Genomic DNA, 54,465 nt, shown 5'->3' with positions numbered 1-54,465 from the left:
CGCGCCCGTTGAGGCGTCGCCGCAGCCGTTCACGGCCCCTTCGCATTCCCGTGCACGACCGTCGATTTCGGCGTGCCCGAAAACAATTCCGTACCTGGAGTTCCGCGATGTCCGCAGCACCCTTGAAATTCGCCTATTGGGTCCCCAACGTCAGTGGTGGACTCGTCACCAGCACGATCGAACAACGCACCGACTGGGGGTACGAATACAACCGCGAACTCGCCGTTCTGGCCGAGAACAACGGCTTCGAATACGCGCTCAGCCAGGTCCGCTACATGGCCAGCTACGGCGCCGAGTTCCAGCACGAGTCGACCGGCTTCAGCCTCGCCCTGCTGCTCGCCACCGAGCGCCTCAAGGTCATCGCCGCCGTCCACCCGGGTCTGTGGCACCCCGGTGTCCTCGCCAAGTTCGGTGCGACCGCCGACCATCTGTCGAACGGCCGCTTCGCCGTGAACGTCGTGTCCGGCTGGTTCAAGGGCGAGTTCACGGCGCTGGGAGAGCCCTGGCTGGAGCACGACGAACGCTACCGTCGCGCCGAGGAGTTCATCCGCGCCCTGCGCCAGACCTGGACCGAGGACCACACCGAACTCGCGGGCGACTTCTACCGGCTTCGGGACTTCTCCCTCAAGCCGAAGCCGCTCAACACCCCCGAGCGGCCGCACCCGGAGATCTTCCAGGGCGGCAACTCCACGGCCGCCCGTGCCATGGCCGGGCGGGTCTCCGACTGGTACTTCTCCAACGGCAAGGACTTCGAGGGGGTGACCGAGCAGATCAACGACGTCCGCAGGTCCGCCGCCGACATCGGCCGTACGCCACCGAAGTTCGGCCTCAACGGCTTCCTCATCGCCCGTGACACCGAGGCCGAGGCCCGCGACACCCTGCGCGAGATCGTCGCGAAGGCCGACACCGAGGCGGTCGAGGGCTTCGGGGCCGCCGTGAAGCAGGCCGGGAGCTCCACCGCCGACGGCAAGGGCATGTGGCAGGACTCCAGCTTCGAGGACCTCGTCCAGTACAACGACGGCTTCCGCACCGGGCTGATCGGCACGCCCGAGCAGATCGCGGAACGCATCGTCGCCTACAAACAGCTCGGCGTCGACCTGCTCCTGCTGGGCTTCCTGCACTACCACGAGGAGGTCGAGTACTTCGGCAAACGTGTGCTCCCCCTCGTACGCGAGCTGGAGGCCCAACTCCCGGACGCGCAGCCCCAGTCCGCGTCCGCCCTCGTCTGAACACACCCCCCCCACGGAAGAGAGACACCCCATGAGCACCGTCACGCCCGCCGACTGGCACACCCGGCCCGCACCCACCACCGCCGACGAGTGGATCGCCCGCGCCGCCGAGGTCTCCGCCGTCCTCGCCACCGACGCCGCCGCCCGCGACCGGGCCGGCGCCACACCCCACGCCGAGGTGCGGCTCCTCAAGGACTCGGGTCTGGTCACCCTGCTCGGCCCCGTCGAGCACGGCGGCGCCGGTCAGGACTGGACCACCGCCTACCGTGTCGTCCGCGAGGTGGCCAAGGCCGACGGCTCCGTCGGTCAGCTCCTCGGCTACCACTACCTGTGGAACTGGGCGGCCCGGCTGGTCGGTACCCGCGAGCAGTGGGAGCACGTCGAGGCCGAGGCCGCCCGCAACCAGTGGTTCTTCGGCGGCGCCGTGAACCCGCGCGACCAGGACGTGGTCGTCACCGAGGACGGCGACGACCTGGTCTTCACCGGCCGCAAGTCCTTCTCCACCGGCAGCAAGGTCTCCGACGTCACCGTGCTCGAAGGTGTCTTCGAGGGCACGGACAAGCACGTCTTCGCGATCGTCCCGTCCGACAGCGCCGGTCTGATCTTCCACGACGACTGGGACAACATCGGCCAGCGGCTCACCGAGAGCGGTGGTGTCACCCTCGACGACGTCCGCACGCCCTGGTCCTCGGCGGCCGGATACGTCGACAAGGAGTTCCGGCCCCGCGTCTACAACACGCTCAACGTTCCCACCATCCAGCTCGTGTTCGTCAGCTTCTACCTGGGTGTGGCGGCCGGAGCCCTGGAGACCGCCGCCACCTACACGCGCACCAAGTCCCGCTCCTGGCTGCACGGCGGGTACGAGCGCGCCGTCGACGAGCCGTACGTCATCGACATCTACGGCGACCTCACCGCCAAGCTCTGGGCGGCCGAGGCCCTCGCCGACGCGGTCGCCGCCGAAGGGCAGCGGCTGCACGACGATCCGGACGCGGTCACCGCCGAGATCCGCGGCGCCTTCGAGGTCCGTGTCGCAGCGGCCAAGGCCCGCGCCACCGAGGTCGCCCTGGAGGTCGGCAACCGGATCTTCGAGGTCACCGGGGCGCGCGCCACCGCGACCGCCGAGGGCCTGGACCGCTTCTGGCGCAATGTGCGCACCCACACGCTGCACGACCCCGTCGCCTACAAGCGGCGCGAGGTGGGCCGCTGGGTCCTTGAGGGCGAACTGCCCGAACCCACCTGGTACTCCTGACCGTTCCCACCTCCGGGCGCCCGTCCCGCACGGGCGCCCGGCCTCCCAGAAAGAGGCAGCCCCATGGCCACCGTCCTTTCCCTCTCCGGCAGCCCCTCCGCGACGTCCCGCACCGGCCGCCTCCTGCGCCATCTCGACCAGCGGCTGATCGCCCAGGGGCACGAGGTCGTCCCGCTCGACGTCCGCGCCCTCCCGGCCGAGGCGCTGCTGGGCGCGGACCCGCGCCACCCCGCGATCGTCGAGGCCGCCGAGCTGTTCGCCCGCGCCGACGGCCTCGTCGTAGGAACTCCCGTCTACAAGGCCTCGTACTCCGGTGTCCTCAAGGCGCTCCTCGACCTGCTCCCGCAGTACGCGCTCGCCGACAAGACGGTGCTGCCGCTCGCCACCGGCGGCTCCGTCGCGCACGTCCTCGCCATCGACTATGCGCTGCGCCCGGTCCTGACCTCGATGGGCGCCGCCCACGTCGTGCAGGGCTGGTTCATCCTCGACAAGGACATCTCGGTGCGCGACGACGGCACGCTCGCGCTCGCACCGGCCGTCGCCGAGGCCCTGGAGCCGATCGTCGACCAGTTCTCGGCCGCGCTCGGCGGCCGACGCGTCCTGGCCGCGGCGGGCTGACCCGCATGACTGCCCACGTCATCGCCGACGACGCCGAAGCCCTCGCCGTCGCCACGGCCCTCGCCGACGAGTTCCGTGCAGGGGCGGCCGCACGGGACGCCCAACGCAGGCTGCCACGGGCCGAGTTGGACCGGCTCTCGGACTCCGGCCTGCTCGCCGTGACCGTCCCGGCGGAACACGGCGGCGCCGATGTCGGCTCCCTGACGCTCGCGGAGATCTTCCGGCTGCTCGCCTCGGCCGACAGCAGCCTCGCGCAGATCCCGCAGAGCCACTTCGTGTACGCCAACGTCATCCGCCGGCAGGGCACCGAAGAACAGCAGAAGTTCTTCTTCGCCGAACTGCTGGCCGGTCGCCGGTTCGGCAATGCCCAGTCCGAGGCGGGCACCCGTCACGTCCAGGACATCCGCACCCGCCTGACTCCCCGGCCCGACGGCTCCTACCTGCTCACCGGGGTCAAGCACTACTCCACCGGCGCACTCTTCGCCGACTGGATCCCCGTCCTCGCCCTGGCCGAGGACGACCGCCCGCATGTCGCGTACGTTCCCAGGGACGCCGATGGCCTCACGGTGATCGACGACTGGGACGGCATGGGCCAGCGGACGACGGCGAGCGGCACGGTGCGCCTGGACGGCGTCACGGTACCTGCGGACCGGGTACTGCCCCACCACCTCACCTTCCTGGGGCCGCAACTGCACGGCGCGGTAGCACAGTTGCTCCACTCCGCGATCGACGTGGGGATCGCCGCCGGTGCGCTGGCGGAAGCCGCGGAGTTCGTCCGCACGAAGAGCCGCCCCTGGTTCGAGAGCGGGCTCGACACCGCCGCCGAGGACCCGCTGCTGATCCAGCGGTTCGGCGAACTCGCCCTCCAGGAACGGGCATCGAGGGCCCTCTTGCGTGAAGCGGCCCGCGCGATCGACGCGGCCCGCGCCGACCTCACCGACGAGTCGGCCGCAGAGGCGTCCATCGCGGTGGCCGCGGCCAAGGTGCGGGCGGCCGAGGCCGCGGTGTCCATCGCCGACGCCCTCTTCGAGGTGTCGGGCACCCGCTCGGCCCTCAACTCCTCGAACCTGCACCGCCACTGGCGAGACGCCCGCACCCACACCCTCCACGACCCGCCCCGCTGGAAGACCCAGCACATCGGCCGCTACGTCCTCAACGGCACCTTGCCACCGCGCCACGGCTTGCTCTGACGGCACACCGTGGACGAGGGGTCGGGAAGGCCCGTGCGAGATCGCTCGAACGGGTGGGTTCCGGGCGATGGTTGAGCCATGCCCGAACTGTCCGACGAGCAGCACTCCCGCAAGGACGCCGTCCTCACCGCAGGTTGTCTCCTGCTTCTCGTGCTTGTGGCGGACGTGGCGGCCGATGTGCCGGATCCGGTGATCTGCGACGTTCCGCGGCTGGTGAGCTGTGGTGCGGTCTTGCACGCTGGAGGCGGGGGTTCACCCATGATGCGGAGAGGGGACGCTTGTGAGGATCGGATCCGTGAAGCGGCATGAACGTGTTGCCGTCATTGGCGCGGGCATTCCCGGAGCCAACGTCGCGGGGATGGCGGCCTACCGCGAGCTGGCCCGGACCGTCGGGCCGTCCTCGTGGTGGTACCGCATCCGGCGCGGAACACCGGTCCGGCACCGGCGTCTGCGACCTCGACACCGCTGCCGACGGGAGCATCCGTAGTGTTGCTCTGTCCGACGGGAGCCGTCTTGACGTCGACATCGTCGTGAACGCGGCAGGCCCCAGCGCCTCCCACGTCGTCGGGCTCGTCGCACGGCACCTGCCGATGCGCCGGGAACCCGGCGTCGTCACCCGGGTCGACCGTGCTCAGGTCCCGGTTCACCGCGCCATGCTCGCACCTCACATCGAGATCCGTCCTGACGGGGACGCTTCGGTGGTCCTCCACCAGACCAGGGTGGCCAACCGGCCCATCCCCGCCGACGGATTCCCCTCGGTGGGAGCGGTGCCGTCTGTTCCGGGCTACTACGAGGCCGTTTCGCACAGCGGCATCACGCTCGGACCATGTGCCGTGGTCGGTTCGGCGGCGCGGTAGCAGGGCCCAGTCACGCGTCGTGCGGGCCGGGTCGGAGGGCCTCCGCGTCGAGGGCGCTGATCGCCGCCCGCACCCGCAGGGCGTCCGATCCCGTCGTGACGTCGAGGCCCGCGATGTCGGCCGCGCGGCGCAGGCGGTAGTCGACGGTGTTGGGGTGCACGCGCAGGGTCTGTGCGGTGCGCCTGCGGTCGAGTCCGCAGCGCAGGTAGGCGCGCACGGTGTCCAGGAGTTCGGGGCGGGACGTCAACGGACGCACGAGGCGCGCCAGTTCGTCTCGGGCCGGTCCGGGGCGCGTCAGCTGGTACTCGAGCAGTACGTCGTGGAGTCGGTACAGTCCCGGCGGCCGGTCGGATGCCGTCGCCACCAGGCGCACCTCTCGGGCCAGTGTCACGGCGGCGGGGATGTCCTGCGGGGTGGCGGCCGTCGCGCCCGCGATGATGTCGGCTCCGGCGACCCGTTGCATGTGTGCGACGGCGGTGGTGACCCGCGACCAGTCCTTGGCGGTGACCAGGTCCGGGTCCGTGCGGCACGGGATCAGCGCCAGCCCGCCGTCGCCGGACAGCGCGGACAGGACCGTGCCGTCGACGTGCCGGTCGAGTTCGACCCGTAGTCTGCGCAGCTTGCGTTTGGTCGCGATGGCCGGGCTGACCCCGTCGAGCGCCTCGTCGGGGTGCGCGCCGACCGCGAGGTCGAGGACCAGGTAGCAGGGAGGTGTCTCAAGACCCCAGCGGGCCGCCGTGGCCGACGCGTCCGCGCCCTCGACGAGCGCGGTCAGCACGGCATGCCGCGCGGACTGTTCCTCGCCCAGCACCGCCTGCCGTTCGGCGAAGAAGCCGGCGACGACGGTGACCGTCATCCGTTCCAGGAACTGCAGCACCAGCACGGTCGCGGCCTGTACGTGCTCCAGGTCGTCCGCCGTGGCGTGCACGAGCATCTGCTGGAGGCACTCCTGGGCGCCGACGTGGTAGGCCCGCACCACCGCCTCGACGGGCACGCCCTCCTCCGCACGTTTGGCGGCCGACTGACGCAGCGCCAGAAGCTGGGCCTCATCGGGCGCCCGGCCCGTGCGCAGCATGTCGGCGAAGGAGCGGACGCCCTGTTCGACGACGCGCTGGATCTCGCCGCGGAGTTGTTCGCCGGGCATCGTGTCGTACACCGGCACCTGGTCGACGAGGCGGTCCAGGACCCGGCCGGCCAGTACGGGCAGGGCGTCGCTGAGGCGCTGGTGGAGGACGACACCGTCGAAGGCCAGCGGCTGCGGGGCGCCGCTCCCGTCCTCGTGCTTCATCGCTGTCCGTCGCCTCCGCCTCGAGATCGTCTGCGCGTAGCGGTAGCCAAGCTCGTCGGGTGGTGACGGGGCGTCAAGAGCGCGGCCGCGTGGTGTGAGCGAGGTCTCCGAGCGTCCGTCTTTTGTGACGGGTCACAAAAGACACGGTTCAGGTCTGTACGACAGCCGGGGTCCCTGAGGCGGCCGATGCCTCAGGCTGCGTCTGGGAGCGCCGCACCGGTCCACCCCGGACCGCGCTCGCCGGTCTGTCCGCCGCCCAGCCCTCCGGGAGACACATATGTCCGCGACCGAGCCGTCCACGCGCACCGTCCGCACGGGTCTGACCGTCGCGGCGGCCTGCGCCGCCACCGCACTCGCCCTCTCGACAGCGGCCCCGGCACAGGCCGCCGACGAGACGCCCAAGCTCCGCGAGGGAGGTGTGCCGGAGGCGCTGTGGAACTACGTGAACTCGCCGGGGGCCGTGCCCGGCGCCAACGACTGGTCCTGCAAGCCGAGTGCCGAGCACCCCGAACCGGTGGTCATGCTGCCGGGCACCTTCTTCAACCTGGGCGCGAACTTCGTGAAGGCGGCGCCGCGGCTGAAGAACGCGGGCTACTGCGTCTACGCCCTGAACTACGGGCAGACCTCGGTCTCGCTGGGCCGCGTTGGCGGCCTCGGCCCCAACCGTGAGTCGGCGGCGCAGCTCGACACGTTCGTGGACAAGGTCCGCGCCTCCACCGGCTCGGAGAAGGTGAACATCATCGGCCACTCGCTCGGCGGCAGCGTCCCCATGTGGTGGATGAAGAAGATGGGTGGCGCGCGGAAGGTCGACAAGTACGTCGGCTGGGCGCCGAGTTCGCACGGCACGGACCTCAACGGGATCGTCGGCCTCGCCAACCAGCTGAACCTGATGGGGTTCGTGACACACCTGTCGAAGGTGGCACAGTTCCCCGGCGTCATCGAGCAGACGAACACCTCGGACTACACCCGCGAGATGTGGTCCGACGGTGACACCGTCCCCGCCGGCCCGCGCTACACGGTCGTGATGACGAAGTACGACACCGTCGTCACGCCGTACGCCACGCAGGCACTCAAGGGCGAGGACGTCGACAACGTGCTGCTGCAGGACGTCTGCCCGACCGACCGCGCGGGACACATGGGCCTCTTCAACGACGATCCGACGCTCCAGATCACCATGAACGCGCTGGCCGACGGCCCGTCGGACTTCAAGCCCGTGTGCCGCGGCTTCGGCCTCCAGCTCCTGTGAACCCGCCGGCCGCGGAACTACTTGCGCAGCCGTCGGCGTTCGAGGACGTACGCCAACCCGTTGAAGGCCAGGGTGGCACCGGCGACGACGGCCTGGGGCGCCCCCTTCTTGGGCGGATCCATGAAGGCGGTGCCCGGGTACGCGATGGCCGACATCTGGGTGACCCAGTACAGGGACGCGGCTCCGGCGGCCAGGTTCAGCCGCTCCCGCGAGGCGTCGTGACCGCGTCCCCACAGGGCCCAGAGGCCCACCGCTCCGAGCCCGGCGCCGAGGCTCATGGTCTGCGCATTGTGGAACTTCGCGTGCGGAGGCCAGTTCGGGTTGTAGATGTGGGTGTCGTTCCAGTCCGCGATGTACGCGCCGCACATGGTGCTCAGCGACGACAACGTCAGCAGTGCCCTTCCGGGGGTGACGGCAGCCATGCGTCTCCTCGATCCTGCCGGGGCCGCGAGCGACCCATCTATGGGACAATTTGTTTCATAGTAGGGGTACGTCCGCATGCCAGAATGGCGGGGTGCAAGGAGACGAACGGGCCGCCGGCCGGGGCGCGGAAGCCCCTCGCATCGACCCGCGCATCACCCGAAGCAAGGAAACGGCGCTGACGGCGGTCCGGGCACTGCTCCTCGAAGGCGGCGTGACCGCCGTCTCGCATGCGGCGGTCGCCGCCCACAGCGGCGTGGGCCGGAGCACCCTCTACCGGCACTGGCCCGACGTCACGGACATGCTCCGCGACGCGCTCGTCGGCCAGATCACCGCCGCTCACCACGAGCCGACTGGAAGCCTGCGGAAGGATCTCGTGGCGGAGCTGGAAGTCGTCCGCCGCCAGCTCCACGACCCGACGGCCGAGCGGCTGATGCGGACCCTCATCGAGCGCGCCGACACCAGTCCGGCCTTCCGCCAACTGAAGCGGGACCTCTTCCGTGCGGGAAGCGCGACCACGGCACGCATCGTCCGCGACGCGGTGGAGCGCGGCGAACTGCCCGCCGGTACGAACGTCGCCCTGGCGGTGGATCAGCTGCTGGGCCCGCTGTTCTTCCGCCGCCTCATCGCCGGCGCGGCGTTCGACCGGTCCTACGTCACGCTGGTCGTCGACGGGTACCTGGCCCGACCGGCGCCGGATGTTTCCCCTTGATCGACGTCCGCACAGAACCATCTCGCACCGCATCGGTGCCGTGATCCGGCCCCTTCGGGGTACTCGCGCGCTCACCAGGGCCGCCACAGCATCCGCCCTGGCAGAGGAAGCAAGTACAGGGAGCTGATCGTCATGTCGTCCGGTGCGCAACCGCACCACGGCCCGGGCCGGCAGGCGCCGGCGGCCGAGCCGGTGGGAGAACTCGTACAGCGCGCCTCGCAGCAGCTGACCGAGCTGGTGCGAGGCGAACTCCGCCTGGCACAGGCGGAGATGAAACAGAAGGGCAGGCGCTACGGGAAGGGCGGTGGGCTCTTCGGCGGCGCGGGCCTCGTCGGCGTCCTGATGCTGCAGGCGCTCGTCGCCACCGCGATCGCGGCGCTGTCGGTCGTACTGGCCGTCTGGGCCGCGGGGCTGATCGTCACGGCGGTGCTGGGTGTGATCGCCGCGGTGCTGGCCCTGGGCGGAAAGAAGCAGGTCGACCAGGCCGCCCCGCCCACGCCCGCGCAGACGGTCGAGAGCGTGAAGGCCGACGTCGCCGAACTCAAGGAGAGTGCGCACCGATGACCCATTCACCGCACGACGAGCCGATGCCCGAGAACCCCGAGAAGCTGCGCGAGCAGGTCGAACAGACCCGGGAAGAGCTCGGCCGGACCGTGGAGGAACTCGCGGCCAGGGCCGACGTCAAGGCCCGCGCCCGGGAGAAGACCGCCGAGGTCAAGGGCCAGGTCGCGGCCAAGGCCGGTGAACTGAAGGAACAGGCCGGCCTCAAGGCGGATCAGTTGAAGGGGAAGGCGGCCGAGGCCACTGCCTTGGCGAAGGACAAGGTGCCGGTCCCCGTCGCGGACAAGGGCGCCCGGGCCGCCGAACAGACGCGCGCCGCGGCGGCTCACGCCGGCCGGATGTGGGACGACAAGGCACCCGAGCCGGTGCGGACCAGGACGTACCAGGCTGCCGAGGCGGCTCGGGCCAACCGTCTGCTGCTGGCGGCCGCAGGTACGGCCGTCGCCATCTGGCTGGTGGGCCGCCGCCGGAAGGGATGAGCCATGAACGGGACGAAGATCGCCTACAAGCCGGTGGGTCTCGCCCTGGGCGTCGCCGGCGGCATGGTCGCCGGCAGCCTGTTCAAACAGGCGTGGAAGCTGCTCGGGCGGGACGACGACGCGCCCGATGCCGGTGACGAGGACCGCGGCTGGAGGGAGGTCCTGCTCGCCGCGGCGCTGCAAGGCGCGATTTTCGCAGGCGTCAAGGCCGCGGTGGACCGGGCGGGTGCAACCGCCACTCGCCGGCTGACCGGCACCTGGCCGGGCTGAGCAGCGTCAAGGAGATATCGCGTTCGACGGCCGGGGAAGTCCGGCGGTGCGGTGAACGGGGGCCGACACGATGCACTCGTCCCCCTCACCCAATCACCATCATGTTCGCTTCCGCACCGGGTAATCGCGGCTTTGGTCATCGTGAAACCGATCGAAGAACGGAACGAACGCGCTGATGGAGCACATGTCCCCGCCCGCTGGACTCGCCGCGGAACTGCAGTCCGCCGCCGACTTGTCGGGGTGGATAGGCGATCACACTGAAACACTCATCGGGGTGCCGCTGCGCATCGCGCTCATCGTGGTCGCTCTGCTGCTGGTGCGCATCGCGGCGAGGAAGGCCATCACCAGGGTGGTGCAGCACATCCTCGAACCGGCCGGCGACGAAGGCGGGCCGGAGCGGACGCCCTCCCGGTTGTCGGGGCGCGGCCCCACCCTGTTGCAGCGCGACCGGTCCCACGCGAGGCAGCGCCGTGAGCAGCGTGCGCGCACGATCGGCTCCGTGCTGAGCAGCGCCGTGACGATCCTGTTGTTCATGCTCGGCGTGGCCATGGTCCTCGACCAGGTGGGTATCGCTCTCGGCCCGCTGCTGGCCAGCGCGGGAGTGGTCGGCCTGGCCATCGGCTTCGGCGCGCAGAGCCTGGTCGCCGACTACCTTTCCGGCCTGCTCATCATGCTGGAGGACCAGTACGGCGTCGGCGACTCCGTGGACCTCGGCGAGGCCATCGGCACGGTGGAGCACGTCGGACTGCGCCTCACCCACGTGCGTGACCTCAACGGCGGCCTGTGGCACATCCGCAACGGGGAGATCCTGCGCGTCCGCAACGACAGCCAGGAATGGGCGCGCGCCGTCCTCGACATCTCCGTGGCCCCGGACGCGGATCTGGACGCCGTCAACGACGTGCTGGAGCAGTGCGGTCAGGCCCTGCGCGAGGACCCGGCCTTCAAGGACATCCTGCTGGAGGACCCTGCCGTCTGGGGTGTCCAGTCGCTGGACGCCGCCACGGGCGCCACGGTGCGCCTCGCGGTCAAGACCGTGCCGCTCCAGCAATGGGCCGTCACGCGCGAGCTGCGCCGCCGGACCAAGGACGCGCTGGAGCAGGCCGGCATCGACATCCACGTACCGCGGCAGACCATCTGGATGCGCGGCGAGGAGAAGACCGACAAGCCGGAGGCCGTGGCACCCACGCGCTGACGCAACTGTGGCCCTCCACGGCACTGTCGTGGAGGGCCACGGAAGCGGCCGGGCCGGGCGCTCGCCTCTTGCTCTGCCGCTACTGTGCCGCCCGGACGTCGATGAGGACCTTCCCCACCGCCCCGCCCTCGACGGCCTCGTGCGCCTCGGCCGTCCGCTCCAGCGAAAAGCGGGCGAACGGCAGACCGGCCGCTTCACCGGCCCGCAGCGCACCGGCGGCCACGGCCTCCGAGACGGCGGCCACGCCCTTGCGCATCGACTCGGCCGGGACGGTGTACAGGGACAGGCCGTGCCAGTCCAGGTTCCGGCCGAAGGTCGCGCGCAGCGGCAGCCGCAGTTCGTCGCCGCCGTTGTTGGCGTAGAAGGCGATCGTGGCGTTGTTCTTGGTGACCGCCAGGTCCAGCTCGGCGTTGACCGCCGGGGCGACCTCGGCGACCAGGTCCACGCCGTCGGGTGCCAGGTCGAGGATGACCTTGGCGGCGTCCTGCGTGCGGTAGTTGACGATGTGGTGGGCGCCGGCGGCCTTCGCCAGTTCGGCCTTCTCCGGAGAGCTGATGGTGGTGATCACCGTCGCCCCGGCCCAACGGGCCAGCTGGATCGCCGCGTTGCCGACCGCGCCCGCTCCCCCGGCGACGAGCACGGTCCGCCCGGCGAGCGCGCCCGGCGCCAACCGGTCCGGTCCGTCGGCGGCGAGGGTGAGGGCACGGTGGGCGGTGAGCGCCGGGACGCCGAGCGCCGCGCCCAGGTCGTAGTCGGCGTCGTCCGGGAGCGGGACGGCGCGCTCGGCGGGGATGGTCAGGTACTGCTGCGCCGTGCCGCCGTCCGGGCGCCCGGCCGCGGACAGGTACAGCCACACCCGCTCGCCGACCCGCGCGGGGTCGACTCCCGCACCGACCGCGTCGATCCGGCCCGCACCGTCCTGGTTGGGCACCTGACTCTCGCCGTCCCCGAGACTCCCCGAGACCCCGGCGCGGACCTTCCAGTCGGTGGGGTTGACCCCGGAGACGTGGACTTCGACGCGGACCTCGCCGGGGCCGGGGTCGGGGACGGGGCGCTCCTCGATCCGCAGGACCTCGGAGTCGCCGTTGCTGCTGTACACGATGGCCTTCATGTTCTGGGCAATCACCGGTGGACGCGTCGTATTCCCCGCGCGCCCCACCCGCCTCGTCGAAGACGCCCGCGTCCGCCCACTGAGACGGAACTTGACCGGCGGACTCCGATGCGGGAGATTTCCCTACTAATCCAGTAGGAATGCTAGGCAAGGCGGAAGGAGGGCCCGTGCAACCGCTCGATCCGCCGTGGCCCGCACCGGCCGTCCGCCCCGCCGCGGAGCACCCGCGCTCAGCGGCCCCCTCCGTCCGCAGCACCCGGCGGTCCGGGAGCATTGAATCCGGCGTCGGCTCGCTGCTCGTCGCCCGTCGACACATCGACCTCTGCCGGTACGCCAGTTCCTGCTGTCCGCGCTGACGCTGCCCCGTGCGCGCCGCGCCACGGTTTCGGCGCGCCCGAACGGCCCGCCTTCCGCACGCTCCGTTCTCGGCCCCGCACCCCGCTCCACGCTCGATTCCCTGCTCTGCCCCCATGCTCTGTGAGGTCCTCGCCCCGCCATGTCCACACTCACCTTCCACTGGTTCCTGCCCACCACCGGCGACAGCCGCCATGTCGTCGGCGGCGGTCACGGCTCGACGCCCGGCACCGCCGGCGGCGACCGTCCGGCGTCCGTGGAGTACCTGGGCCAGATCACCCGGACCGCCGAACAGCTCGGATTCGAGGGGGCGTTGACGCCCACCGGCGCCTGGTGCGAGGACGCGTGGCTGACCACGGCGATGCTGACGCAGGTCACCGAGCGGCTGAAGTTCCTCGTCGCCTTCCGGCCCGGCCAGATCTCCCCCACGCTCTCCGCCCAGATGGCCGCCACGTACCAACGGCAGTCCCACGGACGTCTGTTGCTGAACGTGGTGACCGGTGGCGAGGGCGCCGAGCAGCGCGCCTACGGGGACTTCCTCGACAAGGACCAGCGGTACGCGCGGACGGGCGAGTTCCTCGACATCGTGCGCCGCCTGTGGGACGGGCAGACGGTCGACCACCACGGCGAGCACCTCCGCGTGGAGGGCGCCCGCCTGAACCGGCTGCCCGACCCGGTGCCCAGCGTCTACTTCGGCGGCTCCTCCCCCGCGGCCCTGGACGTCGCCGCCCGGCACACGGACACGTACCTGACCTGGGGCGAGCCGCCGCAGGCCGTCGCCGAGAAGATCGCCGAAGTGCGCAGGCGCGCCGAACTCCTGGGCCGCACCGTACGGTTCGGCATCCGGCTGCACGTCATCGCCCGCGACACCGCCGCGCAGGCATGGGCGGAGGCCGAGCGGCTGCTGCAGGGCATGGACCCGGAGCGCATCGCCGCCGTCCAGCGCGGCCTCGCGACCTCCGAGTCCGAGGGCCAGAAGCGGATGCGTGCGCTGCACGGCAGCGGCACCAGCTCCGATCTGGAGATCTACCCGAACCTGTGGGCCGGCGTCGGCCTGGTGCGCGGCGGCGCAGGCACCGCCCTGGTCGGCAGCCACACGGAGGTCGCCGACCGCATCGAGGAGTACCACCGGCTGGGCATCGACGAGTTCGTGCTCTCGGGTGTGCCGCACCTGGAGGAGGCGTACTGGTTCGGCGAGGGCGTCCTGCCGCTGCTGGAGCGCCGCGGCCTGTGGCACCACCCGGCCGCACCGGCCCCCGTCGAGTCCGGCACCGTCGCGTTCGCGGGCGTGTGAGCACAGACATGAACACGGACACTCAACGGACACCCGCCCAAGACAGGGACACAGCCCCGGGCACCGACACAGACACAGACACCGGCGCAACGAGCGGACGCAAGCTACGGACCGTCGTCCTCTCCAGCCTGCTGGGCACCACCGTCGAGTGGTACGACTTCTTCCTCTACAGCACGGCGGCGAGCCTCGTCTTCGGGAAGCTGTTCTTCCCGGAGACGAACGGCACCGTGGGCACCATGCTCGCTTTCGCCACGTTCGCGGTGGGCTTCGTCGCCCGCCCTCTCGGCGGCCTGCTCTTCGGGCACATCGGCGACCGCGTGGGCCGCAAGCGCACCCTCGCGTTCACCATGGGCCTGATGGGCGTCTCGACCGCGCTGATCGGTCTCCTGCCCACCTACGAACAGGTGGGCGCGCTCGCCCCCGTACTGCTGCTGGTCCTGCGGGTCGCGCAGGGCGTGGCGCTCGGCGGCGAGTGGGCCGGAGCCGTCCTGCTGGCCGTGGAGCACGGGCCGGAGGGCCGCAAGGGCCGGTTCGGCAGCTACCCGCAGATCGGCCTGGCGCTCGGACTCGCCCTCGGCACGGGCGTGTTCGCGCTCCTGAGCAACGTACTGAGCGACGAGGCGTTCCTCGGTTACGGGTGGCGGGTCGCGTTCCTGGCCAGCCTCGTCCTGGTGGCGGTCGGGCTGACCGTACGGCTGAAGATCGACGAGACACCCGCCTTCCGGGCCGTGCTCGGCGCGACGACGGGGCCCCGGTCCGTACCGCTGGTGGAGGTGGTGCGCGAGCGCCTGACGCGCCGCCATCTGCTCCTCGGCATGGTGGCGCGCTGGGGTGAGGGCGTGGCCTTCAACACCTGGGGCGTCTTCGCGCTGACGTATGCCACCGGGACGCTGCATCTGCCGCGCACCTCGGTGCTGTTGACGGTGACCGGTGCGTCGCTGGTGATGGCGGTGCTCGTCCCGGTGTCGGGGCGGCTCGTGGACCGGTTCGGCGCGCGGCGCACCTATCTGACGGGCATGGCCGCGTTCGGGGTGTCGGTCTTCCCCGCGTTCCTGCTGTTCCAGACGGGCGGCGTACTGGGCTTCGCCGTGGCGCTCGTGCTCGCCCTGGGCATCGTGCACGCCTGCTTCTACGGGGCGCAGGGCACGCTGTTCGCCGCACTGTTCCCGGTGCACGTGCGCTACACGGGGATGTCGGCCGTCTACCAGGTGTCCGGCATCTTCGCGTCCGGCATCACGCCGCTGCTGGTCACCGCGTTCCTCGCGGTCGGCTCCGGCACCCCGTGGCTGGCGTGCGGCTACCTGGTCCTGTCCGCGGTGGGCAGCGTCTGGGCGACGTCCCGCCTCCGCGAGAAGGACCTGTTCGTACAAACCTGCCGGGCCACCGACGGCGGACCGAGGGCGCGAACCGAAGAGCCCGTCCCCGCCTGAACATGACGCCGGGAACGTGTCAGTGCCGCATGGCACTCTTCCGGCATGACGACAACGACGGAACTCACCCTCTTCGCCGACTACTTCCAGATCCACGTGACCGATGCCGATGCGGACGGCGATCTCAGCGACGCATGGACGGACCAGGCCGTTGCCGATGGCCTCGCGGTCGAGCGGGACGCGCTGGGCATCGGCACGGCGGTCAATGTCGACGTGTCCGTCACTGTGATCGTCCTGCCCCGGGAACCGAGCGACGACAGCGCGGAGTTCGATCACGTCGTCGAGGCCGGCCTTGATGTGCCGTCGGGCCGCCTGATGGTCCTGGGCTGCACGGACTACGCCCCCGATGCGGCCACGTTCGAGGTCGCTCCGGGTTGGAACCGCGTCCGCGTGTCCCGGTCCAACGTGGCCCGGGCCGCTCAGGCCGACATCCACTCCGCCGAGAGCCCGGAAACCACGGAGAAGATCCGTATCCAGGTGTGGGCGGCCCCGGAATCTCCGGCGAGCGTCACCAAGCGATGGTCCTAGTGTCCCAGTGCTTCCTTGACCTCAAGTTCGCTTGAGGAACGAGGATCGAAGCATGACTTCGCAGACGGATCATTTCGACATCAGCATGCTCGTCAGCCGCTTCTTCCGTGCCCTGGACGAGCGGGAGTTCAGGGACGACTGGGCTCGGGACTACTGCACCGACGATGTGCGGGCCGTGACACCTCTCGGAACGGCCGAGGGCATCGGGGCCATGGCGGGTGCCGAGGAGAGCGTCGAGAGGTACGCCCGCACGCACCATGTCTCGTCCGATGTGGTCGTGGACGTCGACTCTTCTTCCGGCAGGGCGACAGCGTCGTGGAATGCCTTGATGACACACATCCACCATGACGCGACTTTGCGGCAACTCGGCAAGAACGCCTCGCCGCTCTTCACCGTGGGCGGGCGCTACGAGGCCGAGTTGCGGCGCACACCTGCGGGATGGCGCATCAGTCACATGACCGTCCGAGCGGTGTGGACCACGGGGCACCCGCCTGTTCTCCCCCGGGCGAACCAGCCGACAGGTAGCGTGGCGAAGGATTGAGAGATCATCCGCAGCCTTGAAGGTCGATTCCATGGATGAGCGAAAGCATCAGGTCGAGGCAGTCCTGTTCGACACCTTCGGCACGGTCGTCGACTGGCGGTCCGGAGTCGCGACTGCCGTCGACGACTTCGCCGGGCGCCACGGATTGACGCTCGACGGGACCGCGTTCGCCATGCGCTGGCGGGAGCTGTACCAGCCGGCGATGGAGCAGATCCGCACCGGGGAACGGGAGTTCGCGCCGCTCGACGTTCTGCACGCGGAGAACCTGCGCGCCGTGCTGGGAGAGCATGGCATCGACCCGGCAGCGTTCGACGAGGCCGAGCTGAGGTGGCTCAACGAGGCATGGCACCGGCTGCCTCCCTGGCCCGATTCCGTACCCGGACTGCGGAACCTCGCCCACAGCGTGACGATCGGAGCGCTGTCGAACGGCAATCTCGCCCTCCTGGCCCGCATGGCCAAGCACGCCGGTCTCCCGTGGGACGTCATCGTCGCCTCCGACATCACCCGCGCGTACAAGCCACAGCGCCAGGCCTACGAGCGGGCCGCCGCCTTCCTGGGGCTGCGCCCGGAACAGGTGATGCTCGCCGCCGCACACAACGAGGACCTGCGCGCCGCCAGGGAGGCGGGCCTTCGCACCGCCTTCATCGCGCGACCCACCGAGTACGGACCGGCGCAGACAAAGGACTTGGCGCCGGAGGGGGACTGGGACTTCGCCGCGGCAGATCTCATCGAGTTGGCCCGGCTCGTGGGCGGCGGCACCTGGCGTGCGGACAGACACCTCGATCCGCCCGGCACGAGGAACTCCTGACGGAGACGTGGGACGTGGGACGTCGAGCAGTCCTTCGCCCCGTCGCACCGGTTCGAGCGCCTGGCCGTGCACAACGAGCGGCCAGGCCCGGCCAGGAACCTTCAGCAGGGTCCTGCTGCGCGCTCTTTCAAGTCGATCGCGGGGAGTCGGCGGCGTCGGGCCGACCGGCCGGTCTCCTGCCCGGGGCGGAGGGCACGGACGGCGGGGACGGCGTGGCAGCGGACAGTACGCCGAGCACGTGAGGCAGGTCTTCGCTGCCCGCGCCGATCAGTACGCGCGCGCCGGGCACCGGTCCGCCCTGCGCCTCGCACTCGGCGACGAGCCAGAATTGTGCCCTCTCCTTCCCGTCCGTGCGCACGTAGCGGCCGAACCGCAGCCGCAGCGGGTCGTCCCGGTGCGGTGGCCGCACCCGGACCAGGCGCAGAGCCCCGGGGAAGAGCCGCATCCCGAAGCTGCCGGTATCCATGGCCGGTCCGGTGACGGCGGCGAGCCCCTGCGGGCCGGTCCGCAGCCACCCCATCGACAGCAGCTGCCACGGGCCCGGCCCCCACACGGTGCCCGGGAAGCGGTGCTCGGCCACCGGCGTGACGGGCTCCATCCGCACCAGTGCCGGCAGCCTGCGCCGCGTCAACCGGTACGCCCAGCCGGCCATGCCCACCGCGCTCACCGCACCCACGACACCCGCGGCCCACGCCATCGTCCAGGGCGATTTTCCCGCGAACACCGCGCCGAGGGCCGCACCCAGCCCCGCCAGGCTGAGGGTCACCCCTGGCACCATCGTCTGCCACGGCCAGTTCAACCGGGACACACCCCCACGCACGATCCGCCACAGCCCCGACCACAGGACCGCCGCGCCCAGCCCGGCGAGGGCCGCCCCGAATGCGGCGGGGAGCACGAACTCCCGGCCGGGGTAGTGCGCTGTGCGCAGCGTCAGCTCCTCACCGCCCGCCGACACCTCCAGCAGCCGCACCGAATCGCGCCACCAGAACAGGGTTGCCCTTCCACGCCTGCCGGCGGCCTCGACAAGGTCCTGGTCCTCGCTGTGGATGTCCAGGCTGACGGCCAGCGTGCGCCCGCCGGACCGGCCGAACTCGAACTGGTAGCGGGTCCCGGTCTTCTTGTTCAGCTTCAGCAGTACCTCGTCCACCGCGACATGCTCCGCCCGCAGGCAGAACGGCTCCCGGTACCGGTCCCCGCACACCTTCAGCCTGCCCGTGTCCCGCCCCTGAGCGTCGTGTACCGCCAGGCGTGGGAAGGCGAGATCGGCGGAGCGGTCACGCTCCGCGCTCCGTGCCAGCTGCCACGCCGCACCCAGCAGCACGACGGCCAGTACCACCCGCACCGTCCCCCAGACCACGTCATGCACCCGCCCGCGCACAGGCCGCACCTCCCCCTGCCCCCCCCCCGGACGCCCCTCGCGCCGGTGCCGCAGATCGGAAGTCTGCCACCAGAGCTTCCGTCCCGTCCGCCGTCGACGCGTGCGCCCGCGGCGGGTCCCGCGTGTCAGCTTGCCCAAGAAATCGAACACGTGCTCTATTGAGGGTATGCGGAACACCATCACCGATGACCTCGTACGGACACAGCAGGCGTGGACCGCGACCTACCAGCAGCTCGCGAAGCAGCCCGGCCGCACCGCTCTACGACGACGTCTGCTGCACCTCTCGCGGATACTGGCCGGCGAACGGCTCACGCCCACGGAGAAGGCGGAGCTGCGCCGGCGGGCGCGGGACCGGACGTGATCGCGGCTCCCACTCGCGAGCCGGGGCCCGCTGCGGCACGGTGGCCCCATGCCGCCTGAGATAGTCGTGCACCAGCCGTCGCCGACCGGTGGCCGCCAGGTCACGGTCGGCCACACGCCTCTCGGCCTCGCGCACAGCGACCGTGACGTCATCGAGTTCCTGCGCCGGGTCGGGCTCGACGACGCCGAGGACCTCGTGCTCGGGGACTCGCCGCTCATCCACTGGCGTGGTGGGCGTGCGCACGAGTACGAGGCGGTGTGAGGCGCGGACGCCCGAGGTGCGCCTCGCGGCGGCGGTGACGTCAGTTCGGTTCGGCGACCGCCGGACGGGCGGGGCCGGGTACGGGGCGGCGGGGCAGGTGTTCGTACTGCTCCGCCTGGAGGCGGTACATCCGCGCGTAGCGGCTCGTGGGCTCGACGGCGAACAGTTCGGCGTGGCTGCCCTGCTCGACGAGACGCCCCTCGTGCATGACGAAGATGCGGTGGGCGTGCCGGACGGCCGCCATGCGGTGCGTGACCAGGACGATGATGCGGTCGGGTCCGGCGAGCCCGAGGATCTGGTCGAAGGCGCGCTGTTCGGCGTCCGGGTCGAGCGCGGACGTCGGCTCGTCCACGATGATCACGCAGGCGTCGCGGAAGTGCGCGCGGGCCAGCCCGATCTTCTGCCACTGGCCGCCGGAGAGGTCGCTCCCGCCGCGGAACTGCTTGCCCAGCAGCGTGTTCATGCCGCGCGGCAGTGCCTCGATGTCACCGTCCGCGCCCGCGTACTCGGCGGAGGTGTGCAGCGCGTCGTCGGTGGCCGCGCGGTCGGGCCGGCCGATGCGGATGTTCGCCGCGGCCGTGAACGGCCAGCGTTCGAAGGTCTGCGTCAGCAGGCTGACATGGCCGAACAGCTGGTGCCGGTCGGCCTCCGCGATGTCGACGTCGTCCCAGTGGATCCGCCCCTCGCCGGGCAGGTGCAGCCCGCACAGCAGGCGGACCAGCGTCGACTTCCCGGAGCCGTTGGGCCCCACCAGGGCGATGACGCTGCCGAGGGGGATGCTGAAGGAGACGTCCTTGACCGCGGGCTCGTCGCGCCCCGGATAGCGGAAGCCGACCTTGTCCAGGCGGATGGACCGGGGGCGCCCGGGCAGCGGGAGCCCGCCGTCCGGGATGGCCCGCTCGTCGGCCTTCACGAGGAAATCGGCGAGGTCGTGCACGTACAGGGACTGCTCGTGGAGTTGGCTCATCGTGGTGACCAGGGAGCCGATCCCGGCGGAACCGGAGTTGAGCGCCATGGCGGCGGTGCCGAACGCGGCCACGCTCATGTGCCCCGACAGGCACAGGCCGATCATCAGAAGGAAGGTGAGCAGGTAGCCGATCCCCTGGAGGGCGGACGCGGCCAGTTCGGTGCGCGCCTTGTCCTTGGCCAGGCGTTCCTGCTCGGACTCGGCGGTGTGCGACATCCGGTGGAAGTGGCGCAGCAGGAAGCCGCCCACGCCGTGCACGCGCACCTCCAACGCGGCCGTGACCGATGTGAGCAGCTGGGACAGCACACGACTCGCCCGCACGTGCTCGATCCAGGTCATGGTCGAGAAGTACCGCTGCTGGGCCACCCGCATCACACCCCAGCCCCGCGGCGCCACGATCAGGACGAGCATCGGCAGCAGGACGGGGTTGAGCGCCAGCAGCACCCCGCCGGAGGCCACCAGCGAGAACACGCTGTTGATCGCCGCGACACTGGCGCCGATCATGTGCCGGGCCTCGTTCGCCCCGTACTGCGCCCGGTCGATCAGCTCACGGAACGCGCCGTCCTCGATGGCCGCCATCTCCACGCGCTCACAAGCGGCCAAGTACTGCTCGGACGCGGCACGTTCGACCTTGGGCTCCAGGCTCCCCGCCGCCGAGGTCGACCAGGAGGCCAGGACGGCGTTGACACAGTTGACCACCACGAGCATGGCCCCGGCGGGCAGCGCGTGGCGCAGACCGCGCACGTCGGTACCCGCCGCGAGGACCGCGTGCAGGGCTGCGTTGACGGCGAGCAGCTTCAACGCGGCCGCGATGCCCTGGCCCACCTCGGTCGCGCCCACGACGACCAGCGAGCGCCGGTCGGTACGCCACGCCAGCCCGATGGTGTGTCCCACCAGACGGGGCAGGGACTTCAGCGCGCCCCACAGAGTGAGGTCGAGGCGGGCGTACTCGTGCTTGCTCCAGCCCATGTCGTAGCGCAAGGGCCCGCCGAACAGCTCCAGTTCGGAGGTGGAGACCTTCGGCTGTTCCAGGCGCGGGCGCCGCAGAACCCTCATGCTCCGACCTCTCGTCCGACCGGGTGCGCAACTGCCGACACAGTGCCGCCTGCGCACGGGTGGCAGGGGCGGATCGCGGAAATGCGAAACGTCAGTGGCGAATGAGGCCCGGGGGAGGCTGTCGCCGCGCAGGCCATAAGGAGGCCTGATACCCCCATCGCGGATTTCTGCCTTCCGCCCCCGTGACCACCGTGTTTCCCTCACATGAACTCACGACGTGGTGAGAGGAACCCCGTGACAGCTCTGCATACCGCGATCGCCATCCTGGTGGTTGTCCTGCTCATTCTGGTGCCGAAGGTGGAACCGGTGATCGCCCTGGTCATCGGCTCGCTCTATCTCGGCATCGCGACCGGCCTCGGTTTCGAGGGCACCATCAAGACGATCGTCGACGGCTTCGGCGACATCATGGCCGAAGTGGGGCTGCTGATCGGCTTCGGCGTGCTGCTCGGCTCACTGCTGAACTCCATGGGGGCGCTGCAGAAACTGGTCGAGAAGCTGATGCGCGTCCTCGGTCCGGGAAAGCTGCCCTACGCGCTCGCCGGCGCCCTGAGCGCCGTCTTCCCGTCGATCTACGTGGACGTCCAACTCGTCCTCGCCGCACCGCTGGCGAAGTCGGCGGCGCCGCGCATGGGACGCTACGGGCTGCCCATGATGGGCGGCGCGCTCAGCGCGGGCATCCTGGTCGGCTACGTGTTCGTCGTGCCCGGCCTCGGCACCCTCGCGGTCGCCGGACTGCTGCATGTGCCGCTCGGCACGATGCTGGTGTACGGCTTCGTCCTCGGCCCGCTCGCGGCGCTGCTGACCACGTTCCTCTACGGTCGGCTGCTGCGCCGCGGCCTGTGGAACGCGGACACGGACGAGGTGCACGACACCGTGGACGCGCGGGACGAGCCGGCCGACACCGCGGCCACAACGACTCCTGAACCGGGCCCGGTCGGCGATCCCGGCACCCGGCGCCCGCTGCCGCCCCTGTACCTCTCCCTGCTGCCGATCCTCGTCCCCCTGCTGCTCATCGCGACGGGCGCCATCGCCGATGCCGCGGGGGTGGAGTCGGATCTGCTCGCCTTCCTCGGCAACCCGGCGTTCGCGCTGTTCGCCGGGCTTGTGGGTGCGTACGCCCTGGCGAAGCGGGTGCTCACCGCCGAGCGGGTGGACCGGGCGGTCACCGAGGGCTTCCACAGCACCGGGCAGATCCTGCTGGTCACCGGCGTGGGCGGATCGCTAGGGGCGGTCATCGGCAAGACCGGCCTCGACAAGGTGCTCTCCGGGATCTTCTCCGCCGACGCGGGCATGTCCACCGTGGTGACGATCCTGCTGGTGTGGCTGATCGCGGCGCTGCTGCACCTGGCCATCGGCTCCATCGGCGTCGCCGCCATCGCGGCGGCCGGGATCATCGCTCCGATCATGGGCGACCTCGCCGTGCCGCCCGCGGTGCTGGCGCTGGCGATCGGTTCGGGCTCGCTCTTCGCCCTCCAGGTGAACAGCAACTTCTTCTGGATGTTCCAGCCGCTCCTCGGCGTGACCACCAGGGGCGCGCTCAAGGCGCTCACCTTCGTCACCGCGATGGCGTCGGTCGTCTCGCTGGTGCTGGTCATGGCCGTGAGCTTCGTGGTGTGAGACCGGGAACCCCGCACGCCGACGTATGCGCCCGTACGCGAACGAACCCGAGAGAAAGACGCACATGCAACCCCTCCGCGACATCACCGTCGTCTCGCTCGAGCAGGCCATCGCCGCTCCGTACGCCACCCGACAGCTCGCCGACCTCGGCGCCCGCGTGATCAAGGTGGAGCGGCCGGGCGCCGGCGACTTCGCCCGCGCCTACGACAGCCGCGTACGCGGGCTCAGCTCCCACTTCGTGTGGGTCAACCGCAACAAGGAGTCGCTCGCCCTCGACATCAAGGACCCCCGGGGCATGGACGTGCTGCGCCGGCTGCTCGCCGACGCCGACGTCTTCGTACAGAACCTGGCGCCCGGCGCGGCCGAGCGGGCCGGCCTCGGCTGGGCCGATCTGCACGCAGCCCACCCGGAGCTGATCGTCTGTGACATCTCCGGCTACGGCTCCCCCGGCCCGTACGCCACCGCGAAGGCGTACGACCTGATGGTGCAGAGCGAATCGGGGCTGCTGTCGGTGACCGGCACCGACGAGGAGATGGCGAAGGTGGGCATCTCCGTGTCCGACATCGCCGCCGGCATGTACGCCTACAGCGCGATCCTCGCCGCCCTGCTGGAACGGGGCCGCACCGGCGAGGGCGTGCATGTCGACGTGTCGATGCTGGAGGCGACGGTGGAGTGGCTGGGCTTCCCCCTGTACTACGCGTACGACGGCGCCGAGCCGCCGCCGCGCGCGGGAGCGGCGCACGCGACCATCTACCCGTACGGGCCCTTCACCGCCGGGGACGACAAGGTCGTCATGATGTGCATCCAGAACGAGCGCGAATGGGCGGCGTTCTGCGAGCGCTTCCTGCGGCGTCCGGAGCTGGCGACGCATCCGGACTACGCGGGCAACGCGGCCCGCAACGCGCATCGCGAGGCCCTGGGCGCGATCATCGCGGCGCGGTTCGCGGAGCTCACCGCCGCGGAGGCCGTCGAGCTGCTGGCCGCCGTCCCGGTGGCGCACGCCCGGGTCAACTCGCTGGCCGAGGTGTGGCAGCACCCGCAGCTGGCCGCCCGCGACCGCTGGCACCAGGTGCAGACCCCGGCCGGACCGATCCCCGCGCTTGCCCCGCCGGGGCTGGTCGACACGGACCCGCGCATGGACCCGGTGCCGGGCCTCGGCGAGCACACCCGGTCCATCCTCGCTGAGGTGGGCCTGACCGACGCCGAGATCGACGAGCTGACCGCCGGAGGCGCCGCATGACCGGCTCGACGGACGCCCTGGCGACGGCGGTGAGCTGGCTGTTCGTGCCGGCCTCGCGCCCCGACCGGTTCACGAAGGCGGTGGGCAGCGGCGCCGACGCCGTGATCGTCGACCTGGAGGACGCCGTGGCCGCGGACGACAAGGCGGCCGCCCGCGACCGGCTGTACGCCGCCTGGCCCGGGGACGCCGCTGTGCCGGTGGCCGTCCGGGTCAACGGCCCCCGGACCGCCGAGTTCGCGGACGACCTCGCCGTATGCCGCGCTCTGTCGCCCGCGGCCGTCGTGCTGCCCAAGACCGAGTCCGCGGCGCAGGTGCGGGACGCGGCGGAGGCGAGCGGCACCCGCGTACTCCCGTTGATCGAGACCGCGCGGGGGCTGGTCGGTCTCGACCGCATCACGGCCGAACCCGGCTGTGCCCGGCTGCTCTTCGGCAGCATCGACCTCGCCCTCGACCTGGGCGTGTCCGACGACAGGGCGCTCGACTCCGCCCGCGCCGACCTGGTCCGCTGGTCGGTGGTGAACGAGCTGCCCGCACCCGTGGACGGAGTGACCACGGCGGTCCGCGACGAGGCCGCCGTGACCGGGGCGGCCACCCGTGGCCGCGACTGGGGCTTCGGCGGAAAACTCTGCATCCACCCGGCGCAACTCCCCCATGTGCGTGCGGCATTCGCCCCCGCCGCCGACGAGGTGCACTGGGCCCGACGGGTGCTGTCCGCGGGCCACGACGCGGCGGCGACCGTGGACGGTGAGATGATCGACCGGCCCGTGGTCGAACGAGCACGCCGCATCCTCCACCGGGCCGAACTCGCCGCACGGCACACCACGCCGTAGATCAACACCCAAGAGCCGGAAGGCGGCTGCGAACCCCGTGGACATCGCCCAGCTGCGCGATTTCATCGCCGTCGTCGACTCCGGCAGCCTGTCCCGGGCCGCCGGTGTGCTGCACGTGTCGCAGCCCGCCATCAGCCAGCGCATGGCCCAGCTGGAGGCACACCTCGGCGTCCGCCTTCTCGACCGCGGCCCGCGCGGCGTGCGGCCGACGGCCCGGGGTCTGACGCTCTACCGGGACGCGCAGCAACTGGTGCGGCAGTTCGACCGGATCGCGCAGGACATCACGGGCGACCGGCAGCCTGTCCACGGCCCGGTCGCCATCGGCCTGCCCACCACGGTGACCGCGCCGCTCGCCCCCGCCCTGTTCTCCTGGGTGCGCGCCCACTACCCCGGCATCCACCTGCAGCTCTTCGAGTCGATGAGCGGCTACGTACACGAACTGCTGCTCGCCGGACGGCTCGACCTGGCCGCGGTCTTCCGCGAGGACGACGCGCCGCGCGCCGGGGAGCTCCCGCTGTACTCGGAGGAGCTGTACCTGATCGGCCACCCCGATCCGGCCCCGGCGAGCCCGGACGAGGTGTCCCTGCACGATCTGCGGCAGGTGCCACTGGTGACACCGGGGGCGCGCAGCAACCTGCGGGCCCTGGTCGACCGGGCGTTCGCCGCCCACGGGCTGGTGCCCCGGAACGTCGGCGACGTGGAATCGCTGGGCACGCTGATCCGTATCGCGGAGAGCGGCGAGGCCTGCACCATCCTGCCGCGCTCGGTGGTCGCCGTGCACGGGGCCCAGCACCGCCTCGGGGTGCGCCGCATCGTCGACCCCGCGCTGCGCCGCCACATCGCGGTGCGCACGGCCACGGACAGCTACGAGCCGCGCGACACCGTGGTGGCGGTCCGGCGCGGCATCGTCGAGGTGACCAGGGAGCTGGCCGCCACGGAACGGTGGCCGGGCATCAGCCCGGCCTGACGAGCGTGTCGTACTGCCGCCCGTCTCCACCACCGCTGCTACGTTCTCGGTCGACCCAATGGGGGAAATGCGAAACGGAGCTGACGAACTTCCGATGAGGATGCGACTCGAAACGAATCCCGTCGTTTTCACGGTGTCGGTCGTGGTCATCATCGCATTCCTGACCGCGGGAATCGTTGCCACCGACACCCTGCACCGGTTCTTCGAAGCGGTGCAGGAAAACATTGCCGCATCGCTCGACTGGTACTACATCCTCGTCGTCGGCTGTTTCCTCGTTTTCGTGATCTGGCTCGGTGCGAGCCGCTTCGGCCGGATCCGCCTCGGACCGCCCGACAGCCGGCCGAAATACCGCTACCTCACGTGGTTCGCGATGCTGTTCACCGCGGGCATGGGGATCGGATTGGTGTTCTGGTCCGTCGCCGAACCCCTGTCGCACGTGGCCGACCCGCCGATGGCGCAGCCGGGAGGAGCCGCGGCCCGCACGGAGGCGATGCGCTTCACGTTCTTCCACTGGGGCCTGCACGCCTGGGCGGTGTACATCGTCGTGGGCCTGTCCCTCGCCTACTTCGCCTACCGGCACGACCTCCCGCTGTCGATCCGCAGCGCGCTGTATCCGCTGCTCGGCAAGCGCATCCACGGCCGCATCGGTGACGCCGTCGACACGCTGGCCGTCTTCGGGACGATGTTCGGCATCGCCACCTCGCTGGCGTTCGGCGTCCTCCAGGTGAATGCGGGGCTCGCGAGCCTGGGCATCTTGCAGCAGTCGACGACGGTCCAATTGCTGCTCATTGCCGTCATCACGCTCGCGGCCACTTTCTCGCTGCTGTCCGGGCTCGACAAAGGCATGCTGCGCCTGTCCGTCACCAATCTGTGCATCAGCCTGGCCCTCATGACGTTCGTCCTGTTCGCGGGGCCCACCACCGATGTGCTGTCGAGCTTTGTGCAGCAGGTCGGCGACTACGCCCAGACGCTGCCGCAGACGACACTGTGGACGGACGCCGACACGCATTCCGGCTGGCAGGCGTCGTGGACCATTTTCTACTGGGGATGGTGGATCAGCTGGGCGCCGTTCGTGGGGATTTTCATCGCCCGGATCTCCCGCGGCCGCACCATCCGCGAATTCGTCTTCGGCGTACTGCTCGTGCCCGCGGCCCTGACGTTCCTGTGGCTGGCCGTCTTCGGGAACACCGCGTTCTCCGTCGACGCGGCGACCGGCGGGAAGCTCTCCGACAAGGTGGCGCAGGATCCGGCGATCGCCCTGTTCGGCCTGCTCGACGAACTGCCGCTCGCGCAGGCCGCGACCGTACTCGCGACGGTGCTCGTGGCGCTGTACTTCGTCACGTCGTCGGACTCGGCATCCCTGGTCATCGACCTGCTGACCTCGGGAGGCAAGGTCGACACGCCAAGGATCCAGCGCGTCTTCTGGTCCGTGCTCGAGGGCGCCGTCGCGGCCGTGCTGCTGCTCGCGGGGTCCGGCGGACTCGTGGCCCTGCAGACCGCCTCGATCACGACGGCGCTGCCGTTCAGCCTGGTGATGATCGTGATGTGCTACGGCTTGGTGCGCGCCCTGTACGCGGACGACCGCCAACTGCCGCTGGACCGGGTCACCCTGTCCGACCCGCAGCACGAACGCGTCCCCGAATGCGAGGACCCGAAGAGCAGCCCGTTCCGGGACAAGGTGCAGGGGGCTCCCTGAGGGCCCGTCGGCCCGGTGCCTGCGGTGTCAGGAGGGTCGGTGTTCTTCGCCGGCGCTTCGCGGCAGTCGGACCGTGAACGTGGTTCCGCCCGGCTCGCTCGCCACCGCGACCGACCCGTCGTGTGCGGCCGTGACCGCCGCGACGATGGACAGCCCCAGGCCCGTGCCCGCGGCACCCCCGGCGTCTTCGCGCGGCCCGTCGCCGTGCACGAACCGCTCGAAGAGGTGGGGGCGCAGCTCGGCGGGGATGCCGGGCCCGTCGTCGCAGACCGTGAGTTCGACGGTGTCGTCGGCGACGGCCAGGCCCGCGGTGACCCGGGTGCCGGGTGGTGTGTGCCTGCGGGCGTTGGTGAGCAGGTTGGCGAGGATCTGCTGGAGGCGGTGGGCGTCCCCGAGCACGGTGACGGGGTCCTCGGGGAGGTCGAGCAGCCAGTGGTGACCGGGTCCTGCCGCCCGTGCGTCGGTGACGGCGTCCAGGACGAGGCGGGTCAGGTCCACCGGTTCGCGGTCCAGGGGGCGTCCCGCTTCGAGGCGTGCGAGCAGCAGCAGGTCGTCGACCATGGCGCCCATCCGGCTCGACTGCGCGGCGATGCGTTCCAGCGCGTGGGTGACCTCGGGCGGGACGGGCCCCTGGTGGAGCAGGGCGAGTTCGGCGTGGCCTCGCACGGAGGCGACCGGGGTGCGCAGTTCGTGGCTGGCGTCGGCGGAGAAGGTGCGCAGCCGCTCCTCGCTGCGCTGGCGCTCGGTGAGGGCGTTCTCGACGTGGCCCAGCATGCGGTTGAACGCGAGGGTGACCTGGTCGACCTCGGTGCTGCGCGGCCTGGTGTCCGGCGCCCGGGCCGGCAGGGCCACTTCGCCGCTGGCCAGCGGGAGTTCGCTGATGTGCGTCGCGGTGGAGGCGATGCGGCTGAGCGGGCGCAGCGACCAGCGCACCCACAGCACGCCCGCGACGCCCGCCCCGACGAGGACCAGGCCGAAGACGCTGCCCGCGACGAGTTCGAGGCGGTGGACCGCGGCCTCCACCGGTTCCAGCGGGAGGCCGGTCAGCAGTACGTCGCCGTCCCGGCCCGACCAGGCCGCCACCCGGTAGTCGCCGATCGTGGACAGGTCCACGCTGTGGGCGCGCCCGTCCACCGGGACGGCGGCCAGCGCCCGTTCGTCGTCCGTGTCGAGATCGACGGCGACCATGTCACTGCTGTCGCTTCCTTGGCGCACCACGGCGGCATTGGTGACGGCCCCGTCGACGAGGCGGACCCCGAGGGTGCCGGAGGCCTGTCGGCGGGTGTCGCCGTGCTCGTCGCCGTCGTGGTCGTCGCGGCCGGAGGCCGGGTGTTCCAGGCTCGCGGGGAAGGCGCTGCCGGTGTCGGAGAGCTGCTGGTCGAGCCGGTCGGTGAGGAAGCCGCCGAGTTCAAGGACCGCGGCGAGGCCCACGGCGGCGGAGCCGACGGCCAGCAGCACCAGGAGTCCCGCGGTGAACCTGGCCCGCAGGGTGCGCAGCCTCGGGTACCTCACCGGCCGTCCGCCGGCTTCAGGACGTAGCCCGCACCGCGCACCGTATGGATCATCGGCTCGCGGCCCGCGTCGACCTTCTTGCGCAGATACGAGATGTACAGCTCCACCACGTGTGCCTGGCCCCCGAAGTCGTAGGACCACACGAGGTCGAGCAGCTGCGGCTTGCTCAGGACGCGGCGCGGGTGGTGCATGAGGCAGCGCAGGAGCTGGAACTCGGTCGGCGACAGGTCGATCGGCGCGCCGCCGCGGGTGACCTCGTGCGCGTCCTCGTCCATCTCCAGGTCGCCCACGACCAGCAGGGACGCGGTGGCCCGCTCCCTGGTCATCCCCGCGCGGCGCAGCAGTCCGCGCAGCCGTGCGACCAGTTCGCCGAGGCTGAACGGCTTGGTCACGTAGTCGTCGCCGCCCGCGGTGATCCCGGCGATGCGGTCCTCGACGGTGTCGCGTGCGGTCAGGAAGAGCACGCACACGTGCGGCTGGACGGCGCGCAGCTCGCGCAGCACGGTCAGGCCGTCGCGGTCGGGGAGCATGATGTCGAGGACGACGGCGTCGGGCCGGAAGTCCCCGGCCCCGCGCACGGCGGCCCGGGCGTTCGCCGCCGTGCGGACCTCCCAGCCCTCGTAGCGCAGGGCACCGGAGACGACCTCGGCGAGGTCGGGCTCGTCGTCGACGACGAGGACGCGCACGGGAGTGCCGTCGGGACGGGTCAGGGCGGCTGGGCGTGAGGTCATGGCCGCTCCAGCATCTCTCGGTTTTCTCTGAGTTTCCTCTGAGCGTGCCGCCCGTGTCCGCCGTTCAGAGCGTGCTCAGAGGTTGCCGCACCACAGTGGGCAGCCCACCGCCCGTGAGGAGCCGCCCATGGCCACCACCACCCACAGCCCGCCGCCCGTGCGACACCGGCCGACCGCTCCGCGCCGCCGCTCCCCGGCCGTACCGCTGCTCGCGGCGGCCTCGGCGGGCGGGCTGGCCGTGCTCGCCCTGTGGTGGCACGACACGGAATCGGTGCTGGGCCGGGCGGGCTGGCTGACCGGCGCGGGCCGGATCACCGGGCTGCTGTGCGGATACATGTGCGCCCTGCTGGTCGTGCTGATGGCCCGGGTGCCGTGGCTGGAGAAGGGCGTCGGCAGCGACCGCACCGCCCGCTGGCACGCCTCGGCCGGACGCTGGACGATCGGCCTCCTTGTGGCCCACATCGTCCTGATCACGCTCGGTTACGCCGCGCAGGCCCACGTGAACCCGGTGCCGGAGCTCGGCACGATCGTGTTCGACCTGCCCGAGATGCTGAAGGGCACCGCGGGCGCCGCGATCCTGCTCGTCGTCGGCTGCGCCTCGGCGCGGGCCGTGCGCCGCCGGATGCGCTACGAGACCTGGTACTACCTGCATCTGCTCACCTACGCCGCCGTGTTCCTGACGTTCTGGCACCAACTCGCCCTCGGCGCCGACTTCGTGGCGAGCGCGCCCGCGCGTACGGCCTGGTACACGCTGTACGTGTCGGCGGCCTGCCTGGTGGTGTGGTTCCGCGTGCTGACACCGCTGCGGCTCAATCTGCGGCACCGCATACGCGTGGAGGCCGTCGTACGGGAGGCTCCCGACGTCCACTCGGTGTGGCTGCGCGGCCACCGCCTCGACCGACTCGGCGCCGAGCCGGGCCAGTTCCTGCGCTGGCGGTTCCTCTCCCCCGGCATGTGGGGCGCCTGCCATCCGTACTCGCTGTCGGCGGTGCCGAACCCCGACCACCTGCGCATCACGGTCAAGTCGCTCGGCGACCACAGCGGGGCCGTCGCCACGCTGCGGCGCGGCACCCGCGTCTGGGCGGAGGGCCCCTACGGGGCGTTGACCGCCGGCCGCCGCAGCCGACGCAAGGTGCTGCTGATCGCGGGCGGCACCGGCATCACACCGCTGCGCACACTGTTCGAGACACTGCCCGCGGCGCCCGGCGACCTGACCCTGCTCTACCGGGCGCGCACCGTCGAGGAGTTGGCGCTGCGCGGAGAGCTGGAGGCCATCGCGGCGACCCGCCGGGCCCGCCTCGCGTACGCCCTCAACGGTCCGGACGGGGCACGCGCCCCGATCACCGCGGACCGGCTGCGGGCCCTGCTTCCGGACCTCGCCCGGCACGACGTGTACCTGTGCGGCCCGCGCGGCATGTCGCTCGCCGCGTACGACGCCCTGCGCGCCGCCGGGGTCCCCGCAGCGCGCATCCACCACGAGTCCTTCGAACTGTGAGCCCCTCATGCGCGCCCATTCCGTCCGCCGCACCGTGCTGACCTGCGTGGCCACCGTCACCGTGACGGTCCTCGCCCTCTCCCTCAAGCCGCACCACGTGGCCTCTGCCGCCCCGTCCTCCACTACGGCACCCTCCACGAGCAGCGCCTCCGGTTCCTCAGGCACCTCCGATTCCTCAGGCTCCTCCAGTTCCTCCGGTACGCACACGGTCACCGGTTCCACCGTCCAGACCCGGTACGGCCCCGTCCAGGTGGAGTTGACACTCGACGGCTCGAAGATCACGGCCGTCCGCGCCGTGCGGCGGCCCGACGGCGATCCCCACAGCCGGCAGATCAACGCCTCCGCGATACCCACGCTCGTACAGGAGACGCTCAGCGCCCAGAACGCCCGGATCGACACGGTGTCGGGCGCCACCTACACCAGCGAGGGATACATCAACTCCCTGCAGAGCGCGCTGGACGAGGCCCATGCCTGAGACCGACGCACTCCACCGGGTGGTGCGCACGATGGGCACGGTCTTCTCGTGCACCGTGCGCTCCGCGCCGACTCCCTCGCTCACGCGCGCACTCGACGCGGCCGAGGCCCTGCTGCACCACGTCGACGCGGTCTTCTCGCCGTTCCGGGAGGACAGCGCGGTGTGCCGCGTCCGGCGCGGCGAGCCGGTGCCCGTGGCGTGGCGGGAGGAGCTGCGCGAGGTCCGCTCCCTGTGCGAGGACGCCCACCGGCGCACCGACGGCTGGTTCTCCGCACGGCATTCGGGCCTCTTCGATCCCAGCGGCCTGGTCAAGGGCTGGGCGGTGGAGCGCGCGGTGCGCCTGCTGCGCGAGGCGGGCGCCGAGAACGTCTGCCTCAACGGCGGCGGAGACATCCAACTGCACGGCGGCCCCTGGCGCGTCGGGATCAGCCACCCCCTCCTGCCCGGCAGCATCGCCGCACACATCGAGTCCTCCTCCGGGCCCCTCGCGATCGCCACCTCGGGCCCCGCCGAACGCGGCTGCCACATCGTCGACCCGCACACCCTCCGGCCGCCCGCCGCCCCTGCGGCCTCGCTCACCGTGGTGTGCGCATCGCTCACCGAGGCGGACGTCCTCGCGACGGCCGCGTACGCACGAGGAGTCGCGGCGAAGGAATGGCTGGAGCGGCTGCCCGGCGTCGCGGGGTTCGCCGTCGCCACGGACGGCACGACGTGGACCACACACGGCTTCGCGGCGTGCCGACCATGACGGTCCCGGTGCGGTGCGAGACACCCCCACCCGTGGGAATCATGGGTACGCGCGGCAGTGTTCGATCTGTCACCATGAGCGCCCGAAACGGCGGCACAGTGGAAACCTGGCGAACAGGCCCCGGGCGTGCGTGGAGAGGAGACCCATGACGAGAAGGTCGGAGGGAGTACCCGCTCCGGTGCCCGGGGCGCGGCGGTGGTTGCAGCCGTTGAACGGGCCGGGCAGCGGGAGTGATCCCGAATTCTTCGCCTCGCGGCCCGACCTGGTGCTGGTCGCCCGGCGGGCCGCACGCACACCGCCCGGCCGGGATCTGCGCTACCTGGACATCACCGGGAACACCGTGCGGCGCGTCAGCCTCGATGTGCCGGACACCGGTCGCGGTGTGGTGCGGCTCGACGTGCACGACATCGAGGCACCGTACGGTCTCACCGTCCGTGAGCTGGAGGTCGCCACCTGTGTCGCCGGAGGCCTCGGCAACCCGGAGATCGCCGCGGTGCTGGCCTGCTCCCGGCGCACCGTCGCCACCCACCTCGAACATGTCTTCGCCAAGCTCGGGGTGCGGGCCCGGGCGTCCGTGGCGACCCTGATCGCCGCGGAGGACGCGTACGTCGCTCCGCTGCCGAGCCCCGACCTCGTCCTGCCCCCGGCGCTGCTCGGTGTGCTCGGCGCTCTCCGGGAGCAGGAGCCGACGGCGCGTCCCAGCATGTCCAGGACACCGCGGCGGCGTCCCGCGGTGCTCGCCTCCGTCTACCCGGCGGATCCCCTGGCAGGCGCCCCCGTCCTCGCGATGCGGCGCGGCGCCCGGCTGGCGGTCCAGGACATCTCCTCGCGTGGAGGCGTGTCAGGCCGCGAGATCGAGCACCTGACCGTATCCGCGACATCCGAGCAACTCATGGACACCGTGGGCGACTTGGCGGAGCGCGGGGTGGACGGCATCGTGTTCGGGAACTTCCCGCTGCCGGTCGCGCTGCCCGCGCTCGCCGCCGCCAACGCGTCCGGTACTCCGGTGCTGCACAGCATGACCGGGCAGGCGCTGTCCGAGGGGGTGCACGCGGATCCGGCCGGGCTCGGCGCGGTCTTCCAGGTCTGCTCCACCGAGTCCGCGTACGTGCCGGGCCTGCTGCGCACCGTCCGGGACCTGGAGGACAGCGGCGCGTTCCGGCCGCGGCGCCGGCGGCTCGCCGTCCTGCAGCGGGCGAGCACCTTCGACGCGGGGGTCGTCGAGCGCGTGCAGCGACAGGCCGCCGAAGCCGACTGGGAGCTGGTGTTCCTGGAGTCGGTAGCCGACGACGCGCTCGACTTCGCCGACGTCGTCCGCCGCCTGGAGCCGGCGGATCCCGACCTCGTGTCGTTGTCGATCTTTCCGGAGCCGACGCTGCGGGCGTTCCTCGAGGCCACCGCCGGGATGCGGGACAGCGCCACGTTCCACGCGGCGTGGTCGCCGGTGGCCCCGGAGTTCGCCCGGCGTCTCGGAGAGCTGAGCGAGGGCCTGCTGTGGTCGACGGTGATCGGCAACGTCGACGGCCCGCTGTGCACGGCGTTCGAGCAGCGTTTCCGCGCCGCGTTCGGCGCCGACCCGGGCCCCGCGGCCGCGGCCGTCCACTACGACATGGTCAACGTGCTGGCACAGGCGTGGAGTCGGGTCAGCCGGCCGTGGGACTTCGCCGCCGTGCGGGAGCAGTTGCGTACGTCGGCATCGTTCGGGGTGACGGGGGCCCACCAGTTCGTGGGGCGGGGTCAGCGGGGACTGAGCTACCCGGACGAGACGGGCGACCCCGCCCGCGGCCACCCGCACCTCATCTACCGGATCACCGGTGGCGTCAACCAGCGGCTGGCTCCGCCCCTGGTCGGCTGAGCCAGTTCGGCGCGGTCGGCGTGCCGATGCCGTCGCCGCCGTCGACCGGAACGGTCCGGCCGTTGACCCAGTTCGCGTCCGGCCCGAGCAACCAGCACAGGACCGCGGCGATGTCGTCGGGGCGTCCGACCCGCCCGCGTACGGAGGCCCGCGTCAGCGCGTCCACGTAGGACCGCGGGACGGGGTTGACGGCCGACTCGACGTCGACGAAGCCCGGTGCCACCGCGCAGCAGCGGATGCCGTCGCGGCCGTGCTCAAGGGCGATGCCGCGCACCAGCGCGTCGAGCGCCGCCTTGGACGCGGCGTAGACGGCGGTCCCGAGCCGGGCCCGGGTCGCGGCCCCGCTGCTGACGAACAGCAGCGTCCCCGGACGGTCCTCGGCGCGGCAGCGGCGCACGAACTCCGCTCCGGCACTCAGCGCCGAGCGCGTGTTCACGGCCATGACCCGGTCGAAGAGCTCCTCGTCGCTGTCCACGACCGGCACGGCGGGGAACACCCCGGCCGCGTGCACCAGCGCGTCGAAGCCGCCCCGCTCGGTCCAGAGCCGCGCCACGTGCTCGGCCACCACGCCGCCACGGGACAGGTCGACCTCCGGAAGGTCCGTCCCCGTGACCGACCAGCCGTCCGCCGTGAGCCGGTCCACCACGGCGCGGCCGATGCCCCCGTTCGAGCCGATGACCAGCACCGTACGCGTCACGGCCCTCACGCCCCGACGAGTGCGGGCCGGACCCTGCGGGCCACGTCGACACACCGCTCGAACGTCACGTCCAGGGTTTGGCAGCCGGTGATGAAGCGCTCCAGGGCCGCCATCCGCGCTCCCCGCCCCACGACCTGCGGGTGCAGCGTCACCGTCACCACTCCGTCGGGCACGGTCTCCGTCATGTGGCGCACGTCGCGCAGGAACCGGTCGAACATGGCGTCGGCGTCCTGGAGCCCGGGCATCACGAACTGCGGGGTGCGGAGGTACTCAAGGTGCGGATAGTCGTCGAGCGTCCAGGACACCGGGAGTTCGACCACGCCCGATTCCGGGCCGAATTGGAACGGCCCGTCGGCCGGGCAGCGGTCGCCGGAGCGCGCGAGGTAGGGCTCGAAGTCGGTGCCCATCAGCGACGAGTCGTAGACGACGCCGAGTTCGGTGAGGATGTCGACGGTGTGCTCGGTGAAGTCCCAACTGGGCGTGCGGTGTCCGGCGGGCGGGGCGCCGGTCAGCTGCTCGATCAGCGCGGCGGAGCGACGGTTGACCGCCAGTTCGGTGTCCCGGTCCAGCGTCGACACCGGCTCGTGGGCGTACCCGTGCAGCGCGATCTCGTGTCCCGCCTCGGCGACGGCGGCGCTCTGCGCGGGGTACGTCTCCAGGGTGTGCCCCGGGATGAAGAAGGTGGTCGGCACCTCGGTGCGGTGCAGCAGGGCCAGGATGCGGTCGATGGCGTAGGCGCCGAACTCGCCGCGGGAGACGGGCCCCGGGGTGGTCTGGCCGCGGGCCATCCACAGCGATATCGCGTCGAAGTCGAAGGTCAGACAGACGGTTCCGCGGCTCATGCGGGTACCTCCTCGTGCGGGGCGGCAGCGGTGGTGCCGGGAAGGAACTCCAGGGGCTTCGGGGTCGGGTCGTCGAACAGGTTGTCCAGCTCCCAGCGGGCGTAGCCGTGCCGGCTCGGCGGGCCCGGCGCGATCCACAGCACCCGGTCGGTGAGGTCCATGACGACGGAGTAGACGGTCGCGTTGCGCTCGCCCTCCGGGACGTCGGGGTCGGGGTGACGGCAGATGCCGTCCGGGAAGGACCACTCGTCGCGCAGGGTCGCCACGAGATCGGCGACGCCGACCCGGCGCTCGTCGAGCGCGGGTTCCAGCAGATGCCGGGCCCGTACCGGGCGCAGGAGGGTGAGCGCGCTGGTCGACGCCTTCTTGTCGCGCAGCGGCAGTGGCGCCTCGAAGTGGTTGGCGTGGGCGATCAGCCCGTTCTCGGGCAGCAGCGTCCCGAAGACGTCCGGTGCCAGCTCGAAGTCGATCGCCTCGCCGCCGGTGCCGTCGGCGAGCATGATGTTGCCGGACGAGATGCGTTCGACGGGCAGCAGCTTCTTGTGGGCGCCGGACATGGTCCGCGCCTGGAGCGCCCCGCGCAGCAGATAGTGGTACGGGACTCCGGCGCCGCCCCGGTCCCGGTCGGACACCAGCAGGTTGGCGCAGACCCCGAGCCCGGCGGAGTTGAGGCCGCTCTTCGCGAGCATGCCCGCCTCGGCCAACGACAGCACGGCGAACCCGGTCTCGTCGCGGGTGGCGAGCAGGAAGGTGACGTCCGCCTGCTCGGGATGCCAGTCCCAGTTCTGGGCGAGCAGCGTGTGCCCGTCGCGGGTGTAGCGGGGCAGTACGGACAGGGAGGTGCAGCCCTCGTCGCGGTAGCCGGTGCCGTAGAGCATCTCGGTGCGCGCGTTGAGCGCGGCGAGCCGGTGGGCGGGCTGCCGGGCGCCGGTCGCCATACCGTCGAGCATCGCGGCGATCTCGGGGGAGTACGACGCCGCGATGTCCAGGTAGACCCGGCCCCAGCGGTCGATGTCGGCGTCGCTGAGTCCGGCGTCGTCGCGGAACCGGCCCACGTAGGTGTCGAGGCTCCGGGCGATGAGGTCGGCGGTGGCGCGGCCGAGGTCCTCACCCATCTGACGGTGGCTGCCCTGGACGACGATCAGCCGGGGGTTCTGCGGGGTCGCTGCGGACACGGTGCTCTCCCTCACTTCAGTTCGGAGCGGTAGGTCTCGGGCATGCGGCACACGGTGACGAAGGTGATGACGGCCGCGAGCGTCGGCAGCAGGGCGACGAGGACGGCGTTGCCGGTGCTGTTGATGATCAGCGTCGCGATGAAGCCGGCCGTGCCGCCGAAGGCCATGACCGAGAAGTTGTAGCCGATGCCCAGCGCGGAGTAGCGGACGTTGGTGGGGAACAGTTCGGCGAGCGCCGCGGGGCCGGGCCCGGAGAACGCCGCGATGACGAGCCCGATGAGGATCTGGCCGAGGAAGACGCCCACCGTGTTCCCGGTCTGGAACACCAGCATGGCGGGGAAGCTCAGGAGCACGAGCCCGCCGGAGCCGATGAGCAGCAGCGGCTTGCGGCCGATCCGGTCGGACAGTACGCCGAAGCCGAAGATGGCCACCGTCAGCACGACCAGGCCCACGATGTTCGACGCCTCGACGATGCCGGGGGCGATTCCGGCCTCCTCGCGCAGGTGCGTCGGCAGGTACGTGAGGAAGAAGAAGTAGGCGACGGTCCAGCTCACGGTGAAGAAGAAGCCACGTGCCATGGCGCCCTTCTGCGTGCGCAGCGCAAGACGCAGCGGGCTCGCGCTGGTCTCCCCGGCGGCCTCCTGCTCACGAAAGGCGGGAGTGTCCTCCAGGCCGAAGCGCAGCAGCAGGGCGACGACCGCGGTCACCGCGCCGATGAGGAACGGCACCCGCCAGCCGAAGTCCTGCATGCCCTGCTCGCTCCAGAACAGCGAGTTCAGCGCCACCACGCCTGCGGCCACCAGGAACCCGGCGGCGGTGCTGACCTGGTTGAGACTGCCGTACCTGCCACGGGTGCGCGGGGACGCGTACTCCACCAGCATGGCCGCGGAACCGGCCCACTCGCCGGCGACGGCGAAGCCCTGGAACAGCCGCAGCACCACCAGGAGCGCAGGGGCGGCGACACCGATGGTCTGGTAGCCGGGCAGCAGCCCGATCAGGACGGTCGCCGAGCCCATGAGGATCACACTGGCCAGCAGGGCCGGCCGGCGCCCCAGCTTGTCGCCGATGTGCCCGAAGAAGACCGTGCCGAGCGGCCGGGCCAGAAAGCCCACGGCGAAGACGGCGAAGGTCGACAGCAGCGACGACACGGAGCCGCCGCCGGAGAAGAACGCGGCGCTCAGGTACACCGTCGAGTACGCGTAGACGAGGTTGTCGTACTGCTCGAGCAGATTTCCGATGCTGCCGGAGACGACCGCCCGCAGCTTGAGGCCCGCTCTGGGGGCGGTGTCGGTGACCGGTGCCTCGGTCGTTGATGCCTTCATGGTCTCTCTTCTCGCGAGGAGCTCTTGACGGGATTTCCTTGGGGCGAAGGACGGGTGACGGAACGTCAGGCCGCGGCGAGATATCCGCCGTCCACCGGGAGCAGCACTCCCGTGACGAACGAGGACTCGGGTCCGGCGAGGAACGTGAGGGCGTGTGCCAGTTCGTCGGTCTCGCCCGGCCGGGCCAGCGGGGCGCCGTCGACGCGGGCCCGCAGAGCCTCCGGCGGCAGGTCGTCCAGGAGCGCGGTGCGGAAGACGCCGGGCAGCAGAGCGTTCACCCGGATACCGCGCGGCGCGAGCTCGACGGCGGCCACCTTGGTGAGCTGGTGCACCGCCGCCTTGCTCATCTGGTACGCGACCGAGGACGGGACCGTGCCGTCCCCGGTGGGCGGGGTGGTGACACCGTAGATCGAGCCGATGTTGACGATGACGCCCCGGGTCCCGGCCAGGTCGTCGGCGAAGGTCTTGATGCCCCGCCACGGGCCGAAGGCGTTCACGGCGAGCACGCGCGTGAACTCCTCGTCGCTCGTGCCGAGCAGGTCCGCCCGTGCGCTGACGCCCGCGTTGTTCACCAGCAGGTCGACCGGTCCGAACTCCCGGCGGACGATGTCACGCAACCGGTCCCACGACGCGGGGTCGGTGACGTCCAGACGCACGCGCCCCGTCCCGCCGCCGTCCTCCGCGTACTGGACATCGGCCCGCACCACGACGGCACCGAGCTCCGACAGGCGGTCGGCCGCCGCGGCGCCGATGCCACCGGCCGCGCCCGTCACCACCGCGATCTTGCCGTCCAGACCCATGGACATCACTCCCTTCGGTGTCGATGAAGGGGGACAGTAGGTCCGGCCGCGGGGCACGGCATCGGTCATCTGACCGATGTGCGCAGGCACCTCTGGCTCATGGCAGGCCGTGTCTGAGGGGGCGAGGGCTAGTCTCGTGGCTGATCACGGTTACCGACGAGGGGGTTCCGAGGTATGAGCGGAAGAGTGACGGCGGTCAGCAGCAACGGGGAGTACTCGTTCACCAAACCGAACCGGGACAGTGTCAGACTGCTCGCAGGGCTCGGTGTGGAGGGGGACGTGCACGCCGGTGTGACGGTCAAGCACCGCTCACGCGTCGCGCAGGATCCCACCCAGCCGAACCTGCGCCAGGTCCACCTCATCCATGAGGAACTCTTCGCCGAGGTCGGCGGGGAAGGATTCACGGTGGCGCCCGGCGACCTCGGCGAGAACATCACCACGCGCGGCATCGATCTGCTCGGCCTGCCGCTCGGCACACTGCTGCGCATCGGCGACTCCGCGATCCTGGAAGTCACCGGCCTCCGCAATCCGTGCCTGCAGATCGACGCCTTCCAGGACGGGCTGCTGAAGCAGGTCGTCGGCCGCGACGAGGCAGGGAACATCGTGCGCAAGGCCGGAATCATGAGCATCGTGCGGCAAGACGGCGTGGTGCGCCCCGGCGACCCGATCGAGGTGCAGCTCCCCAACGGCCCGCACCAGCCCCTGAACCGGGTCTGACCAGCACCGTCGGTGTCATGTACGGAAGCGCTCGCCCACCGATCGGCGGGCGAGCGCTTCCACGCGGCGTTGCGCGCGAGGAGGTTCAGGCTGATTCAGCGGGGGCGCAGGCCTGGTTGAGGGTCAGGCCCTTGGTCTCGGGGGCGAGGCGGTGGGAGACGACGCCGCCGATCAGGCTGATGGCGGCGGCCAGGAGCATCGTCACGGAGGTGCCGAGGCTGTCCACGGAGAGCGGCAGCAGGAAGGTGCCGGCCGCGGCGCCGACGCGGGAGACGGCGGTGGCGAAGCCGACGCCCGCGCCGCGGATCTCGGTGGGGAACACCTCGCCCGGATACACCCCGGACAGTGCCGTGGAGGCGGCGTTGACCAGGGAGAAGACGAGGAAGCACACCAGGACCAGGGCGGCGGAGGTGTGCGAGAAGAAGGCGACGACGACCAGCGCGACGGTGGAGATCCAGAACGGCGGAACGGCCAGCTTGCGCCGTCCGACGCGCTCGATGAGCAGCACGGAGACCATCGACCCGACGACCACGAGGCCGTTGATGGCCAGCGCGCCGGTCAGGCCGTCCTTGATGCCGAGGTGCTCCAGGACGGTCGGGGCGAAGGCGCCGATGGCGAAGTACGGGGTGACGTTGCAGACCCAGAAGACGCTGACGAAGATCGTGGCCTTGCGGTACTCGGGCGAGAACAGCCGGCCGAACCCTCCCCCGGTATGCGGCTCCGGGGTGCGGAGGTCGCGCTGGTCCTCCTCTTCGAGGTACTCGCGGGCCAGGGCGGTGGCCTCCTCGGTCCTGCCCTTGCTCATCAGCCAGCGCGGCGACTCGGGGGTGCCGAGGCGGAGCAGCAGGACGATGACGGTCGGGACGGTGCTGAGCCCGAGGACGACGGTCCAGCTGACCGACATCGACGTGATCAGGAAGTATCCGGCGGCGTAGGAAATGAGGTAGCCGACGTACCAGGCGACTTCCTGTACGGCGAGCAGCCGGCCGCGCAGGCGGGCGGGCGCGAACTCGGCGAGCAGCGGCCAGCCGATCGAGTAGTCGGCGCCGATCGCCAGGCCCATGACGAGGCGGACCACGACGAGTTGCCACGCCTCGGTCACGAAGAACTGGGCGACGGAGCAGACCAGGAACAGGGCGAGGTCGATGGTGAACATCGATTTGCGGCCGAACCGGTCGGCCAGATATCCGCCGACCGGACCGCCGAGGAAGATGCCGAGCAGCGCGGCCGCGGCGATCAGCCCCTCACCGGCGGACGAAAGACCGAGGTCCTTCGATATCGCCGGCATCACGACGCCCGTGCTGCCGAGGATGAACCCGTCGATGAACATGCCGCCCGCGATCACCACGCTCAGCTTGGCCAGGAAGCGGCGCCTCTTCGCCGACAGGGACGGTGGCGGGGGGTCCGCCGCGAGGGCGGGGCGGGTACTGGTCTCGGTCACGGTGGTGCCTCGTTCCGGGATCGTCAGTGCGGCGCCGAACTGGGCCGGCGCGTTTTTTGCGGGGTGGGTGGGGGCGTGACAAAGGCCGCTGGCGCCCAGAAATCGGGTGGGCGGCAGCGGCCGCGGGGAGGAACCTTACGTCAACCACCCACGTGTTGTCGGATCGGCCCCACCGGGCCCTCCGGCGCGGCCACCCGTCGAAGGGACCGCACCGTCTCGTACCTGTTTTACGTACCGCGGGGCTGTCCCGTGAGCGATCTTGGCGTTCGCGGGTACATCGACCGCCGGGCCGCGCCTCAGTCCGTCAGGACCACGCCCAGCGAGCGCTCCAATCCGGCCGCGCCCGTCTCCGTCACATGGACCACCCGCGGCGCGGCTCCCCACCGCACCCACTCCAGGTCGAACAGTCGCGACATCAGCGCCGCGCCGAGCCCGCCGGCCAGGTGGTGGCGGTGCTCGCTCCAGTCGACGCAGTAGCGGACCGCGGGGCGGCGGGGCGGCAACCGGTCGGTGCAGACGCCGAGTTCGGCCAGCCGCTCCCGGCCGCTGTCGGTGAGTTCATAGTGGACGTCCCGTCCGTAGGAGGCGGGCCGGTCGCGTACCGCCGTGTCCGCGCGGTGGATGCCGTCGTGTCCGCTGAGTACCCGGTGTCTGAGCAGCGCGGCCATCAGCTCGGCCCCGAGCTGTCCGGCGAGGTGGTCATAGCAAGTACGGGCCCGATGAAGGGCGTTGGTGCGGTTGCTCTGTTTCAGCGAGGTGATGGGCAGCGGTGGGGCGATCAGCGCCAAGGCCTCCAGGGCGGTGCTGATGTCCGGCCCGGCGAGGCGGTAGTAGCGGTGCCGGCCTTGCCGGGTGACCGTGAGGAACTCGCCCTCGACCAGCTTGGCGAGGTGCGCGCTGGCGGTGGCGGCGCCGACGCCCGCCTCGCCCGCGAGCGCGCTTGCGGGCAGCGCGCGGCCGTCGGCGAGGCACTTGAGCATCTTGGCCCGCGAGGGGTCGGCGATCAGGGCCGCGGCGCGGGCGATGTCGGTCTGCTGCTTGAGGGGTTCGCCGTCCATGGCCGAAGCGTAGGACATCCACACTTCGCCGGCCGACGAAGTGACCGGCTCACATCATCTCCTCATGACCGCAACGAACGTCACCGCGCACGCCGAGGCTTCCGGCCCACCCACGTTGTCACCTCCGGCCGCCCGGCGGGCCGGCGCCAAGCCCGCCCCGGCTCCGCTGATCGCCCTCAGCCTCGGCTACTTCCTCGTCATGCTCGACGTCACGGTGGTCAACGTCGCGATCCCCGACATCCGCACCTCGCTGGGCACCGGCGCCACCGCCCTGCAGTGGATCGTCGACGGCTACAGCACCGTCTTCGCCGGCCTGCTGCTGCTCGGCGGTTCGCTCGCCGACCGGCTCGGCCACCGTCGGATGTTCGTGGCGGGGCTGGGCACCTTCGCCCTCGCCTCACTGGCCTGCGCCCTGGCCGGTTCCGCGGAGATGCTGATCACCGGGCGGCTGGCGCAGGGGGCCGGTGCGGCGCTGCTGGTGCCCGCGTCGCTCGGGCTGCTGCAGGTGACCTATTCCGACCGTGCGGCCCGAGCCCGTGCCATAGCGGTGTGGGGTGCGGTCGCCTCGGTGGCTTTCGGTGCCGGTCCGGTGGTCGGCGGGTTCCTGGTCTTCGGTGGCGGCTGGCGATCGGTGTTCTGGCTGAACCTGCCCGTCGCCGCTCTCGCGGTGGTGCTGACGCTGCGGCATCTGCCGGGCTCCGCCCGTCCGGCCGGTCACCGCGGGAGGGACGCCTCACCGCGCTCCCGGCCCCGCTCGCGCGGTGGAGATCCTCTGGGGCAGACGCTCGGCATCGTCGCGCTCGTCTCGCTGGCCGGCGGTCTCAACGAGGCGGGCGCCCGCGGCTGGACCTCGCCCCTCGTGCTGGCGGCCTTCGGCCTCGGCGGCACCGCCCTGGCCGGCTTCACCCTCGTCGAACGCACGCTGGAAGCCCGCGCCGCGGCCGGTGGCCGGCACTCACCGCTGCTGCCGCCGTCGCTGTTCCGCGCGGGGGCCTTCACCGCCACTTCGGCCGTCGGCCTGCTGATCAGCCTCGGCTACTACGGCATGCTCTTCCTGACCACGCTGTACTTCCAACAAGAGCGCGGCTTCAGTCCCCTCCTCACCGGCCTGGCGCTGCTACCGTCGGTCTGCATGGGCCTGATCGCGGCGCCGCTGTTCAGCCGGATCTCCGCCCGAACCGGCCCGTACGTGCCGATGGCCGCCGGTCTGGTGCTGGGCGCCGCGGGCTTCCTCGGCTGGCTGTCGGCCGGGGCCGGCACCCCGTACCCGGTGCTGCTGTTCGCGCTGACCGCCACCGGTCTCGGCCAGACCCTGACGGCGCTCGCCGCCACCGCGGCGGTCATCGACGCCGCACCGGCCGCCGGTGCGGGCATCGCCTCCGCCGTCTTCAACGTCTTCCGGCAGGTCGGCAGCGCGGCAGGGGTGGCCCTTTTCGGCTCCTTCGCCACCGCGGCGGACGACTTCACCGCGGCCCTGCGGCTGTCGGCGGGCATCGCCGCGGGGGCCTTCGCGACCGGCGCTCTGCTTGCTCTGGCAGCCCGGCGCCGCGCCCGTACCTGATCCCGACGCCCGCCGGTTCTCTCGGCTCCACTTCTGTTTCCGTTTCCATGAAAGGTCCACGCAGATGACGAACGACTCCACCGCCGCAGCCGCTGTCCCCGAAGGGAAGCCGGCCTCCGCGGTACTGCACTACACCGCCTTCGCCACCGGCCCGGACGGCGGCAATCTCGCGGGCGTCGTCCTCGACGCCACCGCGCTGGGCGACGACGAGATGGTGGCGATCGCGGCCCGGCTGGGCTATTCCGAGTCCGCCTTCGTCACCCCCGGACCCGACCCGGACGAGGCCCGCTCCTTCACCCTGCGGTTCTTCAGCCCGAAGGCGGAGGTCGGGTTCTGCGGGCACGCCACCGTCGCCACCGCCGTGGCGCTCGGCGAGCAACTCGGCACCGGCGACTTCGCCTTCCACACGTCCGCCGGTCCGGTGCCGGTCCGCGTCGTGGCGACGGACGACGGGCTGAAGGCCACGTTGACCAGCGTCCCGCCGCGCGTGGACGAAGCGGCCGCGACCGACGTGACGGAGGCGCTGGCGGCGCTCGGCTGGCGGGCCGACGAACTCGACGCCGCGCTGCCGCCGCGGATCGCCTTCGCGGGCGTACGCCACCTGGTGCTGGCGGCCGCGACCCGGGAGCGGCTGGCCGACCTCGACTACGACTTCGAGCGGCTGCTGCGGCTGATGCGACGGCTGGACCTGACGACCGTGCAGCTGGTGTGGCGCGAGTCGGCGACCGTCTTCCACGTCCGCGACCCCTTCCCCGTCGGCGGCGTGGTGGAGGACGCGGCCACGGGTGCCGCGGCGGCGGCCTTCGGCGCGTACGCCCGCGAACTCGGCCTGGCCCCGGAGTCCGCGACCCTCACCCTGCATCAGGGGCACGACATGGGCCGACCGTCCCTGCTGGAGGTCGAACTGCGCGCGGGCGACCCGCGTGTACGGGTCACGGGGCGCGCGCTGCGCGTCTGAACGGTCGCCGGTGTACGGGACCTCGACCAGCGGCCGACCCGTGGCCCGGGGCCTCAGACCGCTCGTTGGACGATGGCACCGGCCCCGCAGGATGGGGACGGTCAACAAGCCGGTAAGGATGGCGCGTTCGGCTCGGCGCACGCTCGTGGTCGCCACCGGTACCCACGGTGCGCCCGCCGCGGCGCCCGCCGGTCGTGTACACCCACCTTCGCCGTCACGGACCCCGGCCCGTCACCGGCCGAACAGGCCGAGGTCGCGTCCCGCTCGGTCGAGGCCCGTCCGGCCGCGGTGGTCCGGGGCGTCCACGCCGGGGCGGGGCCTCACGCGGCCCCCTGCCCGTCGAGGCGCGGGATCTCGGCGAGCTCGTGGTAGACGGGCAGGCCGCGGCGGCGTGCGGTGGCGACGTCCTGGTCGGCTCCGGTGGACTCGCCGGGCAGCCGCAGCACGGCGTCGCAGCGGGCCAGCAGCCGCTGAGCGGTCGGGTACAGCACCTGGTCGGCGAGGGGATCCGTGGGGCCGGCGCCGGCCGAGCTCAGGACGGGCAGGGCGATCCATTCCCCGATGACGGGCAGGTGTCCCGCGGCGAAGACGGGCCACGCGGCCGCTTCGAGGCGCGCCAGGTTGGCGGCCATGGCCTGCGGGTCCCCGTTGGTGCCGGATCGGTAGGGCCCGGCGATGAGGATGAGCATGGGCTTGTCGTTCATGGTGCGCTCCAATACGTGCGGACACGTGCAAGATCAGGAAGGAATACGGATGGTGGTGGCGGCGGAGCCCTGTCTGTTTCCTGGCAGGGCGCTGTCTGTTTCACCGGTCGTGGCAGGGCGCTGCCTGTTTCACCGGTCGTGAGGGACCACGGCACCCCGCAGGACCTGCCCCGCCCCCGCGGGCGGCAGCGCCTTCCAGCAGGGCGAGGGCCGTTTCGGCCGCTGCGAGGTCCTGCGGGCCGATGCCGATGAGCTTGGTGACGGTGATGTCGTCCGGTGTGCGCCGCCCCGGCACCCGGCCGGCGAGGACGTCGCCGATCTCGGCGTCGACCCGGTCCTCCGTCACCTCGCCGCGGGCGACGGCCGCCTGGATGTCCCCGTAGCGGAGGGCGAGTTCGCGGCTGTCGACGACGACGCGGGTGGCGCGGCGCAGGCAGGCGCCGTCGAGTTCGCACTTGTCGGGGTCGTCGGCGCCGAGGGCGGTGATGTGCTGGCCTGGCCGGAGCCACGAGCCGAACAGGACGGGTGTGGGGCTGGCGGTCGTGGTCACGACGATGTCGGACCGGCTCACGGCTCGCTCCGGATCGGCGGCCGCGGTGACCTCGACGTGCGGCAGGTCGCGGCCCAGCCGGTCGGCGAGGGCGGTCGCCCGGCCGAGGTCGCGGCCCCAGACGTGGAGATGGCGGACCGGGCGGACGAGGGTGAGGGCGCGGGCCTGGAGCTCGGCCTGTCTGCCGGTGCCGAGGACGGTCGCGCGGGTCGCGTCCGGCCGGGAGAGCGCGCGGGCGCAGACCGCCCCCGCGGCGGCCGTGCGGAGGTCGGAGAGGTGGTGCTCGTCCTCCAGTACGGCGGTGACGGCCCCGGTGGACGCGTCGAAGAGCGCGACGAACCCGCCCCCTTCGGGCAGCCCGCGGGTCCGGTTCCCCGGGAACCAGTTGGCGATCTTGACGAGGAAGTGCCGGCCTCCGGGCAGGTGGGCGGCCTTGACGTGGGAATCCCCGCCGTGGGCCACGGGCAGCACCATGACCGGCGCCCGGGCTCCTTGGGTGGTGCTGAACTCGATGAAGGCGTCGCTGACCGGCTCCACGAGGTGGGCCAGATCCACGGCCGCGCGAATACGGTCGGCCGTGTAGTGCGGGAAGCCGGTCATGGAAGCGGTCTTCGGTGTCCGCGGAGTCTGCGGAGTGCTCGGTGTACTCGGTGTGCGCACCGCGCTCACCGCCCGCACTCGGGGAGGGTGTCCAGGGTCCCGCGGGCCACCATGCTCACGTCGCCGCCGACGCGGATGTTGCGCAGCGCGTCGGGGCGTCCCTGAGGCAGGACGGTGAGCAGGCTGGGGCGGCCGGTGAATCGCCCCTGGCGCAGGGTGAACTCCTCGTCCGTGGGCACGAGCCCGTGGTGCGCCAGGTACGCGCCGACGCAGCCGGCCGCGCTGCCGGTCGCGACGTCCTCCACGATGCCGTCGTTGTTCCAGTGGCGGCCTTCGAGTGCCTCGACGTCGAGCACGTACGCGAACTGCGCCCCGTACCGCCCGACCAGCTCCGGGAAGTCGCCACGGACGATCCGCCCCTCGGCCAGCCCCGCCACCACCGGGACGATGAGATAACGCAGGCCGGTGGAGACGACGCGCAGCGGAAGGTCGGCGAGTGCCTGGACGGGCAGGTTCAGGGCCTCGGCGATCTCTGCCCTCTCCCCCGTCGGCACGGTCGCGAGGAACTCCGGTTCCCCCTGGTCGAGTTCCACGTGGTACCCGGTGGTGGTGGGCCGGGTGAACACCTCGACGGTCCTGCCGGTCAGGTGGAACGTCCAGTGGCGGGGACCGGGGACGCCCTCGCGCTCGTGCAGGACGGCGGCCGCGCCCAGGACGGGGTGTCCGGCGAAGTCGAGTTCCTCCAAGAGGTCGAAGACCCGGGCCGTGACGTGGTGGGGCTCCTCCCCTCCGCTCAAGAAGATCGTCTCGAAATGGCGGAGCTCCTGGGTGATCGTGAGCATCTGCGCGGCGGAGAGCCCCGCGGAGTCGGGGAAGACGGCAAGGGTGTTGCCTGTGTAGGCCTGCGCGGCGAACACGTCGACATGGCGGTAGTGCAAGGACATGGGGTTTCCAGGCGGGTACGAGTGCGGGCTGGTACGCCTCGACGCTAGGCGGCGCCGCCCCCGCCGTCGTGGTCCAATCCGCGTAAAGTGGACCAGATGGATCGTGTGGTGCGACGCATTCCCGCGTCACGGTTTCCCCGGCTGCTCGGCGACTGGCGGACCGGCGACGGATCACTGGCGCGTCGCCTCGCCGACGCCGTGGAGAAGGCCGTGCGCGACGGCCGGCTGCCACTCGGCGCGCAGCTTCCGGCCGAGCGCCTGCTCGCCGACGAGCTCGGCCTCGCGCGGGGCACCGTGGCGACGAGCTACCGGCTGCTGCGCGCCGAGCAGCTGATCGAGACGCGGACCGGCTCCGGCAGCACCGTGCGCCTGCCGCCCCGGCTGCACGACCGCCTCTCGCCGTGGGCCAGCGACCTGGGCGAGGCGGGCAGGAACGGGGCGCCGCTCGACCTCACCGTCGCGGAGCCCGCCGCCCCCTTCGACGAACTGCTGCAGGCGGTCCGGGAAGCGACCGACATGCTGCCCGCCGCACTGCTGGAGACCACTCCGCGAGACGGTTCCGGCTCCGCGCTGCACACGGCCGTCGCCGACCTCTACAGCGCCGAGGGGCTCGCGACCGACAGCAGCCACCTTCTGCTGACCAGCGGCGCCGATGCCGCGTTGAGCCTGCTCGGCGCCGCCTGCCTGCGAGCGAACAGCAGGGTCGTCGTCGACTCCCCCACGTACCCGGGCGCGCTCGCTCTGTTCCGGGGCGCGGGTGCCCGGCTGGTCTCCCAGCCCCTCACGCCCACCGGCTGGGACGTCCCCGCGCTGGACCGCACCCTCACGACCGTCCGGCCGGACCTGACCTACCTGGTCACGGACTTCCACAACCCCACCGGCCTGCTGATGGGAGAGGAGGACCGCGCCGAACTCCGGCGCAGGCTGCCCACCCACGACACCCTGGTCGTCTTCGACGAGACCATGCGGTACCTGGATCTACGGGAAGGTGCGCGGCCGCCGTCCCGGGTCTCGGCACGCGCCGGTGACCGGCAGGTCGTGTACGTGGGTTCCCTGAGCAAGTCCCTGTGGCCGGGCCTGCGCGTGGGCTGGATCCGCGCCCACCCGGACGTCGTCCGCCGGTTGGCCGCGCTCCCGTTCGCGGCGGCGCTCGCCCCTTCACCGTTCGACCGACTGGTGGCCGCCCGGCTCCTGGAGCACAGGGAAGCCGTCCTCGACCGCCGGCGCGCGCAACTCAGAAGCCGACGCGACCATTTGGCCGCGCGACTGTCGGACCTGCCGTGGTGCCGCTTCCAACTGCCCTACGGTGGACTGTCCTTGTGGCTCGAACTCCTCGACGCCGACTCCCGCCACCTGGCCGAGCAGGCTGCCGCGCGCAACCTCGCCCTCACGCCCGGTTTCCGCTTCTCCCCCGACGGAGCCCTGGACCGCTTCCTGCGCCTCCCCTTCACCCTCCCGCCCGAGGCGCTCGACACAGCGGTCGACCGACTCGCGCAGGCCCACGCCGCGCTGCGCCACGGTCGACGACCGGCGTAGACGCCAAGGGCGTAAGTCCGGAGCGGCATGAAGTTCTGCGTAACTCTCCGCCGGAACGGGCCACCCCGGAGCGGGCTCTGTTAAGCAGTGGTCAGGGGCCCCTCGCGGGCACAGTCGGTGTGCCACGACGGGCCAGGGGGTGTCATGGCCGATTCCGTACGCCGTCAGGGGCCGCGGGTGCCCGTCACCGATCCGAGGGTGGGGGTCGACGTCACCGTCGACCGGCAGGGGAAGCCGAAGCACCGGCTGGTCGCGATCGGGGACTCCCTGACGCAGGGGTTCCAGAGCGCGGCGATCTTCAACACGAGCATTTCGTACCCGGCGATCGTCGCGTACGAGCTGGGGTGGCTCGAGCGGTTCCGCTACCCCCGCTACGACGGCTTCGGCGGACTGCCCTTCAACATCGAGCTGTTCCTCCGTGACCTGGAAGCCCGTTTCGGGGTGGCCGTGGACCTGTGGGAGGCGCCGTTCGCCCTGTTCCGGGCGTTGCGTTTCATGGACCAGGTGGAGGACTACTGGGAGCGGGGGCCCGGTCTGGCGGTGCCCTCGACCACCGCCATCATGCACAACCTCGCCGTGTTCGGCTGGGACTTGCGGGACGCGCTGTCCAAGTCCGCCGACGAGTGCCGCAAACGCATCGAGACCCCGCGGGACGACCCGGTCATCCAGATCGTCCAGAACGCCGGCGAGCGCGCCGCCCTGCGCGCACTGCCGACCCGGCCCCCGGCGGCCGGGGCCCTGACCCAGCTGACCGCGGCCGCCGAGCTGGGCAAGGACACCGACGGCACGGGCGCCGCGCACGGCATCGAGACGCTGGTCGTCTTCCTCGGCGCGAACAACGCCCTGAAGTCGGTGACCGAACTCAAGGTGGTCTGGAGCGAGGCCCCCGGCTACGACGACCTGGACCAGAAGGGGCGCTTCACCGTCTGGCGGCCGGAGCACTTCGAGGCAGAGCTGCGTGAAGTGGTCTCCGAGGTCTCCGGCATCAAGGCACGGCACGTCATCTGGTGCACGGTCCCGCACGTCACCATCGCCCCGATCGCACGCGGCGTGGCGGGCAAGACCGAACCCGGCTCGGCGTACTACCCGTACTACACCCGTCCGTGGATCAGCGACCGGGCCTTCGATCCGGGCCTGGACCCGAGCATCACGGGTGCCGAGGCGCAGCAGGTCGACCACGCGATCGACGCGTACAACGACATGATCACCGCGGCGGTCCGCGAGGCCAGGATCCAGGGAAGGGACTGGTACCTGCTGGACACCTGCGGCCTGCTCGACCGGCTCGCGTCCCGCCGGTACGCGGAAGATCCGCTGGCGCGTCCGGACTGGTGGCAGCCGTACCCGTTGCCACCTGCCCTGCGGGCGCTGAAGCCGCCGCCCAACTCCCATTTCCTCGCGGGCGAGGGCGGGCGGCGCACGGACGGCGGCCTGTTCTCGCTCGACGGCGTCCACCCGACGACGGTCGCGTACGGCATCGTCGCCCAGGAACTGGTCAACGTGATGCGGCTGGCGGAGGTCCCGTTCTTCCGGCCCGACGGACAGACCCCGCGCCAGGACCCGGTGCTCGTCGACTTCGACCGGCTCATCCTCAAGGACACCTTGATCAATCACCCGCCGGGGAACCTGGATTCGTCCCTGCGGATCCTCGCCTGGGCCGACGAGGCCACGGACCTGTTCCGGCGGGTCTTCACCATCTTCTGAGGGGGGCTCCGGCTCGGTTGCAGGAACACGGCTGCTCCGGTCGCCGACGCGCCCCGTCAACTCGACGCACTCACCCCCGACATGGCCCCGCGGCGCGCCTCGGGCGCCTGGCGCCGGTGGCGCAGCAGGCCGTAGCAGTAGGCGTCGTGCAGGGCCCGGCACGAGGCGCTGACCACGTCGGAGGCGACTCCGACGGTGCACCACTCGCCGTTCCCGTCGTCCATCGTGACCACCACGCGGGCCCGGCCCGCGCTGCCCTGCGCGCCGTCGAGGAGCCGTACCCCGTAGTCCACGAACCGCATCCGCGAAAGGGGTTCGTGGAGCGGTTCCAGTGCGCTGCGCAGGGCTTGGGCCAGGGCGTTCACCGAGCCGTTGCCCTCACCGGTGGCGACGATCCGCTCGTCCTGGACGCGCAGCTTGACCGTCGCCTCGCTGCGGGTCGGGGACTCGTCGTGCTGCTCGGAGATGACACGCCACGACTGGATGGTGAAGAGGTCGACCGGGTTCCCGAGTTCGCGCAGCAGGAGCAGTTCGAACGACGCGTCGGCGGACTCGTACGTGTAGCCCTTGAGTTCGTGCTCCTTGACCCGTCGTACGACCCGGGCGACCGCCTCGCGGTCGCCGCCGAGGTCGACGCCGAGCTCCGCGGCCTTGAGTTCGATCGAGGCACGGCCCGCCATGTCGGAGACCAGCATGCGCATTCTGTTGCCCACCCGTTCGGGGGCGATGTGCTGGTAGAGGTCGGGGTCGACCTTGATCGCCGAGGCGTGCAGCCCCGCCTTGTGCGCGAACGCGGACACCCCTACGTACGGTTGGTGTGTCGACGACGTGAGACCGACGACCTCGGCGATCGCGGCGGAGACGCGCGTCATCCCGCTCAGCCGTCCGGGCGGCAGCACCCGCCGGCCCAGCTTCAGTTCCAGGGCCGCCACGACGGGAAACAGGTTGGCGTTGCCGACGCGCTCGCCGTAGCCGTTCGCCGTGCACTGCACATGGGTAGCCCCGGCCTCGACGGCGGCCAGGGTGTTGGCCACCGCGCAGCCCGCGTCGTCCTGCGCGTGGATGCCGAGGCGGGCGCCGGTGGCGGCGAGCACCTCGCCCACGATCGCGTGGACGCGCGAGGGCAGCATGCCCCCGTTGGTGTCGCACAGGACGACGACGTCCGCGCCCGCCTCGGCCGCCGCCCGCACCACGGCCGTCGCGTACTCCGGGGCGTCGACGTACCCGTCGAAGAAGTGCTCGCAGTCGACGAAGACCCGGCGGCCCTGCGCGACGAGGTAGGAGACCGTGTCGCGGACCATCTCCAGGTTCTCTTCGAGTGTGGTGCGCAGGGCCAGTTCGACGTGCCGGTCGTGGGACTTGGCCACCAGCGTGATCACGGGGGCGCCCGACTCCAGCAGGGCCCGTACCTGCGGGTCCTGCGCGGCCCTGGTGCCCGGACGCCTGGTCGCGCCGAAGGCGACGAGCCGCGCGTGCCGGAAGTCGATCTCCTCCCGCGCACGGGTGAAGAACTCGGTGTCGCGCGGGTTGGCACCGGGCCAGCCGCCCTCGATGAAGCCCACCCCGAAGTCGTCCAGGTGCCGTGCGACGGCGAGCTTGTCCGCGACGGTGAGGTTGATGCCCTCGCGCTGCGCGCCGTCGCGCAGCGTCGTGTCGAACACATGGAAATGGTCCTGCGGAGCGACGGATCGAAAAGCGGCCATGGTTCGTTGCCCACCCCCGGTTCCAGAGATTTCTGAGCGCCTGTCCTGGTGGCCATGGTGGCCGGGCGGTGCCGGTTCGGGACGCGATCTTCCACTGGGCGCAAGTGCGACGGCGTTTTCGACTGGACGGAACACTCCGACGCCGCTTCACGCACCGTCCGCTAGCCTCCGGGCGGCTCACGGGGGCATCGGCGTCCCCTCGCACGGCACAACAGGAGGAACACATGGCCACGTTCACCGTTCATCACGGGACTGTGGTTCCGCTGCGGCGCAGCGAGATCGACACGGACCAGATCATTCCCGGACGTTTCTGCAAGCGCGTGGGGCGCGCGGGTTATGCGGATGCCTTGTTCGGCAACTGGCGGACCGAACCCGACTACATCCTTGACCGTCCGGAACACCGTGGCGCCAGCATTCTTGTGACAGGCCCCCACTTCGGAATCGGTTCGTCTCGCGAACACGCGGTGTGGGCGCTGCAAGATCACGGTTTCCGGGTGATCGTCGCGCCGTCCTTCAGTGACATCTTCCGCGGCAACGCACTCGGTTGCGGATTGTTGCCGGTTCAAATTCCTTTCGATGTGGTCGATTCCATATGGCGGGCGGCCGAGGCCGATCCCGGCTTCGAGCTCACCGTTGACCTGGAGCGATGTGAGATACGCGACGGTGCCGACGTCCTCGCGGCGTTCCCCGTGGACGCGTACAGCAGGCACAAGTTGTTGCACGGACTGGATGACATCGGGGTGACCCTGGGGCATTCCGCGGAAATCGACGCCTATGAGGAACGCCGTCGACCGTGGCTGCCCCGCACCTTGCCGCTGCCGCAGCCCTGAAGAAAATCAGCAACTGCTCCCCATCTCGGCAATTTTGACTCTTCAAGACGGGTTTGCGCCTCCCCTTGAAAGGGCTTCCGTCAATCACCGAACCGGCTAAGATGATCTTGACGCTGGTCGTCGTGAGGAGGGGGCAAGATGGAACTCGACGAGCTGGACGTGGCAATCCTGCGCGCCATCCAGGCGAATGCCAGGATGACGAATCGCGAACTCGCGGAGAGCGTCGGCGTCGCGCCGTCGACTTCCCTGGAGCGGCTGCGGGCGCTGAGAAGGCGCGGGGTCATCACCGGATTCACCGCCCAGGTGGACCTGGCGGCGATCGGCCGTCCCGTCCAGGCGCTGATCTCCGTCCGGATCCGGCCACCCTCGCGGCCCGTTCTGGAGTCGTTCAGGGAATGGGTCCGCACTTTCCCCGAGGTGGTCGGCATCTTCGTCACCACGGGGGGAGACGATTTCCTTCTCCACATGGCCGTGCCGAGCACGCAGCATCTCTACGACTTCGTGATCGACAGTCTCACCGAGCGGCGCGAGGTCGCCGACGTGCGGACCTCCATCGTCTACGAACACCTGCAGAACGAGATGATCGCACCGGCCTCACCGGGGAGGGGCGGTGCGGGTCAGCAGCGGGGCACGGGCAAGTGGCGCCACCGGAATGAGGAGTTGACGCCGGGGCCCGAGGCCGAGTGACCTTCCGCTGAGCGGGAGAAACGTCCTGCGTCGCCGTGCGGCAACCCTACGGTCATGGCCGGAAACAGCCAAT

At 71.4% G+C, this 54,465-nt stretch carries 53 protein-coding genes; 35 read left to right on the top strand and 18 right to left on the bottom strand.

Annotated features, from left to right (window positions below):
* Positions 1-107 precede the first annotated feature (107 nt).
* The 5 genes from sfnG (at position 108) to ACY34M_RS37410 (ending at position 5,143) form a co-directional block, all read left to right on the top strand.
* Positions 108-1,229: a dimethylsulfone monooxygenase SfnG gene (gene sfnG, locus ACY34M_RS37430; RefSeq protein WP_462722802.1), complete on the top strand. Its 1,122-nt coding sequence runs from the start codon at positions 108-110 to the stop codon at positions 1,227-1,229.
* 31 nt (positions 1,230-1,260) lie between these two features.
* Positions 1,261-2,478, top strand: a complete 1,218-nt coding sequence (locus tag ACY34M_RS37425; protein ID WP_462722803.1) for an acyl-CoA dehydrogenase family protein — start codon at positions 1,261-1,263, stop codon at positions 2,476-2,478.
* Positions 2,479-2,541: 63 nt separating this feature from the next.
* Entirely contained in the window at positions 2,542-3,096 is a 555-nt protein-coding gene (gene ssuE, locus ACY34M_RS37420; RefSeq protein ID WP_462722804.1) for an NADPH-dependent FMN reductase, read from the top strand.
* 5 nt (positions 3,097-3,101) lie between these two features.
* Positions 3,102-4,286, top strand: a complete 1,185-nt coding sequence (locus ACY34M_RS37415) for an SfnB family sulfur acquisition oxidoreductase (protein ID WP_462722805.1) — start codon at positions 3,102-3,104, stop codon at positions 4,284-4,286.
* 530 nt (positions 4,287-4,816) lie between these two features.
* Positions 4,817-5,143: a hypothetical protein gene (locus ACY34M_RS37410; RefSeq protein WP_462722806.1), complete on the top strand. Its 327-nt coding sequence runs from the start codon at positions 4,817-4,819 to the stop codon at positions 5,141-5,143.
* 10 nt (positions 5,144-5,153) lie between these two features.
* On the opposite strand, the gene ACY34M_RS37405 is transcribed toward ACY34M_RS37410, so the two are convergent.
* Complete coding sequence (locus ACY34M_RS37405; RefSeq protein ID WP_462722807.1) at positions 5,154-6,431, bottom strand: PucR family transcriptional regulator; 1,278 nt, start codon at positions 6,429-6,431, stop codon at positions 5,154-5,156.
* 277 nt (positions 6,432-6,708) lie between these two features.
* Between ACY34M_RS37405 and ACY34M_RS37400 the strand changes: the two genes are divergently transcribed.
* Complete coding sequence (locus tag ACY34M_RS37400; RefSeq protein ID WP_462722808.1) at positions 6,709-7,677, top strand: alpha/beta hydrolase; 969 nt, start codon at positions 6,709-6,711, stop codon at positions 7,675-7,677.
* Between the two features lie 17 nt (positions 7,678-7,694).
* On the opposite strand, the gene ACY34M_RS37395 is transcribed toward ACY34M_RS37400, so the two are convergent.
* On the bottom strand, positions 7,695-8,099 hold the full coding sequence (locus ACY34M_RS37395) for a DUF6640 family protein (protein ID WP_462722809.1): 405 nt from the start codon (positions 8,097-8,099) through the stop codon (positions 7,695-7,697).
* 92 nt (positions 8,100-8,191) lie between these two features.
* Between ACY34M_RS37395 and ACY34M_RS37390 the strand changes: the two genes are divergently transcribed.
* From ACY34M_RS37390 to ACY34M_RS37370, 5 genes are all read left to right on the top strand, one after another.
* Positions 8,192-8,809: a TetR-like C-terminal domain-containing protein gene (locus ACY34M_RS37390; protein ID WP_462722810.1), complete on the top strand. Its 618-nt coding sequence runs from the start codon at positions 8,192-8,194 to the stop codon at positions 8,807-8,809.
* Positions 8,810-8,941: 132 nt separating this feature from the next.
* On the top strand, positions 8,942-9,373 hold the full coding sequence (locus tag ACY34M_RS37385; RefSeq protein WP_462722811.1) for a phage holin family protein: 432 nt from the start codon (positions 8,942-8,944) through the stop codon (positions 9,371-9,373).
* Positions 9,370-9,849 carry a DUF3618 domain-containing protein gene (locus tag ACY34M_RS37380; RefSeq protein ID WP_462722812.1) on the top strand — a complete coding sequence of 160 codons (480 nt, stop codon included), beginning with the start codon at positions 9,370-9,372 and terminating at the stop codon, positions 9,847-9,849. The genes ACY34M_RS37385 and ACY34M_RS37380 overlap by 4 nt, the downstream gene beginning before the upstream one ends.
* A 3-nt stretch (positions 9,850-9,852) precedes the next feature.
* Positions 9,853-10,119 carry a DUF4235 domain-containing protein gene (locus tag ACY34M_RS37375; RefSeq protein ID WP_462722813.1) on the top strand — a complete coding sequence of 89 codons (267 nt, stop codon included), beginning with the start codon at positions 9,853-9,855 and terminating at the stop codon, positions 10,117-10,119.
* A 274-nt stretch (positions 10,120-10,393) separates the two neighbouring features.
* Positions 10,394-11,311, top strand: coding sequence for a mechanosensitive ion channel family protein (locus tag ACY34M_RS37370; protein ID WP_462722814.1), 918 nt, complete (start codon positions 10,394-10,396; stop codon positions 11,309-11,311).
* Between the two features lie 79 nt (positions 11,312-11,390).
* On the opposite strand, the gene ACY34M_RS37365 is transcribed toward ACY34M_RS37370, so the two are convergent.
* On the bottom strand, positions 11,391-12,410 hold the full coding sequence (locus ACY34M_RS37365) for an NADPH:quinone reductase (RefSeq protein ID WP_462722815.1): 1,020 nt from the start codon (positions 12,408-12,410) through the stop codon (positions 11,391-11,393).
* 152 nt (positions 12,411-12,562) lie between these two features.
* Between ACY34M_RS37365 and ACY34M_RS37360 the strand changes: the two genes are divergently transcribed.
* From ACY34M_RS37360 to ACY34M_RS37335, 6 genes are all read left to right on the top strand, one after another.
* Positions 12,563-12,778 (top strand): putative leader peptide, encoded by a 216-nt coding sequence (locus ACY34M_RS37360; RefSeq protein ID WP_462722816.1) that lies wholly within the window; start codon positions 12,563-12,565, stop codon positions 12,776-12,778.
* Positions 12,779-12,918: 140 nt separating this feature from the next.
* Complete coding sequence (locus tag ACY34M_RS37355) at positions 12,919-14,070, top strand: LLM class flavin-dependent oxidoreductase (protein ID WP_462722817.1); 1,152 nt, start codon at positions 12,919-12,921, stop codon at positions 14,068-14,070.
* Positions 14,071-14,078: 8 nt separating this feature from the next.
* Positions 14,079-15,500 carry an MFS transporter gene (locus ACY34M_RS37350; RefSeq protein WP_462722818.1) on the top strand — a complete coding sequence of 474 codons (1,422 nt, stop codon included), beginning with the start codon at positions 14,079-14,081 and terminating at the stop codon, positions 15,498-15,500.
* A 45-nt stretch (positions 15,501-15,545) separates the two neighbouring features.
* Positions 15,546-16,028, top strand: a complete 483-nt coding sequence (locus tag ACY34M_RS37345; protein ID WP_462722819.1) for a hypothetical protein — start codon at positions 15,546-15,548, stop codon at positions 16,026-16,028.
* A 52-nt stretch (positions 16,029-16,080) separates the two neighbouring features.
* The gene (locus ACY34M_RS37340; protein ID WP_462722820.1) at positions 16,081-16,569 is read left to right on the top strand and encodes a nuclear transport factor 2 family protein; all 489 of its coding nucleotides are present in this window, start codon (positions 16,081-16,083) and stop codon (positions 16,567-16,569) included.
* A gap of 31 nt (positions 16,570-16,600) precedes the next feature.
* Complete coding sequence (locus ACY34M_RS37335) at positions 16,601-17,377, top strand: haloacid dehalogenase type II (protein WP_462722821.1); 777 nt, start codon at positions 16,601-16,603, stop codon at positions 17,375-17,377.
* Between the two features lie 127 nt (positions 17,378-17,504).
* On the opposite strand, the gene ACY34M_RS37330 is transcribed toward ACY34M_RS37335, so the two are convergent.
* Positions 17,505-18,734 carry a hypothetical protein gene (locus ACY34M_RS37330; protein ID WP_462722822.1) on the bottom strand — a complete coding sequence of 410 codons (1,230 nt, stop codon included), beginning with the start codon at positions 18,732-18,734 and terminating at the stop codon, positions 17,505-17,507.
* A gap of 187 nt (positions 18,735-18,921) precedes the next feature.
* Between ACY34M_RS37330 and ACY34M_RS37325 the strand changes: the two genes are divergently transcribed.
* Both ACY34M_RS37325 and ACY34M_RS37320 read left to right on the top strand, forming a co-directional pair.
* Positions 18,922-19,116 carry a hypothetical protein gene (locus ACY34M_RS37325; RefSeq protein WP_462722823.1) on the top strand — a complete coding sequence of 65 codons (195 nt, stop codon included), beginning with the start codon at positions 18,922-18,924 and terminating at the stop codon, positions 19,114-19,116.
* Between the two features lie 48 nt (positions 19,117-19,164).
* The gene (locus ACY34M_RS37320) at positions 19,165-19,377 is read left to right on the top strand and encodes a hypothetical protein (protein ID WP_462722824.1); all 213 of its coding nucleotides are present in this window, start codon (positions 19,165-19,167) and stop codon (positions 19,375-19,377) included.
* A 40-nt stretch (positions 19,378-19,417) separates the two neighbouring features.
* Here the strand turns inward: ACY34M_RS37320 and ACY34M_RS37315 are convergent, their stop codons facing one another.
* Positions 19,418-21,400 (bottom strand): ABC transporter ATP-binding protein, encoded by a 1,983-nt coding sequence (locus tag ACY34M_RS37315; protein WP_462722825.1) that lies wholly within the window; start codon positions 21,398-21,400, stop codon positions 19,418-19,420.
* 234 nt (positions 21,401-21,634) lie between these two features.
* Here ACY34M_RS37315 and ACY34M_RS37310 point away from each other — a divergent pair, with 234 nt between their 5' ends.
* The 5 genes from ACY34M_RS37310 (at position 21,635) to ACY34M_RS37290 (ending at position 27,750) form a co-directional block, all read left to right on the top strand.
* Entirely contained in the window at positions 21,635-23,017 is a 1,383-nt protein-coding gene (locus ACY34M_RS37310) for a GntP family permease (protein WP_462722826.1), read from the top strand.
* Between the two features lie 64 nt (positions 23,018-23,081).
* Positions 23,082-24,257 (top strand): CaiB/BaiF CoA transferase family protein, encoded by a 1,176-nt coding sequence (locus tag ACY34M_RS37305; RefSeq protein WP_462722827.1) that lies wholly within the window; start codon positions 23,082-23,084, stop codon positions 24,255-24,257.
* Positions 24,254-25,087 carry an HpcH/HpaI aldolase/citrate lyase family protein gene (locus ACY34M_RS37300; protein WP_462722828.1) on the top strand — a complete coding sequence of 278 codons (834 nt, stop codon included), beginning with the start codon at positions 24,254-24,256 and terminating at the stop codon, positions 25,085-25,087. The genes ACY34M_RS37305 and ACY34M_RS37300 overlap by 4 nt, the downstream gene beginning before the upstream one ends.
* 37 nt (positions 25,088-25,124) lie before the next feature.
* Positions 25,125-26,054 (top strand): LysR substrate-binding domain-containing protein, encoded by a 930-nt coding sequence (locus ACY34M_RS37295; RefSeq protein WP_462722829.1) that lies wholly within the window; start codon positions 25,125-25,127, stop codon positions 26,052-26,054.
* 58 nt (positions 26,055-26,112) lie between these two features.
* A complete protein-coding gene (locus tag ACY34M_RS37290; RefSeq protein ID WP_462724134.1) occupies positions 26,113-27,750 on the top strand; it encodes a BCCT family transporter in 1,638 nt (545 codons plus the stop codon).
* Positions 27,751-27,777: 27 nt separating this feature from the next.
* Here ACY34M_RS37290 and ACY34M_RS37285 read toward each other — a convergent pair whose 3' ends face one another.
* Together ACY34M_RS37285 and ACY34M_RS37280 are read right to left on the bottom strand one after the other, a co-directional pair.
* Positions 27,778-29,262, bottom strand: a complete 1,485-nt coding sequence (locus tag ACY34M_RS37285; RefSeq protein ID WP_462722831.1) for a sensor histidine kinase — start codon at positions 29,260-29,262, stop codon at positions 27,778-27,780.
* Positions 29,259-29,993 (bottom strand): response regulator transcription factor, encoded by a 735-nt coding sequence (locus tag ACY34M_RS37280; RefSeq protein WP_462722832.1) that lies wholly within the window; start codon positions 29,991-29,993, stop codon positions 29,259-29,261. Before ACY34M_RS37280 ends, ACY34M_RS37285 begins: the two co-directional genes overlap by 4 nt.
* A 127-nt stretch (positions 29,994-30,120) precedes the next feature.
* On the opposite strand from ACY34M_RS37280, the gene ACY34M_RS37275 reads away from it, so the two are divergent.
* The 4 genes from ACY34M_RS37275 to ACY34M_RS37260 all read left to right on the top strand — a co-directional run bounded on the left by ACY34M_RS37275 (position 30,121) and on the right by ACY34M_RS37260 (position 34,566).
* The gene (locus ACY34M_RS37275) at positions 30,121-31,488 is read left to right on the top strand and encodes a ferredoxin reductase family protein (protein ID WP_462722833.1); all 1,368 of its coding nucleotides are present in this window, start codon (positions 30,121-30,123) and stop codon (positions 31,486-31,488) included.
* Positions 31,489-31,495: 7 nt separating this feature from the next.
* On the top strand, positions 31,496-31,963 hold the full coding sequence (locus ACY34M_RS37270) for an FMN-binding protein (protein ID WP_462722834.1): 468 nt from the start codon (positions 31,496-31,498) through the stop codon (positions 31,961-31,963).
* Positions 31,956-32,711: an FAD:protein FMN transferase gene (locus ACY34M_RS37265; protein WP_462722835.1), complete on the top strand. Its 756-nt coding sequence runs from the start codon at positions 31,956-31,958 to the stop codon at positions 32,709-32,711. Before ACY34M_RS37270 ends, ACY34M_RS37265 begins: the two co-directional genes overlap by 8 nt.
* Before the next feature lie 145 nt (positions 32,712-32,856).
* Positions 32,857-34,566 carry an ABC transporter substrate-binding protein gene (locus ACY34M_RS37260; protein WP_462722836.1) on the top strand — a complete coding sequence of 570 codons (1,710 nt, stop codon included), beginning with the start codon at positions 32,857-32,859 and terminating at the stop codon, positions 34,564-34,566.
* Here ACY34M_RS37260 and ACY34M_RS37255 read toward each other — a convergent pair.
* The 5 genes from ACY34M_RS37255 to ACY34M_RS37235 form a co-directional block, all read right to left on the bottom strand.
* Positions 34,532-35,263 carry an SDR family NAD(P)-dependent oxidoreductase gene (locus ACY34M_RS37255; RefSeq protein ID WP_462722837.1) on the bottom strand — a complete coding sequence of 244 codons (732 nt, stop codon included), beginning with the start codon at positions 35,261-35,263 and terminating at the stop codon, positions 34,532-34,534. The two genes, ACY34M_RS37260 and ACY34M_RS37255, sit on opposite strands and share 35 nt — an antisense overlap.
* A gap of 5 nt (positions 35,264-35,268) precedes the next feature.
* The gene (locus tag ACY34M_RS37250; protein WP_462722838.1) at positions 35,269-36,105 is read right to left on the bottom strand and encodes a polysaccharide deacetylase family protein; all 837 of its coding nucleotides are present in this window, start codon (positions 36,103-36,105) and stop codon (positions 35,269-35,271) included.
* A complete protein-coding gene (locus tag ACY34M_RS37245; protein WP_462722839.1) occupies positions 36,102-37,280 on the bottom strand; it encodes a C45 family autoproteolytic acyltransferase/hydolase in 1,179 nt (392 codons plus the stop codon). The genes ACY34M_RS37250 and ACY34M_RS37245 overlap by 4 nt, the downstream gene beginning before the upstream one ends.
* Before the next feature lie 11 nt (positions 37,281-37,291).
* Complete coding sequence (locus ACY34M_RS37240) at positions 37,292-38,602, bottom strand: MFS transporter (RefSeq protein ID WP_462722840.1); 1,311 nt, start codon at positions 38,600-38,602, stop codon at positions 37,292-37,294.
* A 65-nt stretch (positions 38,603-38,667) separates the two neighbouring features.
* Entirely contained in the window at positions 38,668-39,408 is a 741-nt protein-coding gene (locus ACY34M_RS37235) for an SDR family NAD(P)-dependent oxidoreductase (protein WP_462722841.1), read from the bottom strand.
* 168 nt (positions 39,409-39,576) lie between these two features.
* On the opposite strand from ACY34M_RS37235, the gene ACY34M_RS37230 reads away from it, so the two are divergent.
* Positions 39,577-40,119: an MOSC domain-containing protein gene (locus ACY34M_RS37230; protein ID WP_462722842.1), complete on the top strand. Its 543-nt coding sequence runs from the start codon at positions 39,577-39,579 to the stop codon at positions 40,117-40,119.
* Between the two features lie 85 nt (positions 40,120-40,204).
* On the opposite strand, the gene ACY34M_RS37225 is transcribed toward ACY34M_RS37230, so the two are convergent.
* Both ACY34M_RS37225 and ACY34M_RS37220 read right to left on the bottom strand, forming a co-directional pair.
* Positions 40,205-41,560, bottom strand: a complete 1,356-nt coding sequence (locus tag ACY34M_RS37225) for an MFS transporter (RefSeq protein ID WP_462722843.1) — start codon at positions 41,558-41,560, stop codon at positions 40,205-40,207.
* 296 nt (positions 41,561-41,856) lie between these two features.
* Positions 41,857-42,618 (bottom strand): ArsR/SmtB family transcription factor, encoded by a 762-nt coding sequence (locus tag ACY34M_RS37220; RefSeq protein ID WP_462722844.1) that lies wholly within the window; start codon positions 42,616-42,618, stop codon positions 41,857-41,859.
* A 64-nt stretch (positions 42,619-42,682) separates the two neighbouring features.
* Between ACY34M_RS37220 and ACY34M_RS37215 the strand changes: the two genes are divergently transcribed.
* Both ACY34M_RS37215 and ACY34M_RS37210 read left to right on the top strand, forming a co-directional pair.
* A complete protein-coding gene (locus ACY34M_RS37215; protein ID WP_462722845.1) occupies positions 42,683-44,179 on the top strand; it encodes an MFS transporter in 1,497 nt (498 codons plus the stop codon).
* A gap of 64 nt (positions 44,180-44,243) precedes the next feature.
* Positions 44,244-45,137: a PhzF family phenazine biosynthesis protein gene (locus ACY34M_RS37210; protein ID WP_462722846.1), complete on the top strand. Its 894-nt coding sequence runs from the start codon at positions 44,244-44,246 to the stop codon at positions 45,135-45,137.
* Between the two features lie 320 nt (positions 45,138-45,457).
* On the opposite strand, the gene ACY34M_RS37205 is transcribed toward ACY34M_RS37210, so the two are convergent.
* The 3 genes from ACY34M_RS37205 to ACY34M_RS37195 all read right to left on the bottom strand — a co-directional run bounded on the left by ACY34M_RS37205 (position 45,458) and on the right by ACY34M_RS37195 (position 47,935).
* The gene (locus ACY34M_RS37205; protein WP_462722847.1) at positions 45,458-45,841 is read right to left on the bottom strand and encodes a DUF4406 domain-containing protein; all 384 of its coding nucleotides are present in this window, start codon (positions 45,839-45,841) and stop codon (positions 45,458-45,460) included.
* Positions 45,842-45,941: 100 nt separating this feature from the next.
* Positions 45,942-46,991, bottom strand: a complete 1,050-nt coding sequence (locus ACY34M_RS37200) for an ornithine cyclodeaminase family protein (RefSeq protein WP_462722848.1) — start codon at positions 46,989-46,991, stop codon at positions 45,942-45,944.
* Positions 46,992-47,056: 65 nt separating this feature from the next.
* Positions 47,057-47,935, bottom strand: a complete 879-nt coding sequence (locus ACY34M_RS37195; protein WP_462722849.1) for a PhzF family phenazine biosynthesis protein — start codon at positions 47,933-47,935, stop codon at positions 47,057-47,059.
* A 96-nt stretch (positions 47,936-48,031) separates the two neighbouring features.
* Between ACY34M_RS37195 and ACY34M_RS37190 the strand changes: the two genes are divergently transcribed.
* Together ACY34M_RS37190 and ACY34M_RS37185 are read left to right on the top strand one after the other, a co-directional pair.
* Positions 48,032-49,471, top strand: coding sequence for an aminotransferase-like domain-containing protein (locus ACY34M_RS37190; protein ID WP_462722850.1), 1,440 nt, complete (start codon positions 48,032-48,034; stop codon positions 49,469-49,471).
* Between the two features lie 144 nt (positions 49,472-49,615).
* Positions 49,616-51,172: an SGNH/GDSL hydrolase family protein gene (locus ACY34M_RS37185; RefSeq protein WP_462722851.1), complete on the top strand. Its 1,557-nt coding sequence runs from the start codon at positions 49,616-49,618 to the stop codon at positions 51,170-51,172.
* A 56-nt stretch (positions 51,173-51,228) separates the two neighbouring features.
* On the opposite strand, the gene cimA is transcribed toward ACY34M_RS37185, so the two are convergent.
* The gene (gene cimA, locus ACY34M_RS37180) at positions 51,229-52,875 is read right to left on the bottom strand and encodes a citramalate synthase (RefSeq protein ID WP_462722852.1); all 1,647 of its coding nucleotides are present in this window, start codon (positions 52,873-52,875) and stop codon (positions 51,229-51,231) included.
* Positions 52,876-53,099: 224 nt separating this feature from the next.
* Between cimA and leuD the strand changes: the two genes are divergently transcribed.
* Together leuD and ACY34M_RS37170 are read left to right on the top strand one after the other, a co-directional pair.
* Positions 53,100-53,705 (top strand): 3-isopropylmalate dehydratase small subunit, encoded by a 606-nt coding sequence (gene leuD, locus ACY34M_RS37175; protein WP_462722853.1) that lies wholly within the window; start codon positions 53,100-53,102, stop codon positions 53,703-53,705.
* A 138-nt stretch (positions 53,706-53,843) separates the two neighbouring features.
* A complete protein-coding gene (locus tag ACY34M_RS37170) occupies positions 53,844-54,392 on the top strand; it encodes an Lrp/AsnC family transcriptional regulator (protein ID WP_462722854.1) in 549 nt (182 codons plus the stop codon).
* Positions 54,393-54,465: the final 73 nt, after the last annotated feature.

It is taken from the genome of Streptomyces sp. EDA2-14 (genome assembly GCF_054963755.1).
This window is presented reverse-complemented; position numbering and strand designations above follow the sequence as displayed.

Bases quoted from the DNA above. Each gene is read 5' to 3' on its own strand.
- sfnG (WP_462722802.1), top strand. From the start codon at position 108: ATGTCCGCAGCACCCTTGAAATTCGCCTATTGGGTCCCCAACGTCAGT.
- ACY34M_RS37425 (WP_462722803.1), top strand. From the start codon at position 1,261: ATGAGCACCGTCACGCCCGCCGACTGGCACACCCGGCCCGCACCCACC.
- ssuE (WP_462722804.1), top strand. From the start codon at position 2,542: ATGGCCACCGTCCTTTCCCTCTCCGGCAGCCCCTCCGCGACGTCCCGC.
- ACY34M_RS37415 (WP_462722805.1), top strand. From the start codon at position 3,102: ATGACTGCCCACGTCATCGCCGACGACGCCGAAGCCCTCGCCGTCGCC.
- ACY34M_RS37405 (WP_462722807.1), bottom strand. From the start codon at position 6,431: ATGAAGCACGAGGACGGGAGCGGCGCCCCGCAGCCGCTGGCCTTCGAC.
- ACY34M_RS37400 (WP_462722808.1), top strand. From the start codon at position 6,709: ATGTCCGCGACCGAGCCGTCCACGCGCACCGTCCGCACGGGTCTGACC.
- ACY34M_RS37395 (WP_462722809.1), bottom strand. From the start codon at position 8,099: ATGGCTGCCGTCACCCCCGGAAGGGCACTGCTGACGTTGTCGTCGCTG.
- ACY34M_RS37385 (WP_462722811.1), top strand. From the start codon at position 8,942: ATGTCGTCCGGTGCGCAACCGCACCACGGCCCGGGCCGGCAGGCGCCG.
- ACY34M_RS37380 (WP_462722812.1), top strand. From the start codon at position 9,370: ATGACCCATTCACCGCACGACGAGCCGATGCCCGAGAACCCCGAGAAG.
- ACY34M_RS37375 (WP_462722813.1), top strand. From the start codon at position 9,853: ATGAACGGGACGAAGATCGCCTACAAGCCGGTGGGTCTCGCCCTGGGC.
- ACY34M_RS37360 (WP_462722816.1), top strand. From the start codon at position 12,563: ATGCTAGGCAAGGCGGAAGGAGGGCCCGTGCAACCGCTCGATCCGCCG.
- ACY34M_RS37355 (WP_462722817.1), top strand. From the start codon at position 12,919: ATGTCCACACTCACCTTCCACTGGTTCCTGCCCACCACCGGCGACAGC.
- ACY34M_RS37350 (WP_462722818.1), top strand. From the start codon at position 14,079: ATGAACACGGACACTCAACGGACACCCGCCCAAGACAGGGACACAGCC.
- ACY34M_RS37345 (WP_462722819.1), top strand. From the start codon at position 15,546: ATGACGACAACGACGGAACTCACCCTCTTCGCCGACTACTTCCAGATC.
- ACY34M_RS37340 (WP_462722820.1), top strand. From the start codon at position 16,081: ATGACTTCGCAGACGGATCATTTCGACATCAGCATGCTCGTCAGCCGC.
- ACY34M_RS37335 (WP_462722821.1), top strand. From the start codon at position 16,601: ATGGATGAGCGAAAGCATCAGGTCGAGGCAGTCCTGTTCGACACCTTC.
- ACY34M_RS37325 (WP_462722823.1), top strand. From the start codon at position 18,922: ATGCGGAACACCATCACCGATGACCTCGTACGGACACAGCAGGCGTGG.
- ACY34M_RS37320 (WP_462722824.1), top strand. From the start codon at position 19,165: ATGCCGCCTGAGATAGTCGTGCACCAGCCGTCGCCGACCGGTGGCCGC.
- ACY34M_RS37315 (WP_462722825.1), bottom strand. From the start codon at position 21,400: ATGAGGGTTCTGCGGCGCCCGCGCCTGGAACAGCCGAAGGTCTCCACC.
- ACY34M_RS37305 (WP_462722827.1), top strand. From the start codon at position 23,082: ATGCAACCCCTCCGCGACATCACCGTCGTCTCGCTCGAGCAGGCCATC.
- ACY34M_RS37300 (WP_462722828.1), top strand. From the start codon at position 24,254: ATGACCGGCTCGACGGACGCCCTGGCGACGGCGGTGAGCTGGCTGTTC.
- ACY34M_RS37290 (WP_462724134.1), top strand. From the start codon at position 26,113: ATGGGGGAAATGCGAAACGGAGCTGACGAACTTCCGATGAGGATGCGA.
- ACY34M_RS37280 (WP_462722832.1), bottom strand. From the start codon at position 29,993: ATGACCTCACGCCCAGCCGCCCTGACCCGTCCCGACGGCACTCCCGTG.
- ACY34M_RS37275 (WP_462722833.1), top strand. From the start codon at position 30,121: ATGGCCACCACCACCCACAGCCCGCCGCCCGTGCGACACCGGCCGACC.
- ACY34M_RS37270 (WP_462722834.1), top strand. From the start codon at position 31,496: ATGCGCGCCCATTCCGTCCGCCGCACCGTGCTGACCTGCGTGGCCACC.
- ACY34M_RS37265 (WP_462722835.1), top strand. From the start codon at position 31,956: ATGCCTGAGACCGACGCACTCCACCGGGTGGTGCGCACGATGGGCACG.
- ACY34M_RS37260 (WP_462722836.1), top strand. From the start codon at position 32,857: ATGACGAGAAGGTCGGAGGGAGTACCCGCTCCGGTGCCCGGGGCGCGG.
- ACY34M_RS37250 (WP_462722838.1), bottom strand. From the start codon at position 36,105: ATGAGCCGCGGAACCGTCTGTCTGACCTTCGACTTCGACGCGATATCG.
- ACY34M_RS37240 (WP_462722840.1), bottom strand. From the start codon at position 38,602: ATGAAGGCATCAACGACCGAGGCACCGGTCACCGACACCGCCCCCAGA.
- ACY34M_RS37235 (WP_462722841.1), bottom strand. From the start codon at position 39,408: ATGTCCATGGGTCTGGACGGCAAGATCGCGGTGGTGACGGGCGCGGCC.
- ACY34M_RS37230 (WP_462722842.1), top strand. From the start codon at position 39,577: ATGAGCGGAAGAGTGACGGCGGTCAGCAGCAACGGGGAGTACTCGTTC.
- ACY34M_RS37220 (WP_462722844.1), bottom strand. From the start codon at position 42,618: ATGGACGGCGAACCCCTCAAGCAGCAGACCGACATCGCCCGCGCCGCG.
- ACY34M_RS37215 (WP_462722845.1), top strand. From the start codon at position 42,683: ATGACCGCAACGAACGTCACCGCGCACGCCGAGGCTTCCGGCCCACCC.
- ACY34M_RS37210 (WP_462722846.1), top strand. From the start codon at position 44,244: ATGACGAACGACTCCACCGCCGCAGCCGCTGTCCCCGAAGGGAAGCCG.
- ACY34M_RS37205 (WP_462722847.1), bottom strand. From the start codon at position 45,841: ATGAACGACAAGCCCATGCTCATCCTCATCGCCGGGCCCTACCGATCC.
- ACY34M_RS37200 (WP_462722848.1), bottom strand. From the start codon at position 46,991: ATGACCGGCTTCCCGCACTACACGGCCGACCGTATTCGCGCGGCCGTG.
- ACY34M_RS37195 (WP_462722849.1), bottom strand. From the start codon at position 47,935: ATGTCCTTGCACTACCGCCATGTCGACGTGTTCGCCGCGCAGGCCTAC.
- ACY34M_RS37190 (WP_462722850.1), top strand. From the start codon at position 48,032: ATGGATCGTGTGGTGCGACGCATTCCCGCGTCACGGTTTCCCCGGCTG.
- ACY34M_RS37185 (WP_462722851.1), top strand. From the start codon at position 49,616: ATGGCCGATTCCGTACGCCGTCAGGGGCCGCGGGTGCCCGTCACCGAT.
- cimA (WP_462722852.1), bottom strand. From the start codon at position 52,875: ATGGCCGCTTTTCGATCCGTCGCTCCGCAGGACCATTTCCATGTGTTC.
- leuD (WP_462722853.1), top strand. From the start codon at position 53,100: ATGGCCACGTTCACCGTTCATCACGGGACTGTGGTTCCGCTGCGGCGC.
- ACY34M_RS37170 (WP_462722854.1), top strand. From the start codon at position 53,844: ATGGAACTCGACGAGCTGGACGTGGCAATCCTGCGCGCCATCCAGGCG.